44 protein-coding genes, 1 tRNA gene and 2 pseudogenes (1 of these 47 running past the window's edge) are annotated in these 57,671 nt (G+C 71.4%); 15 read left to right on the top strand and 32 right to left on the bottom strand.

Annotated elements, in window-relative coordinates:
* Together ACIBNA_RS24285 and ACIBNA_RS24280 are read right to left on the bottom strand one after the other, a co-directional pair.
* A protein-coding gene (locus ACIBNA_RS24285) for an acetate--CoA ligase family protein (protein ID WP_399167236.1) crosses the window boundary here: on the bottom strand, positions 1-1,047 show its 5' portion. The gene continues 996 nt to the left of window position 1, outside the view; the window shows 1,047 of its 2,043 coding nt (coding positions 1-1,047); its start codon is at positions 1,045-1,047; the stop codon falls past the left edge of the window.
* Positions 1,048-1,049: 2 nt separating this feature from the next.
* Positions 1,050-2,579 (bottom strand): FAD-dependent monooxygenase, encoded by a 1,530-nt coding sequence (locus ACIBNA_RS24280; protein ID WP_399167235.1) that lies wholly within the window; start codon positions 2,577-2,579, stop codon positions 1,050-1,052.
* A gap of 175 nt (positions 2,580-2,754) precedes the next feature.
* On the opposite strand from ACIBNA_RS24280, the gene ACIBNA_RS24275 reads away from it, so the two are divergent.
* Positions 2,755-3,570, top strand: a complete 816-nt coding sequence (locus ACIBNA_RS24275; protein ID WP_399167234.1) for a PaaX family transcriptional regulator C-terminal domain-containing protein — start codon at positions 2,755-2,757, stop codon at positions 3,568-3,570.
* A gap of 46 nt (positions 3,571-3,616) precedes the next feature.
* Here ACIBNA_RS24275 and ACIBNA_RS24270 read toward each other — a convergent pair whose 3' ends face one another.
* The 4 genes and pseudogenes from ACIBNA_RS24270 to ACIBNA_RS24255 form a co-directional block, all read right to left on the bottom strand.
* Positions 3,617-5,953 (bottom strand): hypothetical protein, encoded by a 2,337-nt coding sequence (locus ACIBNA_RS24270; RefSeq protein ID WP_399167233.1) that lies wholly within the window; start codon positions 5,951-5,953, stop codon positions 3,617-3,619.
* Positions 5,950-7,266: an MFS transporter gene (locus ACIBNA_RS24265; protein WP_399167232.1), complete on the bottom strand. Its 1,317-nt coding sequence runs from the start codon at positions 7,264-7,266 to the stop codon at positions 5,950-5,952. The genes ACIBNA_RS24270 and ACIBNA_RS24265 overlap by 4 nt, the downstream gene beginning before the upstream one ends.
* Positions 7,267-7,798: 532 nt before the next feature.
* Positions 7,799-8,010: pseudogene (locus tag ACIBNA_RS24260) on the bottom strand (hypothetical protein); the annotation flags it as partial.
* 329 nt (positions 8,011-8,339) lie between these two features.
* A complete protein-coding gene (locus ACIBNA_RS24255; protein WP_399167231.1) occupies positions 8,340-9,881 on the bottom strand; it encodes an MFS transporter in 1,542 nt (513 codons plus the stop codon).
* Between the two features lie 184 nt (positions 9,882-10,065).
* Between ACIBNA_RS24255 and ACIBNA_RS24250 the strand changes: the two genes are divergently transcribed.
* Entirely contained in the window at positions 10,066-10,953 is an 888-nt protein-coding gene (locus ACIBNA_RS24250) for a sigma-70 family RNA polymerase sigma factor (protein WP_399167230.1), read from the top strand.
* Positions 10,954-10,971: 18 nt separating this feature from the next.
* On the opposite strand, the gene ACIBNA_RS24245 is transcribed toward ACIBNA_RS24250, so the two are convergent.
* From ACIBNA_RS24245 to ACIBNA_RS24235, 3 genes and pseudogenes are all read right to left on the bottom strand, one after another.
* Positions 10,972-12,276: a cation:proton antiporter gene (locus ACIBNA_RS24245; RefSeq protein ID WP_399167229.1), complete on the bottom strand. Its 1,305-nt coding sequence runs from the start codon at positions 12,274-12,276 to the stop codon at positions 10,972-10,974.
* A 91-nt stretch (positions 12,277-12,367) separates the two neighbouring features.
* Positions 12,368-12,553, bottom strand: a pseudogene (locus ACIBNA_RS24240) (ferredoxin); the annotation flags it as partial.
* Between the two features lie 53 nt (positions 12,554-12,606).
* A complete protein-coding gene (locus ACIBNA_RS24235) occupies positions 12,607-13,803 on the bottom strand; it encodes a cytochrome P450 (RefSeq protein WP_399167228.1) in 1,197 nt (398 codons plus the stop codon).
* A 218-nt stretch (positions 13,804-14,021) separates the two neighbouring features.
* Here ACIBNA_RS24235 and ACIBNA_RS24230 point away from each other — a divergent pair, with 218 nt between their 5' ends.
* Genes ACIBNA_RS24230 through ACIBNA_RS24215 form a run of 4 tightly spaced genes read left to right on the top strand, consistent with a single transcriptional unit; the run spans position 14,022 to position 16,398 of the window.
* Positions 14,022-14,783: a thioesterase II family protein gene (locus ACIBNA_RS24230; RefSeq protein ID WP_399167227.1), complete on the top strand. Its 762-nt coding sequence runs from the start codon at positions 14,022-14,024 to the stop codon at positions 14,781-14,783.
* Between the two features lie 2 nt (positions 14,784-14,785).
* Positions 14,786-15,505: a tryptophan 2,3-dioxygenase family protein gene (locus ACIBNA_RS24225; protein WP_399167226.1), complete on the top strand. Its 720-nt coding sequence runs from the start codon at positions 14,786-14,788 to the stop codon at positions 15,503-15,505.
* A 50-nt stretch (positions 15,506-15,555) separates the two neighbouring features.
* Positions 15,556-15,783, top strand: coding sequence for an MbtH family protein (locus ACIBNA_RS24220; protein ID WP_399167225.1), 228 nt, complete (start codon positions 15,556-15,558; stop codon positions 15,781-15,783).
* Positions 15,784-15,786: 3 nt separating this feature from the next.
* Positions 15,787-16,398, top strand: a complete 612-nt coding sequence (locus ACIBNA_RS24215; RefSeq protein WP_399167224.1) for a flavin reductase family protein — start codon at positions 15,787-15,789, stop codon at positions 16,396-16,398.
* Positions 16,399-16,678: 280 nt separating this feature from the next.
* Here ACIBNA_RS24215 and ACIBNA_RS24210 read toward each other — a convergent pair.
* From ACIBNA_RS24210 to bldG, 11 genes are all read right to left on the bottom strand, one after another.
* Positions 16,679-16,752 (bottom strand) — tRNA-Thr (locus ACIBNA_RS24210).
* A 107-nt stretch (positions 16,753-16,859) separates the two neighbouring features.
* A complete protein-coding gene (locus ACIBNA_RS24205) occupies positions 16,860-18,506 on the bottom strand; it encodes an alpha/beta hydrolase (protein WP_399167223.1) in 1,647 nt (548 codons plus the stop codon).
* 133 nt (positions 18,507-18,639) lie between these two features.
* Positions 18,640-19,845 carry a DNA polymerase III subunit delta' gene (locus ACIBNA_RS24200; protein ID WP_399167222.1) on the bottom strand — a complete coding sequence of 402 codons (1,206 nt, stop codon included), beginning with the start codon at positions 19,843-19,845 and terminating at the stop codon, positions 18,640-18,642.
* Between the two features lie 187 nt (positions 19,846-20,032).
* A complete protein-coding gene (gene tmk, locus ACIBNA_RS24195; protein ID WP_399167221.1) occupies positions 20,033-23,239 on the bottom strand; it encodes a dTMP kinase in 3,207 nt (1,068 codons plus the stop codon).
* Between the two features lie 200 nt (positions 23,240-23,439).
* Positions 23,440-26,271, bottom strand: coding sequence for a type I DNA topoisomerase (gene topA, locus ACIBNA_RS24190; RefSeq protein ID WP_399167220.1), 2,832 nt, complete (start codon positions 26,269-26,271; stop codon positions 23,440-23,442).
* A gap of 246 nt (positions 26,272-26,517) precedes the next feature.
* A complete protein-coding gene (locus tag ACIBNA_RS24185) occupies positions 26,518-26,715 on the bottom strand; it encodes a hypothetical protein (RefSeq protein WP_399167219.1) in 198 nt (65 codons plus the stop codon).
* 280 nt (positions 26,716-26,995) lie between these two features.
* Entirely contained in the window at positions 26,996-28,525 is a 1,530-nt protein-coding gene (locus ACIBNA_RS24180) for a methyltransferase (protein ID WP_399167218.1), read from the bottom strand.
* A gap of 163 nt (positions 28,526-28,688) precedes the next feature.
* Complete coding sequence (locus ACIBNA_RS24175) at positions 28,689-29,270, bottom strand: small secreted protein (protein WP_399167217.1); 582 nt, start codon at positions 29,268-29,270, stop codon at positions 28,689-28,691.
* Positions 29,271-29,464: 194 nt separating this feature from the next.
* Positions 29,465-31,870, bottom strand: coding sequence for a sodium-translocating pyrophosphatase (locus ACIBNA_RS24170; RefSeq protein ID WP_399167216.1), 2,406 nt, complete (start codon positions 31,868-31,870; stop codon positions 29,465-29,467).
* 273 nt (positions 31,871-32,143) lie between these two features.
* Positions 32,144-32,581 carry an ATP-binding protein gene (locus ACIBNA_RS24165; protein ID WP_399167215.1) on the bottom strand — a complete coding sequence of 146 codons (438 nt, stop codon included), beginning with the start codon at positions 32,579-32,581 and terminating at the stop codon, positions 32,144-32,146.
* Between the two features lie 135 nt (positions 32,582-32,716).
* Positions 32,717-33,058, bottom strand: a complete 342-nt coding sequence (bldG, locus tag ACIBNA_RS24160) for an anti-sigma factor antagonist BldG (RefSeq protein WP_003991900.1) — start codon at positions 33,056-33,058, stop codon at positions 32,717-32,719.
* Between the two features lie 79 nt (positions 33,059-33,137).
* Between bldG and ACIBNA_RS24155 the strand changes: the two genes are divergently transcribed.
* A complete protein-coding gene (locus tag ACIBNA_RS24155) occupies positions 33,138-35,654 on the top strand; it encodes a DEAD/DEAH box helicase (RefSeq protein WP_399167214.1) in 2,517 nt (838 codons plus the stop codon).
* Positions 35,655-35,765: 111 nt separating this feature from the next.
* Here the strand turns inward: ACIBNA_RS24155 and ACIBNA_RS24150 are convergent, their stop codons facing one another.
* The 7 genes from ACIBNA_RS24150 to ssd all read right to left on the bottom strand — a co-directional run bounded on the left by ACIBNA_RS24150 (position 35,766) and on the right by ssd (position 40,815).
* A complete protein-coding gene (locus tag ACIBNA_RS24150; protein ID WP_399167213.1) occupies positions 35,766-36,206 on the bottom strand; it encodes an Rv3654c family TadE-like protein in 441 nt (146 codons plus the stop codon).
* Positions 36,203-36,568 carry a TadE family type IV pilus minor pilin gene (locus tag ACIBNA_RS24145; protein ID WP_399167212.1) on the bottom strand — a complete coding sequence of 122 codons (366 nt, stop codon included), beginning with the start codon at positions 36,566-36,568 and terminating at the stop codon, positions 36,203-36,205. Before ACIBNA_RS24145 ends, ACIBNA_RS24150 begins: the two co-directional genes overlap by 4 nt.
* Complete coding sequence (locus ACIBNA_RS24140; protein ID WP_274818029.1) at positions 36,555-36,764, bottom strand: DUF4244 domain-containing protein; 210 nt, start codon at positions 36,762-36,764, stop codon at positions 36,555-36,557. Before ACIBNA_RS24140 ends, ACIBNA_RS24145 begins: the two co-directional genes overlap by 14 nt.
* 74 nt (positions 36,765-36,838) lie before the next feature.
* Positions 36,839-37,627 (bottom strand): type II secretion system F family protein, encoded by a 789-nt coding sequence (locus ACIBNA_RS24135; protein WP_399167211.1) that lies wholly within the window; start codon positions 37,625-37,627, stop codon positions 36,839-36,841.
* Positions 37,624-38,496, bottom strand: a complete 873-nt coding sequence (locus tag ACIBNA_RS24130; protein ID WP_399167210.1) for a type II secretion system F family protein — start codon at positions 38,494-38,496, stop codon at positions 37,624-37,626. Before ACIBNA_RS24130 ends, ACIBNA_RS24135 begins: the two co-directional genes overlap by 4 nt.
* Complete coding sequence (locus ACIBNA_RS24125) at positions 38,480-39,706, bottom strand: TadA family conjugal transfer-associated ATPase (RefSeq protein WP_399167209.1); 1,227 nt, start codon at positions 39,704-39,706, stop codon at positions 38,480-38,482. The genes ACIBNA_RS24130 and ACIBNA_RS24125 overlap by 17 nt, the downstream gene beginning before the upstream one ends.
* Entirely contained in the window at positions 39,703-40,815 is a 1,113-nt protein-coding gene (ssd, locus tag ACIBNA_RS24120; RefSeq protein ID WP_399167208.1) for a septum site-determining protein Ssd, read from the bottom strand. The genes ACIBNA_RS24125 and ssd overlap by 4 nt, the downstream gene beginning before the upstream one ends.
* Before the next feature lie 576 nt (positions 40,816-41,391).
* On the opposite strand from ssd, the gene ACIBNA_RS24115 reads away from it, so the two are divergent.
* On the top strand, positions 41,392-42,225 hold the full coding sequence (locus ACIBNA_RS24115; RefSeq protein WP_399167207.1) for an HAD family hydrolase: 834 nt from the start codon (positions 41,392-41,394) through the stop codon (positions 42,223-42,225).
* Positions 42,226-42,580: 355 nt separating this feature from the next.
* Here ACIBNA_RS24115 and ACIBNA_RS24110 read toward each other — a convergent pair whose 3' ends face one another.
* A complete protein-coding gene (locus ACIBNA_RS24110; protein WP_274818023.1) occupies positions 42,581-43,405 on the bottom strand; it encodes an oxidoreductase in 825 nt (274 codons plus the stop codon).
* Between the two features lie 65 nt (positions 43,406-43,470).
* The gene (locus ACIBNA_RS24105; protein WP_399167206.1) at positions 43,471-44,733 is read right to left on the bottom strand and encodes a hypothetical protein; all 1,263 of its coding nucleotides are present in this window, start codon (positions 44,731-44,733) and stop codon (positions 43,471-43,473) included.
* A 295-nt stretch (positions 44,734-45,028) separates the two neighbouring features.
* Between ACIBNA_RS24105 and ACIBNA_RS24100 the strand changes: the two genes are divergently transcribed.
* The 6 genes from ACIBNA_RS24100 (at position 45,029) to ACIBNA_RS24075 (ending at position 53,239) form a co-directional block, all read left to right on the top strand.
* Positions 45,029-47,398, top strand: coding sequence for a bifunctional SulP family inorganic anion transporter/carbonic anhydrase (locus tag ACIBNA_RS24100; RefSeq protein WP_399167205.1), 2,370 nt, complete (start codon positions 45,029-45,031; stop codon positions 47,396-47,398).
* Positions 47,399-47,777: 379 nt separating this feature from the next.
* Entirely contained in the window at positions 47,778-49,733 is a 1,956-nt protein-coding gene (gene acs / locus ACIBNA_RS24095; protein ID WP_399167204.1) for an acetate--CoA ligase, read from the top strand.
* A 215-nt stretch (positions 49,734-49,948) separates the two neighbouring features.
* Positions 49,949-51,385, top strand: a complete 1,437-nt coding sequence (nhaA, locus tag ACIBNA_RS24090; protein ID WP_399167203.1) for a Na+/H+ antiporter NhaA — start codon at positions 49,949-49,951, stop codon at positions 51,383-51,385.
* 120 nt (positions 51,386-51,505) lie between these two features.
* On the top strand, positions 51,506-51,994 hold the full coding sequence (locus tag ACIBNA_RS24085; RefSeq protein ID WP_399167202.1) for a phage holin family protein: 489 nt from the start codon (positions 51,506-51,508) through the stop codon (positions 51,992-51,994).
* Entirely contained in the window at positions 51,991-52,929 is a 939-nt protein-coding gene (locus tag ACIBNA_RS24080; protein ID WP_399167201.1) for an alpha/beta fold hydrolase, read from the top strand. The genes ACIBNA_RS24085 and ACIBNA_RS24080 overlap by 4 nt, the downstream gene beginning before the upstream one ends.
* 127 nt (positions 52,930-53,056) lie before the next feature.
* The gene (locus ACIBNA_RS24075) at positions 53,057-53,239 is read left to right on the top strand and encodes a hypothetical protein (protein ID WP_399167200.1); all 183 of its coding nucleotides are present in this window, start codon (positions 53,057-53,059) and stop codon (positions 53,237-53,239) included.
* Between the two features lie 50 nt (positions 53,240-53,289).
* Here ACIBNA_RS24075 and ACIBNA_RS24070 read toward each other — a convergent pair whose 3' ends face one another.
* From ACIBNA_RS24070 to nth, 3 genes are all read right to left on the bottom strand, one after another.
* Positions 53,290-54,489, bottom strand: coding sequence for a MarP family serine protease (locus ACIBNA_RS24070; protein ID WP_399167199.1), 1,200 nt, complete (start codon positions 54,487-54,489; stop codon positions 53,290-53,292).
* Between the two features lie 13 nt (positions 54,490-54,502).
* Complete coding sequence (locus tag ACIBNA_RS24065; protein ID WP_399167198.1) at positions 54,503-55,198, bottom strand: NUDIX hydrolase; 696 nt, start codon at positions 55,196-55,198, stop codon at positions 54,503-54,505.
* Between the two features lie 127 nt (positions 55,199-55,325).
* Positions 55,326-56,291, bottom strand: coding sequence for an endonuclease III (gene nth, locus ACIBNA_RS24060; protein WP_399167197.1), 966 nt, complete (start codon positions 56,289-56,291; stop codon positions 55,326-55,328).
* A gap of 408 nt (positions 56,292-56,699) precedes the next feature.
* Here nth and ACIBNA_RS24055 point away from each other — a divergent pair, with 408 nt between their 5' ends.
* Positions 56,700-57,374: a Crp/Fnr family transcriptional regulator gene (locus ACIBNA_RS24055; RefSeq protein WP_010031945.1), complete on the top strand. Its 675-nt coding sequence runs from the start codon at positions 56,700-56,702 to the stop codon at positions 57,372-57,374.
* The last annotated feature ends 297 nt before the right edge of the window (positions 57,375-57,671 follow it).

Here is a 57,671-nt window from a genome sequence, read left to right as displayed (position 1 = left end):
GGTGAGCGGGGGCAGCAGCCCGCCCAGCGTGCGCTGCGTGGCCTCGGACAGCTGCGGCGTCCGGATGCCGTCCGTGCCTGCCCGGTCCGCCAGCAGCAGCCCCGGCCCGGCCTGGGCCGTCACGATGCCGAGCCCCGGGTCCGGGTGCGGACGCAGCTGGATCCGGGAGAGCGCGGTGAGCGCGTCCACCATCTCCCGCTCGTCGTCCACGACCACCGCCCCGGCCTGCCGCAGCGCGGCCCGTGTCGTCCGCCAGCTCGTGGCCAGCGCCCCGGTGTGCGACCGGGCGAAGTCACCGACGTCACTGCGGCCGACGACCAGCGCCACGACCGGCTTGACGGCGGCCACCAGCCGTACGGCGGCCACCAGCCGCGGCCCGTCCGGAACCGTCTCCAGGTGCAGGGCCACGGCCGTCGTACGACCGTCCCCGGCGAGGTGTTCCAGTACGTCCGCCGCCGTCACGTCGAGGCCCGCCCCGATGCCCACGCCGAGGCTGATGCCGTTCCCGGCGGTCACCAGGTCGAAGGCGAGCGCGTGGTTGACGCCGCCGCTGGCCGCGACGACCGCGACGTCCCCGGCGGGAAGCTGCCCGGCGGCGGGCACGAAGCTGGCCGTCAGGCCGAGATGAGGCGCGAAGAAGCCGGAGGTGTTGGGGCCGAGCAGCCGGATGCCGGTCTCGTCGGCGACGCGGCGCACCGCCTCCGCGTGCTCCTCGCCCTCCGGGCCCGCCTCGCCGAAGCCGCCCGCGCAGATCAGCGCGGCACGGCAGCCCGCTGCGGCCGCCTCGGCGAGCGCGTCCGCGCAACCGGCCGCCGGCACGCACAGCACGGCCAGGTCGAGCCGTCCGCCGACGTGCTCGGCCGCTTCGGCGACCGAGGCGTACACACCCTCGTCGGGGTCCGGGCGGCGCGCGTTGACGAGGGCGCGGGCCCCGGGGAAGGCGGCCAGGGAACGGGCCATGGCGGCGCCGAGCTTGCCGCTCTGCCGCGAGGCGCCGATCACGACCACGCCCTCGGGGGCGAAGAGCGGCGTCAGGTTCGTGGTCATGGCTACGCCCGCCCCTCTTCCGTGGAACCGACCAGATCGGCGCGCCCGGACAGCAGCAGCGTCTCGGCGCGGTCGTCGTCCATCCCGTCCTCCACGATCAGCGCGGGCACCCCGTGCACCAGCCGGGCCTGCTCCGCGAGCAGCTGCCGGGTGAGGGCGGTCCCGGCGTGGACGGCGACCAGTTGCGGCGGGGTCGTACCGCTCATTGCACTGGCCAACTCCTCGTACATCGCGGGCAGTTGCGCCTCGTTCTCCGGCGCGGTCAGCGACAGGCACGCCACCCCCGCGAGGTCGGCGCCGGTCACCCACCGCCCCGCGAACTCCTGCCCGCCCACCCGCAACGGCGTCTCCAAGGGGTCCCGCCCCTCGTGCGCCGCCCGCCAGTCCCCCACGACCTGCTCGACGAACTCCGGGTCGCGGCGCGCGATCCGTTCCTTGCCGATGCTGCGGGAGAGGAAGTGGAAGGCGAACCGGGTCGGTTCGAACGCGTCGTGGTAGCGCCCGAAGTGCTCCCACCAGGACAGGCTCGGCCGGGCGGAGGCCTGGATCTTCTCCACCGAGGGCCGCGCCGCCGCCTCGTACGCCTCCAGGGCGGCCGGCAGGTCGTCGCGGTGGGCGAGCAGGCTGCCGGCGAGGGCGATGGCGTCCTCCATGGCCATCTTGGTGCCGGAGCCGACGGAGAAGTGGGCGGTGTGCGCGGCATCGCCGAGCAGGACGACGTTGCCGCTGTGCCAGCGGCGGGTGCGGCGGGTGCGGAAGTTGCCCCAGCGCGAGTTGTTGACCAGCAGTTCGTGGCCGTCGATCTGCTCGGCGAAGAGCTTCTCCAGGTACGCCTTGGTCTTCTCGTCGCTCGGGCCGGGCGGCTGCGAGGTGTCGAACGCGTCGAGCCCCGCCCTGCGCCAGGACTCCTCGTCCGTCTCCACGATGAAGGTGCCGACGCCGTCGCTGATCGGGTAGCCGTGCACGGCGAACGTGCCGTGCGGCCCGCGCTCGTGCACGAAGGTCAGGCCGTCGAAGGGATACGTCGTGCCGAACCAGATGAACTTTGCGGTCGCGACCTCCACCTCCGGCACGAGCACGTCGGCGAGGCGGTCACGCAAGCGCGAGTTCGCCCCGTCGGCGGCCACGATCAGGTCGTAGTCGGCCAGCTGGGCCGGATCGGCGGGGACCTCGTGGCTGAACCTCAGATCGACACCGACCTCCGCCGCCCGCCGGTGCAGCAACTGGAGCAGGGTCTTGCGGGTGATCGCCGCCATGCCGTTGCCGCCACAGCGGATCCGCTGCCCTTTGAGCCGTACCTCGATGTCGTCCCAGTGACGCCCGTGCTCCGCGAGAGCGGTGCGCAGGACGGGGTCGGCGGCGTGGATGCCGGCCAGGGTCGCATCGGAGAAGACCACGCCAAAACCGAAGGTGTCGTCCTGGCGGTTCCGCTCGAAGACCGTCACCTCGGCCGACGGATCGGCCTGCTTGAGGAGCGTTGCGAAGAACAGCCCGCCGGGGCCCCCTCCCACGCACGCGATCCGAGAAACCATGGCTTGTGCCTCCATGTCCAGTATCGGAGCGCGCCGCCCCGCACACCGACATTGTGTGTCACTAACTACACGGACGTCAATCATTTGTTACTCAAATGGAGGGCTGTGCGGCCTGACGTTGTGGCTGATTCGATGCACCTCCGCAACGGCCGTCCGTATGACATAGTCGGTTTCCGTGAAACCTCGATCGATCGTCTTCGACCTGTTCGGCGACTACGTCCGCTACCGCGGAGGCGCCGCCCGGCTGCGCACCCTCAGCACACTGATGGGCTGCTTCGGCGTCGGCGACAGCACGGTGCGCGTGGTGCTCGCACGCCTGCGCAAGGAGGGCTGGTTCGACGTCCGGCGCGAGGGCAGAGAGACGCTCTACACGCTCAACACGCGCAGTCTCCAGCTGCTCGACGAGGGCCGCTCACGCATCTTCGACCCGGCCCCGTCCGACTGGGACCGCCACTGGTACATGGTCATCTACTCGGTCCCCGAGACCGAGCGGGGCGTACGCGACCGCATCCGCAAGGAGCTGGCCTGGCTGGGCTTCGGCCCCCTGGCCCCCTCCACGTACGTCTCCCCGCACGACCGCATACGGCAGGTGAGGGAGAAGTTCGCCGACGAGCCCGCCGTACGCCTGGACACCCTGCGCTGCCAGTCGTCGGGCCTCCCCGTCGACCGCGAGATGGCCGCCCGCTGCTGGGACCTGGCCGCCCTCAACGAGGACTACCGGGAGCTGCTGCGCACCTACCGCGGCCGGATGCCGTCCTACCGGGCCGGGCATCTCAGCCCCGAGGAGTCGATGGTCGAGCGCATGCAACTGACGTACGACTACCGCAAGTTCCCCTTCCGCGACCCCGACCTGCCGACCGAACTCCTCCCGGCGGGCTGGGTGGGCCACGAGGCGCACGAGATGTTCCTGGAGGCCCACGAACTGCTGGGTCCGGCGGCCGAGTCCTTCTACGACGAGGTGGCCGGGTCCCGCCCGCTGCCACAGAAATAGTGCCGGGCCCGTACGTCGTACGGGCCCGGCTTCTGGTCTTACGGCCTTACGGAAGCAGGGACCCCAGCAGGGAGCCGACGGCGGTCGTCCCCCCGTCGAACGTCCGCGAGCCGCAGCCCGCGAGCGTGACCTTGACCGGCCCGTCGCTCACCACGCGCAGCTTCGCCCCGCAGTCGACCTTGGCCCGCTGCGGGTCGATGGTGACGGCGCCGATGTTCTTGGCGTCGATCACCAGCTCGTTCGCCTTCGAGGCGGCCGGCGGGGCGGGCAGGTGCCGGTACTCCCGCAGGTAGGGGTTGACTGGCGAGGTGGTGCCCTCCGTCGCGCCGACGGTCGTCTGCTTGGCCTGCGCGGTGGGGTCGCTCACCCCGAAGCCCTTGGAGAAGACGTCGATCGTGCCGAGCGAGCCGTCCGTGCTGCGGGTGGCGATGCCGGACAGCCAGTAGGCGCGGTCGCCGACCAGGCCGAACCGTGCGTCGTCCATCAGCGGATTGCGCACGTACGTCACATGCGCCGGAGCGGAGACACCGGAGCCGTCGCCGAGCCAGTCCGTCAGGACGTCCCACAGCCCGCTGTTGCACATCTCCATGTGCTCGCCCGCCGCACCGGCCCAGCTGATGAACTCGTAGTCGTAGAAGTCGCTCCTGGCGTAGGCGTCGGCCCTCTCGCGGGTGATGAGGTACGGGATGAAGTCGTCGTTGGCGCCCGCCCACTCCATCACCGGCTGGTTGCGCCGGGACGGCAGCAGCGGGGTGAGCTTGGAGCCGGGCTCGTGCTGGGTGATGGTGTCCACCGGGAGCGTGTCGCCGACGCCGTTGAGGCCCGGGAAGGAGGGCGCCCGGTCGAGGCCGTCGCAGACGAACGCCCTACTGAAGACCTCCGGGAACTGCAGCGCCAGCTTGTTCGCGCCGTAGCCGCCGCTGGAGAAGCCGCTCATGACGCGCCGCGTCGGGTCGAGCTTGTAGTGGCGTCCCGCGTCGGCGATCGCCTCGAAGACGCTCGCCCCGCTCTGCCCGTAGAACCAGTTGTCGTTGCCGCGTCCGTCCACGGCGATCACCGCCGTCGGTGCGCCGGGACGGTCGCCGACCATGTGGAACAGGTCCTTCTCGCCGTTCACCTGGTCGTTCGGGGTGAGCGCGTAGCCGGGTGTCCAGGTGAGGGAGGCGTAGCCCCGCGCCGGGGCCGCGATGTCCGGTACGTAGATCAGGTACCGCTGGAGGCGGCCCGCCAGGTCGGGGACGCAGTCGTCGCGGCACACCCAGCCGAACTGGCCGCTGAGCTCGGAGTCGTCGGTGAGGTTCAGTCCGCCCTGCTGGGTGAAGGTTCCGGCGGGCGGGGCGCCCGGGTCGCCCGGCTGGCGGCGGCCCTGTGCCAGCTCGAAGTGGCTGGGGAAGATGCGCTGGATGTAGCCGTGGGCCGGCACTCCGCCGCGCTGGTCGGTCATGTCGTCGTCGGTGCCCGCGGCGAGCTTGGTGAAGTCGATGTCCGCGTGGAAGCCGCTCATGTCCTTCTGCAGCAGCGCGGCCTTCTGCCGGCGGTCCCGCCAGGCGCTGTCCATCGGCTCGTCGTAGCGGAAGGCGACGTCGAAGAAGGCCGAGGGGTTGGTCAGGCCGGACGGGGCGCCGCCCGGATGGTCCTCGTCGGCGGTCGCCTGCGGGAGGAGGTACTTGCCGTTCTCCTTGTCCCACAGGCCGGTTGCCGCGGCGATACGCACATCACGGCGGCCCGTCGGGTCGTACGCCGAGTGCGGCACCCGCACCTCGACCTGGCGCCGCTCCTTGTCGACGGTCACCGGGGCACTGCCCAGCTCCCGCCCGTCGGCGGCGCCCACGACGTCGGCTGTCGTGCCGTGCACGGTCACGAAGACCTGGGCCGGCATCACGGTGTTCGCGCCGTGCGGGGCGGGCAGCGGCTGGTCCGAGTCACCGAGGGCGATGGTGGTGGCCACCAGGCCCGGATCGGTCATGGTGTTGTACGTGATGCGGAAGGCCGTGGCGTCCTGGAGGGGCTTGGCCCGCAGCTCGACCAGGTCGGCGGCGTTGGAGCGGTAGGCCGGGTCCGTCGGGTAGGTGTAGGTCCTCAGCAGGGTGTTGACCGGCCACTCGTAGTCGGGACCGGCGCCGTGGTCGTCCCAGAGGCAGCCCTGGTAGAGGAACTCGCCCTCGCGGTACGCGCTGGACATGCAGACGCGGGTCGGATCGGCCTTCCAGATCCCGGTGTTCTCCAGCTGGTGCGCCTTCGCCTCGGGCTGGTTGAGGATCTGAGGGCCGGGCCAGGCCCGCGCCTGCGACGTGTCCTCCGCGGCCGCGGCGGCCGGCACTCCGGCCATCGCCGTGGCGAGGGCCACGGCGGCGACGGTCAGCGACCTCGACAACGTGCTCATGCGGTACGGACCTCCACCTGGGCCGCCTGCTCGGAGGCCTGCGTGGCCTTGCCCGGCAGCAGGAGTACGACGGCCGTGGCGAGCGCGGCGGGGATGGCGAAGGCGTAGAAGTTCCACTCGATGCCGACCTTGGAGTCCAGCAGCAGACCGCCGAACAGCGGTCCCGTGATGGCACCGAAGCGCCCGATGCCGAGGGTCCAGCCGAGCGCCGTGGCCCGGACCTCCACCGGGAAGTGCTGAGCGACATAGCCGAGGACCAGGATCTGGGCGCCGATGGTGCCGAAACCCGCGATGGCGACGAGGACATACATCAGCGGCGCCGCGGTGGCGATGCTGAGCAGGGACATCGAGACTGCGGCCGCCAGGAAGGACAGCAGGGTGATCGGCTTCATGCCGAACCGGTCACCCAGCGGCGAGAACAGCACAGAGCCGATGACCGCGCCGAGGTTCATCACCAGCAGGAACAACAGGGAGCTGGACAGGGGGTAGCCGGCGGACCGCATGATCTGCGGGAGCCAGGTGTTCAGGCCGTACACCAGCAGCAGGCCGAAGAAGCTCACCACCGCGAACAGCACGGCGGGCAGCGCGTGGCGCCGGGTGAACAGGGCGGCCGGGCCCCGCTTGGGCTGCGGCCCGGCCGTGGCGGGAGGGGCCTCCGGCACGGGAACGCCCAGGCGCGCCGCGGTCCGCTCGGCCTCCTCAAGGCGCCCCTTCGCGACCAGGAACACCAGCGATTCCGGCACGTAGCGCACCAGCAGCGGCAGGATCAGCAGCGGAACGGCACCGAGCCCGAACAGGAACCGGAAGCCCCACACCGGCAGCAGCGCCATGGCGAGCACCGCGGCGAGGATACCGCCCACGGAGTAGCCGGAGAACATCAGCGCGTTGTTGAAACTGCGGCGGCTCGGGGCGGAGTACTCGGCCGTGAGCGCCACGGCGGTCGGCATCACGCCGCCGAGCCCGAGCCCGGCGAGCAGCCGGAAAATGCCGAACCAGGTCGCGTCGGGCGCGAGCGCACACCCCATCATCGCGGCCGAGAACCAGCCGACGCCGGTCAGCATGACCCGGCGGCGGCCGACCACATCGGTCAGGGCGCCGGCGAGCAGCGCGCCGATCAGCATGCCCACGAGGGCGTAGCTTCCGATGACACCGGCCATCGCCGGGGTCAGCCCCCAGGGCTCGTACTGCAACAGCGCCGGCACGCTGGCGCCGTAGACGATCAGGTCGTATCCGTCGAACACGATCACCGCGAAGCACAGGCCGGTCACCAAGAGCTCCGGGCGCCGGGGGTTGCGGGTGGGTTGGGGTCTCATCGCTGGCTCCTTTGCGTCCGCCATGAATCGGCTGAGACGCCGAGCAGTGTGTGTCACATTCGACACGGACGTCAATGAGTCGAAACATAAAGAATCGGATTCGGCGCACACTCTGGACAACAAGCCGAGATCTCAAGATGCAATCCAGCGACGACCAAAGTCCAAGTGACCCTCATGTCGGCGGCGGGGTCGGTGATCGCGACAGCCGAAACACCAGAGAGCCCCGGCCGTCCGACCGGACTCCCGGTGCAGGGCGGCCCACGCTGGGCCCCCGAGAAGGGACAGCGGCCGGTTCTCCGGCTCAGGCGAGAACCGGCTGGCCGCGAGTTGGCCGTGCCACCGGTGGTACGGCGGGTACGGCGGCGCCAGCCGTATGCCGACGAGGCCGGGAGCAGGTCAGGCCGGACCAGCGGGACCGGGCACGGGGCCTGGTCGACGACGAAGCGGCCGGCCGAGCCCGCCGCTGAAGCTGATGACCGAGTCTCGCAGCCGTCTCTTCTTCGATGCCTCTGCGCTCGGTTACGTCAATGTGGAGAAGCTTGAGCAAGTCGGCGGTGACGACCCGGTAGGCGTTGTCCAGACGCAGGACCGTGCACGGATACCGGCCGCGCTTGGCAAGGTCGTACCCAGTGGTGCGGCTGAGGGACAGCGCGCGGTTCGCCGTCTCCAGGTCCACGGCCGCAGGCAGTGCGAGCAGTCCTCACGCGTCAGCCCACGGGACGCATCGTCACGCTTGGTGATCACAAAGGATCTGTACCCGGGCCAACGCCTGAATGCGCGCCTCGACGTCGCCGCGGGGGGCGGGCGCTCTGATCCAGTCCTCCGTGGGGTCGACGCAGACAGGAGCGTCGTTGCCGGCCTCCACGACCAGCAGGCGGGGGATCCCGGCCTTTCTGCAGTCGTTTCGGGTGTCGGCCTCGATGGGCCAGCGTATTAACTTGACGCCTTTACTCAAGAGTCTCTCCCCTGCCGAACAGGCAATCTGACGCCTTGCCTCGTCTTGTGGGTCCGGTACTTCTGGGTTCGGCGAAGCCTGCGCCCCGAGGCGTGGCCTCGGGGCGTACGCATGTGGATCACTGGCTCCGTTGGCGGGAGCCGTCCTCGGTCACGGTGGCCTCTCGTGCCTGGACAGCCGGGGCCGGCCGCTCGGCGGCCTGCGGCCGGTCTGCCCGGTGCCTGAACCCGGTCCAGGCGAGGACCGCCGCCACGGCCGTGCAGGCCGCGGCGATCCCGACCGCCAGCTGGTAGCCGTGCAGGAAGGCGTCGACGGCGGGTTGGCGCAACGGTGCCCCGAGCGCCTGCACCACCGTGTGCACCCGTCCGCCGCCCACGTTGTGCGACTGCCCGAGTGCCGTGGCTTGGCGCGTGCCGTCCAGCTCGGACACCTTGCCCTGCCAGGCGGAGACGGTCGCGTTGACGCCCACGGTGCCGAGCACCGCGAGGCACACCGAGGAGCCGATCTGCCGTGACGCGTTCAGGACACCGGAGGCAGCGCCGGAGACGCCGGAGGGCACGTCGCGCATCGCCACATGGGTCACCGCGGGCACGAACGTGCCGAACCCGCCGCCGTACAGCGCGTACCCGAGGGCGCTGACCGCGAAGGAGGTGGTCCCCGCCCGACTGAGCAGGAACACGCCGACCGCGGCCACCAGGGTCCCCCAGGTCGCCACCGTCGAGGCCCGGAAGCGGGAGTCGAGCCGCCCGCCGAACTGCGCCATGGCCAGGAACGGGATGTTCATGAACAGCCACGACAGCCCCGTGCGCAGGACCGACCAGCCCGCCACGTTCTGGAAGTACAGGGTGACCCAGAAGAGCGCGCCGCTCATCCCGCCGTAAGCGAGCATGTAGATGCCCGAGGCGCTCGCGAAGCTCCGTGCCCGCAGCAGCGCCGGCGGCAGCATGGCGTGCGGCGCACGGCGCTCCCACCAGAAGAAGGCGAGCAGCAGGACCGCGCCGGCCGCCAGGGGCACGGCCACGAGGGGCGCGCCCCAGGGGCGGTCGGACGACTCGACGAACCCGAGCGTGAGGCAGACCAGCCCCAGGGAGCTGAGCGACATCCCCGGTACGTCGAGCCTGCGCGCCTGGGGATTGCGCGACTCCCGGACCGCGACAACCGTGCACGCGATGCCCAGGGCGGCGAAGGGCAGGTTGATCCAGAACACGGACGGCCAGCCGAAGAAGGTGAGCAGGATGCCCCCGCCGACGGGTCCGGCGCCGAATCCGGTGCCGCCGATGGCCGCCCAGGCCCCGATCGCGCCGGCCCGCTGCTCCTGTGGGTAGGTCTCCGTGATGATCGACAGGCCCAGGGCGAGCATCGCCGCGCCCCCGACGCCCTGCACGGCGCGGAAGGCGACGAGCGAGGCCGCGTTCCAGGCCACGGCGCAGGCGATCACACCGACCACGAAGACGACCATCCCGGTCAGGAAGACCCGCTTGCGGCCGTACCGGTCACCGAGCGCTCCGCTGGCAGGGATGATCGCGGCCAGGCTCAGCGAATAGGCGCTGATCACCCACTCCAGCTCGGCGGCGCTCATGTGCAGCTCACTCTGCATCGCAGGCAGCGCCACGTTCACGATGGTCAGGTCGAGCGAGGTCATGAACGTCGCCATGCACATCGCGAACAAGGTAAGACGCCGACGCCAGAATTCGGTAAGAGAGCGGTTCACGTCACCTCCCTCCCCGATGTACGTGTGGTATACAATGAAAAAGTGATCATTCGTGCTCCTAGTCGGGTCCACATTCGTGGGGGTCGGCTAGCCGCCCACTAGTGATGACCCGTGGCAACCGAGGAGTGTGACCGTGCAGGAACACGATCGGCTGGCGGAGCGGTTCGAGCACTTACGGCCGCATGTGAGGACCGTCGCCTACCGGATGCTCGGCTCGCACGCCGAGGCAGAGGACGCCGTTCAGGACACCTGGATCAGACTCAGCCGCAGTGACGCGGACGAGGTGGAGAACCTCCCCGCCTGGCTGACCACCGTGATCAGCCGCATCTGCCTGAACGTCCTGCGGTCACGCGCCGCGCACCCGGAAGACCCGGTCGGCGTGCACCTGCCGGACCCCGTCGTCGGACGCGAACCGTCCCACGGCCCCGAGGACGAGGCCGTGCTGAGCGACTCGGTCAGCCTCGCGCTGCTGATCGTGCTGGACACACTCGTCCCCGCCGAGCGGGTGGCCTTCGTGCTGCACGACATGTTCCATCTGACCTTCGACGAGATCGCGGCCGTCGTCGGGCGTACGACGGTGGCGACCCGCCAGTTGGCCAGCCGGGCGCGCCGACGGGTGCAGGGTGCCCACGAGAAGGACTCCGGCGGCGACTTCGCGACTCGGCGTGTGCTGGTCGATGCTTTCTTCGCCGCGGCGCGCAACGGCGATCTCGACGGGCTGGTGGCCGTGCTGGACCCGGATGTCGAACTCCGTGCGGACGGCGGACTCTCGCTCGTCTCCGCCTCGTCGACGCTCCACGGGGCCCGCCCCGTGGCGGAGCGGGCCGCGCTGTTCCGCCAGCCCGGTGTGACGGTGACCCCCGTCCTCGTCAACGGCACCCCCGGCGTCCTGGTCGACCGGGACGGCGTACCGGTGTCCGTCATGGGCTTCGCCGTACGGCGGGACCGGATCTCACAGATCCAGATCCTGCTGGACCCCAAGCGCCTGGCCTCGATCGACTTCGGCGCTTTCAAGACGTAGGCCGGACCGGGCGTCTCCTCAGGAGGCGCCCGCCAGGTCCCTGTTCCGCCGGAGACGGGCCCGCTCCTCGTCGTTGACCTCGATGCGCAGCACGGCGCGGCGGAGTACCGGCGGCGCCATCAGCGAGGTGGCGACCGCGACCAGCACCACGATGGTGTACGACGCGGTGTTCAGCACGCCCACCCGCAGACCGATCCCGGCCACGATGATCTGGATGACTCCGCGCGCGTTCATGCCGGCGCCGAGCACAAGGCCGGAACGGCGATCGAGCCCCGCGACGCGGGCGCCGAGCATGGCCCCGGCGAACTTGCCCGCGGTCGCCACGACGAGCGCTCCCAGCGCCGCCAGGGCGATCAGCGGGGTGTCCAGCGCCGACAGATTCATCCGCAGGCCCGCCTCGGCGAAGTAGAGCGGGGCGAGAACCGAGAGCGTGACGGAGCGCAGGGGAGCCAGTCCGTTCTTCGTCGCCGCCCCGGCCGCTCCTGCCAGCAGGCCTCCGACGAGGGCACCGAACGACGCTTCCATGCCTATGGCCTGGGTGGCCGCCGCACATCCGACGATCACCACGGTCGCGGTGCCCATGGCCGTCTGCGAGGACCGCGCCGTGGCCATCAGCCACCGGACCACCGGCCGGCCGAGGAGTACGGCGCAGACCGTGATCAGCACCAGCATGCACAGGGGCTCGGCGACTGATCCGAACGTCAGCCCGCTCGCTGCCGTGGCGGACACCACGGACAGCAGCATCCAGCCGGCGACATCGTCCACCACACCGACGGCGATGGTCAGTTGGGCTATGTCCCGGTGCAGCAGCCGCATGTCCGACAGCACTTTGGCGATCACCGGCAGCGCGCTGACGCACATGGTCACACCGATGAAGAAGGCGAACAGAGCGCGTTCGCGGTCGGCCGGCAGCAGGGCCGCGGGCGCCACGAAGCCCGCGGCACAGCCGAGCCCCAGGGGAATCAGCAAGCCGAAGGCCCCCACCGTGAGCGACGTCCGCCGGGTGCGGCGCACCAGGGCGAGGTCGATCTCCAGCGCGGTCGTCCCCACGAGGAGGATCACCCCGACCTGGCCGACCGCGTCCAGCAGATGTGCCTGGGAGGGCTCTGCCATCCGGAGCCAGTGCTGGAACCCGGGCAGGAGCCGACCCAGCACCGTGGGTCCGAGCAGGATGCCGGCCAGCAACTCGCCCGATACCGCAGGCAGTTGGAACCGCGTGGCGATACGGCCGAGCAGCAGCGCGGCACCGAGCAGCAAGGACGCCTGGACCAGCAGGACCAGCAGGGCATGCCCGCCTAGGGGCGGGGCGGTGACGGGCGGCATGACGCGTTCCTCCCCTGAGCAATGTCTTCGGCCCCGGCGACAACGGCTGAGGGCTCGCTCTGCCTAGGCGTCGGTCTCCTGCTCCCTGCCGGACGGTGATGGCCCGCGAGGGACAGACGCGGGCGGCATGGTCCACCCGGTCCTGAAGTTCGCTCGGCACGTCCTGCCGGAGCAGGTGAACGGCCCCGTCCTCCTCCCGCTGGTCGAACACCTCGTCCACGGCGAGGACGCACATTCCGGAGCCGATACAGCGCTGCTGGTCGACCGTCACACGCATGTCGTTCCTCTTCTCGGTTCGCATTTCGGTCCCCCCCTTCCTGTGCCGGGCCGTCACCTCGGGAGAAAGCGCACCGGCAGTGAGCTGTAGCCGTTGAGAAAGTTGGACCGGATCCTGGTGGGCGGCCCGGTGACCTCCAGATCGCGGACCCTCGCGGCGAGCACGGTCAGTAGCGCGCGCAGTTCGGCCCGACCGAGAAAGGCCCCCAGACAGTAGTGGGGCCCGTGGCCCAGGGCGACGTGCTTGTTGGGGGACCGGGACAGGTCGAAGCGGCGCGGATCCGCGAACGCCCGCTCGTCGTTGTTGGCCGAGATGTTCCACATCGACACGATCTCTCCCGCCCGCACCTGCCGGCCCGCGATGGCGTGGTCGCGGGTGGCGGTACGGGCGAAGTGGAACGAGGGGGTCGCCCAGCGCAGCGCTTCCTCCACAGCGGTGTCCAGGTCGACCCGGCCGTCCCGCAGGGCCCGCCACTGCGCGGGGTGCTCGGCGAGGGCCTTGACCGTGCTGACCGCCGACACCCGCGAGGACTCGTCACCGCCGATGATCAGGCTGTAGCAGTTGAGGGCGACCTCTTCCAGGCTCAGCAGTTCGCCCTGGATCACCCCGGTGGCGAGCGTGCTGATCACGTCGTCGCCCGGGTCCGAGCGGCGCCGCTCGGCCAGATCCATGAAATACAGGACGAGTTCGTTGCGCGATTCCAGGGAGTCGAGTTCGTCCGCCCCGGTCAGCGCTCCCTTGCTCCACCTGAGCAGTTCGGGCCGGTCCGCCTCGGGGACGGACAGCAGATCGCAGATCGTGTTCATCGGCACGTGTTCCGCGACCTCAGTGGCGAAGTCGAAGCTCCCCGAGCCGACTGCGCGCTCGACGAGCGCGGCGGTGCGCTGCTCGACCTTCCGGGCGACCGTGTCAAGCACCCTCGGCGAGAGGGCACGCCACATCAGGGCCCGCAGTTGCCGGTGGCGGGGCCGGTCCGTGACGGCGAGCATCCTGCCCCCGGCGGAGTCGTCTCCGCGCAGCAGCACCTCGAGCACGGTGCCACGGCCCGAAGCCAGGGCGCCGGCAGCGCCATAACAGGCGACGACGTCGGCGTACCCGGCCACGACCCAGAACCCGGGCCGGTCCTCCGAGGCGGCGTGCCAGTACACCGGCTCGGTCGCCCGCACTTCGGCGAAGAACTGGAATGGGTCACGCTCCATGAACGTGCCCGAGTCGGTCAGATCGAGCGAGGCGACCACTGTTCGGCTCATCGTCCGCAATCCCCACTGAAGACTGGTAACGCACTGCGCGCAGTGCCCGACACCGGCTCCGGTTCGCAGATCATCACAGGCGGCCCAGCCGTCCCGCTCCAGAAGTGTCAGAAGTCTTTCGCGGCCGGTCCGGGCGGTGACGGAGAGCCGAAAGATTGCTCTGCCGCCCCGGTACGCCGTGAGAACTTACGAACACATCCGAAGCGGAGGAGCACATCATGCTTCGTACTGGTCGGGATCACTGCCTGCGGACGCTGGCCCAAGCCCCCGCACCCACCGCACGGCTCGTCTGTCTTCCGCACTCAGGTGGAACCACGGCCGACTACGGCGCGTGGGCCACCGGGCTTCCGTCGGCCATCGAGTTGCTGGCGGCACAGTATCCGGGGCACGGCGACCGTTACGGCGAGCCTCTGTCGACCGAGGTGCGCGCGCTGAGTTCGGAACTCGCGTCCGAACTCCTGCGCCTGCGTCCGCTACCCACCGTCCTGTTCGGGCACAGCCTCGGGGCCCTGGTCGCCTACGAGACCGCCCTGACCCTCAGCGCCCTGGGCAGCCCACCCTCCGGTCTGCTGGTGTCCAGTTGCCCGCCCCCCGGCACGGTGGGCAGGGTGCTTGCCGAGACCCTCTCCGACCGCGAACTGTGGTCCCTGACCCGCTCTCTGAGCGGGGGCCCCGCCGTGGCCGACGACGCGGAACTGGCGGAGGCGCTGCTTCCGGTGCTGCGTGCGGACATCACGGCGCACGAGCACTACCGACCGGAGTCCCCGGCCACTCCCCTGTCCTGCCCCGTCCGCTGCTACCACGGCGCTCAGGACCCGCTCGTGGACGGCTCCCTGCTGGCCGGCTGGGCCTCCGTCACCACCGGGCCGTTCAGCCTGCTCGAACGAGAGGGCCACCACTTCCATCCGTTCCAGTACACCGAACGCCTCCTCACCGACATCCTCGCCTTCCTCGACACGGACTCAATGACGCGGAGCTGACCATGGCTGAGCTGAGCTATTCCTCCTACCTCCAGACGGAGACACTGCTCTCGCTCCAGAAGACGCAGATCCCCGACACGGCCGACCGGACCGTGGTCCTGGCCGAACACTTCTTCATCGTCGCCCACCAGTCCTGCGAGCTGTGGCTCAAGCAGGCCATCGCGGATCTGAGCCTGGCGAGGGACCTGCTGTCCGCCCCCGGCCGTCCGGCCGACGGGGCGGAGACCAGCGTGGAACTCCTCCAGCGCGCGGCTGAGTTGCTTCGAGTCCTGCACGAACAGGTGCTCGTCCTGGAACGCCTCCAGCTACGCCACTTCGTCCAGTTCCGGCCCTACCTCGGCACGGCCAGCGGGGCCCAGTCGCAGCAGTTCCGGGTGCTCGGCCGACTGCTGGGGGACGGCAAGAGGGAGGGTGAGCTGTACGAGGCCTTCGTGGAGAACGCCGCCCACCAGCGCTGCACCGTGGCCGACGTCTGCCGCCTCGGGATCGCCGGCGGCGGTCTGCACCGGGTGGCCGAGGCGCTGCTGGACGTGGGCAACGGCTACTGGCGCTGGAAGGTGGCCCACCTGGGCCTGATGTCGAAGATGGTCGGCGGGCAGCAAGGCACCGGAGGAACGTCCGGGGAGGAGTTCCTGATGCGCCGGATCACGCTCCCGTTCCCCGAGCTGCGGCGGTTGCGCGGCACTCTGCACGTGGAGGAACTCGCCCCCAGTCCTGTGTGAGACCCACCGGACCAGACTCCCATCTCCTCACCACTCGGAAGGCGGACTCCATGGCAGCGGACGACACCGGCCGGCTCCATCACGTCGTGATCAACCATGAGCGGCAGTACTCGGTCTGGCCTGCGGACGGCACAACCCCGGCGGGCTGGTCTCCCGTCGGCTTCACCAGCACGCTCGACGACTGCCTCGCCTACGTCGACCAGGTCTGGACGGACCCCCGCCCGCAGAGCTTGCGCGGTCCCGGCGCCGACCGGCCCCGCGGCACCGGGAGCAGCTGATCCATGCTGGACATCGACGTAGCAGACATGACCGTACGGCAGCGCGAGCGGCTGCTGTTGTGGAGCGTGGTCCCCCGGCCGATCGCCATGGTGAGCACGGTCTCCCCGAGCGGGGCGGTCAACCTGGCGCCGTTCTCGTACCACACGGCGGTGGGGTACTCCCCGATGGCGCTGCTCTTCTGTGCGGGCCGACGGGCCGACAGCACCGAGAAGGACTCGTGCCGCAACGCCCGGGTGCCGGCCGAGGGCGGCACAGGGGAGTTCACCGTCAACGTCCTGGTCGAAAAACACGCCGCAGCGGCCACCGCCTCGGCTAAACCGCTGCCGCACGGCGAGTCGGAGTACGAACTGGCCGGGCTGCGGCCGCTGCCCGGGCGGAGGGTCCACTCGCCGCGCATCGACGGCTCCCCCATCGCCTTCGAATGCCGGACGTCCGCGGTGGTGCCGGTCGGTGACCACTTCATCGTCATCGGTGAGGTCGTCCACGTCACCGCGGACGAGGGACTGATCGACGAAATGGACTTCCACGTCGACCTCGGCCGACTGGGGTCGGTCGGTCGCATGGGTGCCGCTGACTACGTCCGAACCCTGGACCGCTTCATCATCGACGGATGAGCCACCCCTCACTCGTGATCAGGTGCCAGGGAGGTGCTCGAGCGGGTGCCCTCTGCCGCGTCCAGGACACCATCCGGGGCGAGCTTCAGCCGGGGCACACCTACTGCTGCCCGTGGAACTGCTGGACGCACTCAAGAAACGCGCCATCGTCCGCCGCGGGATACCCGTGGGACGACTGGAACCACCCTCTGCCTACTCGAGGGCGGCGGCGAGCTGACCAGCCATCAGCCGATCAGCACAAAAGACCAGGTCAGAAAGCATCTGGCCTGGTCTCAAGTAGAGCCGCCTTCGGGATTCGAACCCGAGACCTACGCATTACGAGTGCGTTGCTCTGGCCATCTGAGCTAAGGCGGCGCGCTGTCCGCACTATGGTGCGATCAGCAACGACGGTAAGTCTACACAGTTTCCGAGGGTGCTCCGTACCAGCCCCGGAGGCGGCCCTCCGGGGCCGGGCGCAGCGGTTACGAGCAGCGCTTCCCGTCCGTGGGAGGGGTGCCGCGCAGGAGGTACGCGTTGATCGTCCGGTCGATGCAGGAGCTGCCGCGGCCGTACGCCGTGTGGCCGTCGCCCTCGTAGGTGAGGAGGCGGGCCGAGGAGAGCTGGCCGGCCAGGGCCTGCGCCCAGCGGTACGGGGTCGCGGGGTCGCGGGTGGTCCCGACCACGACGATGGGGGCGGCGCCCTTCGCCTCGATGCGGTGCGGCTCGCCCGTGGCGTGCACCGGCCAGTACGCGCAGTTCAGGGCGGCCCACGCCAGCCCCTTGCCGAAGACCGGGGACGCCTTGTGGAACTCGGGGAGCGCCCTTTGCGCCTCGTCGGGGGTGTCGAAGGCGGGCGGCAGGTCGAGGCAGTTCACGGCCGCGTTGGCGAACATCAGGTTGCTGTAGCCGCCGTCGGCGTCCCGCTCGTAGTAGCCGTCGGAGAGGACGAGCAGCCCGGAGCCGTCGTTCTCCTTCATCGCGGACGTCAGCGCCTCGCGCAGCTGCTGCCAGGCGCCCTCGTCGTACATGGCCGCGATCACGCCGGTGGTGGCGAGCGACTCGGTGAGGCGGCGGCCGTCGGGGTCGCCGGTGGCGGCCGGCCGCGCGTCCAGCTTCTCGAAGAACGCCTTGAGGTTCTCGCCGACCTGATCGGGCGAGGTGCCGGCGCCGCCCAGCGGACAGTCCTCGTGCCGTACGCAGTCCCGGGCGAACGACCGGAACGCCGTCTCGAAGCCCGCCGTCTGTTCGAGGTTCAGCCGCCGTGCCGGCAGCGACGGGTCCATCGCGCCGTCCAGCACCAGCCGGCCCGTCCGGTCCGGGAAGAGCCCTGCGTACGTCGCACCGAGGAAGGTGCCGTAGGAGGCGCCTACGAAGTTCAGCTTCTCGTCCCCGAGCACCTCCCGCACGATGTCCATGTCACGGGCCGCCTCCACCGTGGACACATGGCGCAGCAGCCGGGGCGAGTCCGCGCCGCAGCCCTCGGCGAACGTCCGGTACGCCTCGACCAGGCCGTCGGTCTCCTTGGCGTCGTCGGGCGTGGCGTCCGTCTGCGTGTACGTGTCCATCTCCGGCCCGTCCAGGCACTCGACGGGCTCGCTGCGGGCCACGCCGCGCGGGTCGACCGCCACCATGTCGTAGCGGGCGCGGACCTCGGCCGGGTAGCCGATACCCGCGTACGCCTGGACGTAGCCGATCGCCGAGCCGCCCGGCCCGCCGGGGTTCACGAGCAGCGAGCCGAGCCGCTCCCCCGGGCCCGTGGCCTTCTTGCGGGTGACGGCGAGCCGGACGTCTCCGCGGGTGGGCTCGGCGTAGTCGAGCGGTGCCTTGATCGTGGCGCACTGGAAGCCGGGGACGCCGCAGCCCCGCCAGGCCGGCTTCTGTTCGTAGTACGGCGTGAGCGCCGCGGGGGTGGACCGCGGCAGCGCGACCAGTGCCGCTGCCTGTGCCGCAGCCGTGGCGGACGTCGTCGAGCTCCCGGAGGAGCAGGCGGACAGGAGCAGCGCGGCCGTGGCGAGGAGGCTGGCCGCGGTCCTGGCTCCGCTGCGGGCCCGGCGGTGCAGGCCGCCGGAGCGGGAGACGGAGCGGGAGGCGGAGCGGGAGGCGGAGCGTGGAGTGCGCCTTGTGTCCATCCAGCGAGCGTAACTCTGGGCGACGGAATGGATGCTCTGCGTGCGTGTCGTGCCTCGTACGAGTTACGGCGTCAACTCCGCGTCCACCTCGTGTGCGGTGCCGGGCGATGCAGCGTGGCGCCGCCCTGCCGGCTCAGCCCGCTCTGAGCGCCATCGTCATGGCTTCCACCGCGAGCAGCGGGGCCACGTTCCGGTCGAGGGCGTCGCGGCAGGCGGCGATCGCCTCGATGCGGCGCAGCGTGGACTCCGGGGAGCTGCTGCGGGCGAGGCGCTCCAGGGCGTCCTCGGCGTCGGCGTTGGCGATGGCCACGCGGGAGCCGAGCTGGAGGGCGAGGACGTCGCGGTAGAAGGCCGTGAGGTCGGTCAGGGCGACGTCGAGGCTGTCGCGCTGCGTGCGCGTTCTGCGGCGCTTCTGCTTGTCTTCCAAGTCCTTCATCACGCCCGCGGTGCCGCGCGGCATGCGGCCGCCCTGGGCCGCGCCGAGGGCGGCCTTCAGCTCCTCGGTCTCCTTGGCGTCCGTCTCCTCCGCGAGCTGCTTGGCGTCCTCGGCGGCCGCGTCGACGAGCTCCTGGGCGGCCTTGAGCGCACTGCCGATCTCGTCCACCCGCTGCGGCAGTCTCAGCACGGCGGCACGGCGCTCGCGCGCGGCCGGGTCGGTGGCCAGGCGGCGGGCCCGGTCGACATGGCCCTGGGTCGCGCGGGCCGCCGCGGCGGCGACGTCCGGCTCGATGCCCTCACGGCGTACGAGCATGTCGGCGACGGCGTCGACCGACGGCGTGCTCAGGTTCAGGTGGCGGCAGCGGGAGCGGATCGTCGGCAGGACGTCCTCGATGGAGGGGGCGCACAGCAGCCAGACCGTGCGCGGGGCCGGCTCCTCCACTGCCTTGAGGACGGCGTTGGCCGACTTCTCGTTCAGCCGCTCGGCGTCCTCGACGAGGATGACCTGCCAGCGGCCGTTCGCCGGTGACGTGAACGACTTGCGGACGGTGTCGCGCATGTCGTCGGCGAGGATCTGCGAGCCGACCGCGGCGACGGTGGTGACGTCGGCGTGCGTGCCGACCAGGGCCGTGTGACATCCGTCGCAGAAGCCGCAGCCCGGGGAGCCGCCGAGGGCCCGGTCCGGGCTGACGCACTGCAAGGCCGCCGCGAACGCCCGCGCCGCCTGGTTCCGCCCGGCCCCGGGCGGGCCCGTGAACAGCCACGCGTGCGTCATCTTCGACGCCTCGGGCGGGGGAGCGTCGGCCGAGGCCGCGGTGACCAGGGCGTCGGCGTCCCGGGCGGCGGCGTTCAGCTGCGCGCTCACCCTCTCCTGCCCGACGAGGTCGTCCCACACGGTCATGGGTCACGCCGCCCTTTCGTCACGTTCCACGGTGTGAGATCCATTGTGGGGGTGACCACTGACAACGCCTGCCGCCGCCTGATCTCGCGGCCCGCCACCTGATCTCGCGGGCCGCCACCTGATCCCGCCGGTGCGGCTCGGCCCGTCTCCCGCGTCGGCCCGGGCCCCTGCCGGACCGCCGAAGGCCTCAGCGGCCCCGGCCGCCCTTCCCCCGGCGTCCCCGCCCGTCGTCCGGCTCGTCCTCGTGCGGTCCGAGCAGCTCGTCCGCCAGCGAGGGCAGGTCGTCCAGCGGCGTCTCCTCGGCCCAGTCGGACCGCTGGCGGGGCCTGCCCTCGGCGTCGACCTGGGGCAGCTCCCGCGTACGGTCCTCGGTGCCGTCGGGCCGGGCGGCCGGGGTGTCCTCACGGAAGTACCCGGGCGGAACCCGGTCCACCGGTTCGTCCCGTACGGGTGGCAGCACGGCCGTCTCGTCGGCGTCCCCCGGCCGGACCGGAGGCAGTACGGCCGTCTCGTCGCCCGCCCCGGAGGGCACCTGGGGCAGCACCTCGGTCTCGTCCCCCGCACCCGGCGCAGCCGGCGGCTTGGGCAGCTCGGCCGTCACCTCGGCGTCGGACCCGCCGGAGGTCCGGCCCCGGCCCTGCTCCTCGTCCCGCACGGGGCGCAGCACGGTCGTGTCGTCCGCGGCGCCGCCCGGCTTCACCACGGGCGTGGGCACCGTCGCCGCCTCCTGGGCGGCCGTCGGACCGGAGGGACCCCGCGGGGCGGAGCTCTTCGGCCCGGCCTCAGCGGCAGCGGCCGCCGCCTCCGCCAGACGCCGCGCCTCCTCGGCGCGCAGCAGGGCCTCCTCGGCCTTGCGCTGCTTCTCCAAGCGGAGCGCCTCGGCCTCGGCACGCAGCCGGGCCTCTTCCTCGGCCTGCTGGCGTCGGCGTTCCTCCTCTGCCTTGCGCCGGGCCTCCTCCTCGGCGCGGGCCTTCTCCTCCGCGAGGAGCCGTGCCCGCTCCTCCTCGGCCTTCTTGCGTGCTTCCTCGGCCCGGCGCCGGGCCTCCTCCGCCTGCCGTTCGGCCTCGCGGCGCTGCGCCTCTTCCAGCTCGCGCCGCTTGCGCTCCTCCTCCTCGGCACGCAGCCGGGCGAGCTGCTCCTGGCGCTCACGCTCCAGGCGCTCCTCCTCAGCCTTGCGGGCAGCCTCTTCCTCGGCCTTCCGGCGGGCCTCCTCCTCGGCCTTCTTCCGAGCCTCCTCCTGCGCCTTGATCTCGGCCTCGGACAGCGGCAGCACCTGGTCGAGCCGGTGCCGGATGACGGTCGTGACGGCCTCGGGCTCCTGGCCGGCGTCCACCACCAGGTACCGCCCGGCGTCGGCCGCGGCCAGGGTCAGGAAACCGGACCGCACGCGGGCGTGGAACTCGGCCGGCTCCGACTCCAGCCGGTCCGGCGCCTCGGTGAACCGCTCGCGGGCGGTCTCCGGCGCGACGTCCAGCAGGACGGTCAGATGCGGCACGAGTCCGTTCGTGGCCCAGCGGTTGATCCGGGCGATCTCGGTCGGCGACAGGTCACGGCCCGCCCCCTGGTAGGCCACGGACGAGTCGATGTACCGGTCGGAGATGACGACCGCGCCGCGCTCCAGGGCGGGCCGTACGACGGTGTCGATGTGCTCCGCCCGGTCGGCCGCGTACAGCAGGGCCTCGGCGCGGTGCGACAGACCCTCGCTCGACACGTCCAGCAGGATCGACCGCAGCCGCTTGCCCACGGGCGTCGCCCCCGGCTCGCGCGTCAGCACGACCTCGTGGCCCTTGCCGCGGATCCACTCGGCGAGCGCCTCGGCCTGCGTGGACTTCCCGGCGCCGTCGCCGCCCTCCAGGGCGATGAAGAAACCGGAGGCGGCGGGCGCCTGCTCCGGGTCGTCGCCGCGGAGCAGCGCGTCGCGCAGGTCCTGGCGCAGCGGCACTCCGGAACGGTCGTCGACCTTGGCCAGGACCAGCGCGGCCAACGGCAGCAGCAGGGCGCCGGCCAGCATCAGAGTGAAGGCCGCGCCGCCGTGCGCGAAGACGAACTTGCCGCTCTCCAGCCGGTGCGGCCCGATCCCCGCCGCCACCAGCGGGGCGATCACCGCGCCGAGCGCCACACAGACGCGCACGACCGCGTGCAGGTGCTCCGTCGTACGGGGCCGCCGGTACTCCTCGGTCTCCTGGTCGAGCAGGGTGTGCCCGATGTTGGCGGACATGCCCGCGCCGACGCCGGCCAGCGCCAGGATCAGCAGCACGCTGGTGACGTCCGGGACCAGTCCGGCGGCCAGCAGCGCGACACCGGTGAAGGCGATGGCCAGCGAGAGCAGCCGGCGGCGCGACAGGGCGGGCAGCAGCGAGGGCGCCGTACGGATGCCGACGACGACACCGCCGGTCAGCGCGCCCACGAACAGTCCGTACAGCACCGGGCCGCCGCCCAGGTCCTTGGCGTGCAGCACGGCCACGGCGACGGCGGCGGACACCGCGGCGGCGACGGCCGCGCAGGCCAGCACCAGCAGCGGCAGCACGCCGGTGCGGCCCTTGTCGGCGCCGGCGGTGGTCTTCGGGCGGCGCAGCCCCTCGAGCGGCGACCGCGCGCGGGGGGTGCGCGTGCCGGGCAGCTCCAGGAAGGTCAGCACGGACAGGGAGGCGGCGAACAGCCCTGCCGCCACGTAGGAGGCGAGGGCCGCCTGGTGCTGGGCGAACCAGTCGATGCCGACGCCCAGCAGGTTGTTGAACAGGGACGCGACGACGAGGGCGACGGCCGCGAGCGGGATCGAGACGAAGCCGGTGCGCAGCGACAGGCGGCGCAGGGCGTCCATGTGGTCGGGCAGCGGCCGGACCGTCGCGCCTTCCGGCGGCGGGGGCGGCAGCAGCGCGGGGGCCGCGCTCTCGCGGCACACCGTCCACAACCGCTCGGCAACTCCCGTCACGAAGGCCGTGACGAGGAGGACGGCCAGCGCGTCCTCGGGCATCCAGTCGATCCACAGCGGGGCGACGATGAGCAGCGCCGCGCGCAGTCCGTCCGCGCCCACCATGGTCCAGCGGCGGTCCAGCGGGCCGTCCTGGGAGGTGAGCGCGGTGAGCGGGCCGAGGAGCACGGCGCCGAACAGGAGCGTCGCCAGGATGCGCACCCCGAAAACGGTCGCCACTGCGAACGCCACGCCGCGGTAGCCGCCCCCGAACGAGCCCTCGGCGATGGCCGCTTGGAGAGCGAGGACGACCAGCACGAGAAGGGCGAGGGTGTCGCCCACGCCGCCCACGAGCTGTGCGCTCCACAACCGCTTCAACTGCGGACGTCGCAGCAGGGCGCGGACGGCACGCTCGCGGGAGTCCGCGACCAGGGCGTCGTCGGGGGCCGGCTGAGAGGCCGTTGGATGCTCGGCTCGCGTCATGCATTCAGCCTATCGGGAGCCACCGACACCCTGGGATGCCCGGCCTGGCATGCGCACGCCCCGACACCGAAGTGTTGCCGGGGCGTTCGCTTTCCGAACCCTGGGCGAAGATCCGGACCTTGGCGGTCCGGATACCGGACGGTTCCCGGACGGACCCCGAGCGATTTCCGCGCGGATCCCGGACGGGCCCTGAACGGGCCTCAGTCCTCCGCCGGCTCCGAGGCGGTCGCCGTCTTGGCGGCCGTCTTCTTCGCGGTGGTGGTCTTCTTCGCCGTCGTCTTCTTCGCGGTCGTGGTCTTCTTCGCCGCGGTCTTCTTGGCCGCAGTCGTCTTCTTCGCCGGAGCCTTCTTGGCCGCCTTCTTCGCGGTCTTCTTCGCCGGCGCCTTCGCGCGCTTCTCGGCGAGCAGCTCGAAGCCGCGCTCCGGGGTGATCGTCTCGACGCTGTCGCCGGAGCGCAGGGTCGCGTTGGTCTCCCCGTCGGTGACGTACGGCCCGAAGCGGCCGTCCTTGACGACGACCGGCTTCTCGCTCACCGGGTCGGTGCCCAGCTCCTTCAGCGGCGGCTTGGCGGCCGCCCGGCCACGCTGCTTCGGCTGGGCGTAGATCGCCAGCGCCTCCTCCAGCGTGATCGTGAAGAGCTGCTCCTCGGACTGGAGCGAGCGCGAGTCCGTCCCCTTCTTCAGGTACGGGCCGTAGCGGCCGTTCTGCGCGGTGATCTCCTGGCCCTCGGCGTCGGTGCCGACGACACGCGGCAGCGACATGAGCTTCAGGGCGTCGTCGAGGGTCACCGTGTCCAGGGACATCGACTTGAACAGGGACGCCGTGCGCGGCTTGACCGCGTTCTTGCCCGTCTTCGGGGTGCCCTCGGGGAGGATCTCCGTCACGTACGGGCCGTAGCGGCCGTCCTTGGCGACGATCGTGTGGCCGGTGGCCGGGTCCGTGCCCAGCTCGTAGTCGCCGCTCGGCTTGGCGAGCAGCTCCTCGGCGAGGTCGACGGTCAGCTCGTCCGGCGCCAGGTCGTCCGGGATGTCGGCGCGCTGGTGCTGCTCGGTGTCCTTCTCGCCGCGCTCGATGTACGGCCCGTAGCGGCCGACCCGCAGCACGATGTCGTTGCCCACGGGGAACGACGACACCTCGCGCGCGTCGATCGCGCCCAGGTCGGTCACCAGCTCCTTGAGGCCGCCGAGGTGGTCCCCGTCGCCGTTGCCGGCGTCGGCGGCGCTGCCGTTGGTCGCGCCCTCGCCGAAGTAGAAGCGCCTGAGCCACGGCACGGCCTGTGCCTCACCGCGGGCGATGCGGTCGAGGTCGTCCTCCATCTTGGCGGTGAAGTCGTAGTCGACGAGCCGCCCGAAGTGCTTCTCCAGGAGGTTGACCACGGCGAAGGACAGGAAGGACGGCACCAGGGCCGTGCCCTTCTTGAACACGTAGCCGCGGTCCAGGATCGTGCCGATGATCGACGCGTACGTCGACGGGCGGCCGATCTCGCGCTCTTCCAGCTCCTTGACCAGGGAGGCCTCGGTGTAGCGGGCCGGGGGCTTCGTGGCGTGCCCGTCGACCGTGATCTCCTCGGCGCTCAGGGCGTCGCCCTCGGAGACCTGGGGCAGGCGGCGCTCGCGGTCGTCGAGCTCGGCATTCGGGTCGTCGGCGCCTTCGACGTACGCCTTGAGGAAGCCGTGGAAGGTGATCGTCTTGCCGGACGCGCTGAACTCGACGTCCCGGCCGTCGGCCGCCGTGCCGCCGATCTTCACCGTGACGCTGTTGCCGGTCGCGTCCTTCATCTGGGAGGCGACGGTCCGCTTCCAGATCAGCTCGTACAGCTTGAACTGGTCGCCGGTCAGTCCGGTCTCGGCGGGAGTACGGAAACGATCACCCGAGGGCCGGATCGCCTCGTGGGCCTCCTGCGCGTTCTTGACCTTCCCGGCGTACGTCCTCGGCTGCGGCGGCAGATAGTCGGCGCCGTACAGCTGCGTGACCTGGGCGCGGGCAGCGGCGACCGCTGTGTCGCTCAGGGTCGTGGAGTCCGTACGCATGTAGGTGATGTAGCCGTTCTCGTACAGCTTCTGCGCGATCTGCATCGTCGCCTTCGCGCCGAAGCCGAGCTTGCGGCTGGCCTCCTGCTGCAGCGTCGTCGTACGGAACGGGGCGTACGGCGAGCGGCGGTACGGCTTGGACTCTACGGACCGGACCGCGAAGCTCGTGTTCTCCAGGGCGGCGGCCAGGGCGCGGGCGTTCGCCTCGTCGAGGTGGAGGGTGTTCGCGCTCTTCAGTTGTCCCAGGGAGTCGAAGTCGCGGCCCTGCGCGACCCGCCTGCCGTCGACGGTCTGCAGGCGCGCGACCAGCGACGACGGGTCCGACTGGTCTCCCGCGCGACCGGTCGCGAAGGTGCCCGTCAGGTCCCAGTACTCAGCCGAACGAAAGGCGATGCGCTCGCGTTCCCGCTCCACGACGAGCCGGGTGGCGACCGACTGGACACGGCCCGCGGACAGCCGAGGCATGACCTTCTTCCACAGGACCGGCGAGACCTCGTAGCCGTAGAGACGGTCGAGGATGCGGCGGGTCTCCTGGGCGTCGACGAGCTTCTGGTTGAGCTGGCGCGGGTTGGCCACGGCGGCCTGGATCGCGGCCTTGGTGATCTCGTGGAAGACCATCCGCTTGACCGGGACCTTGGGCTTGAGCACCTCCTGGAGGTGCCAGGCGATGGCCTCGCCCTCGCGGTCCTCATCGGTGGCCAGGAAGAGCTCGTCGGAGTCCTTCAGCAGGTCCTTGAGCTTCTTGACCTGTGCCTTCTTATCGGCGTTGACCACATAGATCGGCTGGAAGTCGTGTTCGACGTCCACACCGAGTCGACGGACCTCGCCGGTGTACTTCTCGGGCACCTCGGCAGCGCCGTTGGGAAGGTCGCGGATGTGCCCGACGCTCGCCTCGACTACGTAGCCGGGGCCCAGGTAGCCCTTGATCGTCTTCGCCTTGGCAGGCGACTCGACGATGACGAGTCGGCGGCCGCCCTGTGCGGTCTCGCTGGTCGGGGACAACTTCGCTCTTCTCTCCGGTCGACGCTGGGGCCTCCCCAGGGTTCGTCTCCCGGGGTCGGGTCGTGGTGACGCTGCGGAGTGTGACGGTACATCCCGCCCCCGTGTCAAACGGGAAAAGCCCGCAACGGCCACTCGAACGGTAACCCGACTACCACCATTCCTGCCGCCCGGAGTACCTGGAGCAAGCCCGGCCCTATGCGGAGGGCAACCTCTCAGTTACCCACAGGCGCGTCGCCGACACGGGCTTCAGAGGCGGGTGAAGCACCAGGTTCCGACCGCCAGGGCGAGCACCGCGACCACGCTCGCGAGGGCCGCCGACGCGACGGGGCTCACGCCCTGGGCGACGGGCTGGTGCTGGCGCACGCGTGTCACGGTCCATGCCAGCAGTGCGCCTCCGAACAGGGAGAACACCACTCCCGCGAAGATCGCCGGTTCGCTCTCCATGGCTCGCCGCGCCCCTTTTCTCCCGTCCGCGTCTGTCCAGCCACCGGAGGCTGACACGCGTGGGCGGCGGGCAGGCGAACCGCAGGTGAACGCCGGGGCGACACGGCCTCGGATCGGGGACGTCCGGCCCCTCACGGACCGTTTTGGACGAGGTGTTCAAATCGACTCGAAATTTATTGGCGCGCTTCCTCGACGAGGGCCGTGAGGGGTGGGCATGGGGCGCGGGGTATGAGGAGTGGCAGGTGGGGCATCCACTCGGCAGGCCCCCCTGTCGAGTCCCTCAGCGGACCGGCTCCAGGAACCCCTGCTCGACGAGCAGCCGGATCTGCGCCGGAGTGCGGTCGCGCAGCAGCACCGGGTCCTCGCCGATCAGCTGGGCGATGGCGTCGAGGATGCGGCCGGCGCTCATCGTGCCGTCGCACACGCCCGCGAAGCCCGCGCCCACCGTGTCCACGCGGGTGGCCCGGCGCATGCCGCGGTTCTGGCGCAGCACGACATGCTCGGGGTCTTCCGCGCCGGGCAGTCCGACCTGTTCCTGCACGACCTCGGCGCCGAGCCGGAAGTGTTCTTCGAGCAGCGCGGCGTCGTCGTGGTCGCGCAGGTAGTCGAGCCGGTCGAAGTGGGCCCGGATGGTGTCCCCGAGCGGCTGCTCGACCGGATGCGGCCACTCCTCCACCGTGACGGAGGGCACGGCGGCGCCCGACCTGCGCAGGGTGATCCAGCCGAAGCCGACGGCCCTCACCTTGCGCGCCTCGAACTCGTCGAGCCAGGCGTCGTACCGCGCCTGGTACTCCGCCACGTCCTCGCGGTGGTCGCCCGCGTCCCGCAGCCACAGCTCGGCGTACTGGTTGACGTCCTGCACCTCGCGCTGCACGATCCACGCGTCACAGCCCCGAGGCACCCATGACCTGAGCCGCTCCTGCCAGTCCTCCCCTTCCACGTGCTGCCAGTTGGCGAGGAACTGCGCGAACCCGCCCTCGCTCAGCCGCTCCCCTGCCTCCTGAACGAGCATGCGGCACAGATCGTCCCCGCCCATCCCGCCGTCACGGTAGGTGAGCCGGGCGCCGGGAGAGATCACGAACGGCGGGTTCGAGACGATCAGGTCGTACTTCTCGTCGTCCCGCACCGGTTCGAAGAGGGAGCCCTCGCGCAGCTCGGCGGCCGGGGTGCCGGACAGTGCCAGCGTGAGGGCGGTGATGTGCAGCGAGCGCGGGTTGAGGTCGGTGGCCGTCACGCGCGTGGCGTGCTGCGCGGCGTGCAGCGCCTGGATGCCGGAGCCGGTGCCGAGGTCGAGCGCGGCGGCGACGGGCGTACGGACCGTGATGCCGGCGAGTGTCATGGAGGCGCCGCCGACTCCCAGGACGACTCCCTCGTCACGCCGGCCGATCCCGCCGGCGCCACCGACCGCGCAGCCCAGGTCCGACACGATGAACCAGTCCTCGCCGCCGGGCCCGCCGTACGGCCGTACGTCCACGGTGGCGGCGAGCTCGTCGCCGCCGACGCGTGTCATCCAGCCGCTCTCCAGGCACGCGTCGACGGGCAGAACGTCCGCCACGCGCGCGTGCGGCACGGGCTGCTGGAGAAGGAACAGCCGGACGAGCAACTCCAGCGGCGTGTCCCCGCGGGTCGCACGGAGCGCGGGCACGGTCTCACTCCGGGCCAGGGCCGCGTACGCGGGGGCGCCGAGCAGTTCGAGCAGCCCGTCGGCGGTGAACGAGGCTCCGAGCAGGGCGTCCCGGAGCCGGGCGGCGACATCGAGGCGGCCGGAGGAGGGCAGCGGGGACAGGGGTGACTGGCTGGAGTTACTCACGCCCCCATTGTGGCCGCCGACACCGGTATCGCACGCGCCCGTGCCGGGTATCGGGCGCGGCTCAGCGGGCCGGCCCGGCAGTCGTATCGGGCGCGGCTCACCGGACCGGCCCGGCAGTCACTGCCGGCTCAGCAGTCCCGCCGGCCCCGAAAACGCTCCTCGCTCAGCTCTGGGTCGCCGGCGCCGTGGCCGCCTTGCAGCTGGTCTGCCGGGCCATCGCCTGGCCGACCTCGCCCTCCTCCAGGGTCCGGAGCGCGTCGTTCCCGCTCTTGCCCAGCTTGTCGAGCTCGGTGGCGATGTCCTTGAGGCCGTCCGCGAACTTGCCTTGGTCCTTGGTGTCGAGCGCGTCGACCTGCTTCTTCAGGGAGGCGTACGAGGAGGAGATCGCGTTGAGCTCCTTGACGGCGTCCTGCTGCTTCTTCTCGCCGTTCTCGACGTCCGGCGCCCCGGCCTTGGTCACCGCGGCCCCGATGGCCTTGTAGGCGTCGGACATGTCTTGGAAGGCCTTTGCGTCGGTCTTCTGGACCTCCTCCGGCTTGCTGCTGTCCGAGGTTTCCTTCTGGATCGAGGCATTGGCCGACTCGATCTTCTTGGCCTGCGGCTGTACGGCGTCGCAGACCTGCTTGGCCCAGGAGTCCAGCTTCTCGTTGTCGTCGCCGCCGCATCCCGACAGCGCCAGTACCAGTACCGCACCGCCGGACAGTGCGGCCGCGAGCTTCTTGTTCACCGGTTTGGTCCCTTCCATGGCTCTCGGCCCCGGAACATACACGCCAGATGCACGGCAACCGCACGCCGAACGTCTATTAAGACCTTTTTGTAACCTTTTGCACCAAGCGAGAGAAGCCTCACGGCATGGTGGTGTCCACGCACAGAGCGGGCGGGCGACGCGTCAACGCGCGCCGCCCGCCCGCACCTTGAGCTGGGACTTGGACGACCTCCCTACGAAACGACCGCCGGGTCCGCCGACTTGGGCTCCCGTTCGGCGTTGTCTTCGTCACCTACGGCGATGCCGCGCCGCTTTGACACGTACACCGCGCCGACGATGACGACGAACGCGAGGGCCGCGATCAGGATCCGCACTCCGAGGCTCTGGTCCGGGCCGTAGGAGAACTTGATCACCGCGGGCGCGATGAGCAGCGACACCAGGTTCATGACCTTCAGCAGCGGGTTGATCGCGGGGCCGGCGGTGTCCTTGAAGGGGTCGCCGACGGTGTCACCGATCACGGTCGCCGCGTGGGCCTCACTGCCCTTGCCTCCGTGGTGGCCGTCCTCGACGAGCTTCTTGGCGTTGTCCCAGGCGCCACCGGAGTTGGCCAGGAACACCGCCATCAGCGTGCCCGCGCCGATCGCGCCCGCCAGGAACGCGCCCAGCGGCCCGACACCGAGGGTGAACCCGATGAAGACGGGCGCCAGCACGGCGAGCAGGCCGGGTGTGGCGAGCTCGCGCAGGGCGTCCCTGGTGCAGATGTCGACGACCTTTCCGTACTCCGGTTTCTCGCTGTAGTCCATGATCCCGGGCTTCTCGCGGAACTGCCGCCGCACCTCGAAGACCACGGAACCCGCCGATCGCGACACGGCGTTGATCGCCAGCCCCGAGAAGAGGAAGACGACCGCCGCGCCCGCGACGAGACCCACGAGGTTGTTGGGCTGCGAGATGTCCATCATCAGGCTCATCGGCGCGCCGGCCCCGGACAACTGCTCGCCCACGTCCCGCGCGCCGGTGATGATCGCGTCGCGGTACGAACCGAACAGCGCCGCTGCCGCGAGCACGGCCGTGGCGATCGCGATGCCCTTGGTGATCGCCTTGGTGGTGTTGCCGACCGCGTCCAGGTCGGTGAGCACCTGCGCGCCCGCGCCCTCGACGTCGCCGGACATCTCCGCGATGCCCTGCGCGTTGTCGGAGACGGGTCCGAAGGTGTCCATCGCGACGATCACACCGACCGTGGTGAGCAGGCCGGTGCCGGCCAGCGCCACCGCGAACAGCGCCAGCGTGATCGACGTACCGCCGAGCAGGAACGCCCCGTAGACGCCGAGGCCGATCAACAGGGCGGTGTAGACGGCGGATTCGAGACCCACGGAGATACCGGCGAGGACGACGGTGGCCGGGCCGGTGAGCGAGGTCTTGCCGATGTCCCGGACGGGACGCCGGGTGGTCTCGGTGAAGTAGCCGGTCAGTTGCTGGATCAGCGCGGCGAGCACGATGCCGATGGCCACCGCGACGAGCGCGAGGATCCGCGGATCGCCGTCCTTGCCGGTGATCGCCGCGTCCGTCACGCCGTCGAGGTCCGAGTACTTCCCGGGCAGGTAGACGAAGACGGCCACGGCCACCAGCACGAGCGAGATCACCGCGGAGATGAAGAACCCGCGGTTGATGGCGCTCATGCCGCTGCGGTCGGCCCGCCTCGGCGCCACCGCGAAGATGCCGATCATCGCGGTGATCACACCGATCGCCGGCACGAGCAGCGGGAAGCCGAGACCGGCGTCACCGAAGGCCGCCGAGCCCAGGATCAGCGCGGCGACCAGGGTCACGGCGTACGACTCGAAGAGGTCGGCCGCCATGCCCGCGCAGTCGCCGACGTTGTCGCCCACGTTGTCGGCGATGGTCGCGGCATTGCGCGGGTCGTCCTCCGGAATGCCCTGTTCGACCTTGCCGACCAGGTCGGCGCCGACGTCGGCGGCCTTGGTGAAGATGCCACCCCCGACACGCATGAACATCGCGATCAGCGCGGCCCCGAGGCCGAAGCCCTCGAGCACCTTCGGCGCGTCGGCCGCGTACACCAGCACCACGCAGGAGGCGCCCAGCAGGCCGAGACCCACCGTGAACATGCCGACGACGCCGCCCGTGCGAAATGCGATCTTCATCGCTTTGTGCGAGACGGTGGTGAGATCTTTTTCCGGCTCTCCTGCCGCCGGTGTCGCTTCACGCGCCGCCGCCGCGACACGCACATTACTGCGCACGGCGAGCCACATGCCGATATAGCCGGTGGCCGCCGAGAACGCCGCTCCGATCAGGAAGAACACCGACCGACCGGCACGCTGATTCCAGTCGTCCGCGGGCAGCAGCATGAGCAGGAAGAACACGACCACGGCGAATACGCCGAGCGTGCGCAGCTGGCGTGCCAGATAGGCGTTCGCGCCTTCCTGGATCGCCACCGCGATCTTCTTCATGCTGTCGGTGCCCTCGCCGGCCGCGAGTACCTGGCGTACCAGGACGCCCGCGACCACGAGCGCCGCCAGCGCGACGACCGCGATGACCACGACGAGAACGCGGTTGCCATCGGTCAGTACGGCGGCTGCGAGGTCTGTGGGATGGCCCGACTGTGGTGAGTTGAAAAGCCCCGCCATTCGTCCTCCTTGACGCTTGGGCTGAGCTCAAGATGTGGACGGGATTGTAGGTACCGGAACCTGATCAAAACAGAGCGCGATAAGCGGAATTGGCCTTCTGAGGTAATGCCCTGAAAGCATTCTCGGACTGCCGTGGAGCATGTGAATGATCGTGAACGAATTCACGCGATGAACGGCACAGGAACTACTGTAAAGGCGAGCACTGACACCCGCACATGACGAAGGGCCCCACGGGTGGGGCCCTTCGTCAAAAACGGTGTGCGCGGTGGCCGGTCAGGCCAGGATGGTCGGCGGCGGTGTGGTCGGCCAGGTCATCTTGATCGACCCGCCGTGCTCCCCCGCGCTGACCTCGACGTCGTCGACGAGTCCGCTGATGACCGCGAGGCCCATCTCGTCCTCTTCGGCCTCACCGTCGGGGTCGCCGGGTCCGGCGCCGGGCGCGCGCTCGCCGGGGACCGCGTGCGGGGCCTCGTCTCCGACCTCGATGGAGAACTGTTTCTCCTCCTCGATCAGCAGCACCTTCACCGGTGCCGAGATCCCGCCGGTCTGGTGCAGTCCGACGGCCCGCGTGCAGGCCTCGCCGACGGCGAGCCTGACCTCGTCGAGGACGGCCTCGTCCACTCCGGCCCTGCGCGCCACCGCGGCCGCCACCAGCCGGGCGGTCCTGACGTGCTCGGGCAGCGCGCTGAAGCGGAGCTCAACGGTGGCCATGCATCCCCCTCGCAACTACGGGCGTGCTGTCGAGAGGCGCCGGGCCGCCGAAAGCCCGGGCCCCCTCGGTCTTCACTTCTGCCGAACTCTTGCCGCAACTTCGGCCGGCCCGGGCACGAGGCCCGGGTCCGGTGGTCAGTCGGTCGCCGCCACCGCCTCCTCGACCGAGGTGTGAATGGGGAACACCTTGGTGAGGCCGGTGATACGGAAGATCTTCAGAATGCGCTCCTGGTTGCAGACCAGGCGCAGGGAGCCCTCATGGGCCCGCACACGCTTCAGGCCGCCGACCAGCACGCCGAGTCCGGTGGAGTCGAGGAAGTCCACGCCCTCCATGTCGACGACAAGGTGGAAACTGCCGTCGTTCACCAGCTCGACCAACTGCTCGCGCAGCTTGGGCGCGGTATATACGTCGATTTCGCCACCGACCCTGACGATCGTGCGATCGCCCATGGTCTCGGTCGACAGGGACAGGTCCACGGATCCTCCAGCACCTTGCTATCGAGCGGTCGCCCTTGGGGCACCTCGGCTTCGTCCCTTGGACGGTTCGCCAGCCGCGATGGCATTCAATCACTTACGGGCAGGCGTGCACGACGCCTTGGCTCCATTGTCCGTCACGCCAGTGACACACTCGGTGCCGATGGCCAAGAATCACCGATCCGATCGAACCCCGACGGACCCCGCCTCCCGACCCGCGCCGGGCGCGGTCCTGGACCGGCTCGCGTCCGGTCCGAGCAGGGCTTCGCGCATTACTCATACGGAGCACTTGCCCCCGCGCGAGGGTCGGCATGCCGTCTGGCCGGACCGGATCCGCGCGGAGGTCGTGGCGGCCGTGCAAGCCGCGGGCATCGAGCATCCCTGGGCCCACCAGGCGCGCGCGGCGGAGCACGCGCTGGACGGCGAATCGGTCGTCGTCGCCACCGGCACCGCCTCCGGCAAGTCCCTGGCCTACCTCGTACCGGTCCTGTCCACCCTCCTGGACGGCGCCGAGGCCCCGAACGGCCGCGGCGCGACCGCCCTCTACCTGGCCCCCACCAAGGCTCTTGCGGCGGATCAGTGCCGCTCCGTGAAGGAACTTTCACATCCGTTGGGCCATTCGGTACGCACGGCCGTCTACGACGGCGACACTCCGTTCGAGGAACGCGAGTGGATCCGCCAGTACGCCAACTACGTCCTCACCAACCCGGACATGCTGCACCGCGGCATCCTGCCGTCCCACCCCCGCTGGTCCTCCTTCCTGAAGTCGCTGAAGTACGTCGTCGTCGACGAGTGCCACACCTACCGCGGCGTCTTCGGCTCGCACGTGGCCCAGGTGCTGCGCCGCCTGCGCCGCCTGTGCGCCCGCTACGGCGCCTCACCCGTGTTCCTGCTGGCCTCCGCCACCGCCGCCGAACCCGCGGTGGCCGCCCGTCGCCTCACCGGTCTGCCGGTAGTGGAGGTCGCCGACGACGCCTCCCCACGCGGTGAACTGGTGTTCGCCCTCTGGGAACCGCCGCTGACCGAGCTGCACGGCGAGAAGGGCGCCCCCGTCCGCCGCACGGCCACCGCCGAGGCCGCCGACCTGCTCACCGACCTCACCGTGCAGGGCGTGCGCTCGGTCGCCTTCGTACGGTCCCGGCGCGGCGCCGAACTGATCTCCGTCATCTCCCAGGAGCGACTGGCCGAGGTCGACCGGTCGCTGGCCCGGCGTGTCGCGGCGTACCGGGGCGGCTATCTCCCGGAGGAGCGCCGCGCACTCGAACGCGCCCTCCATTCGGGTGAACTGCTGGGCCTCGCCGCGACGAACGCCCTCGAACTCGGCATCGACATCTCCGGCCTGGACGCGGTCGTCATCGCCGGTTACCCGGGCACACGCGCCTCCCTGTGGCAGCAGGCGGGCCGGGCCGGACGGTCCGGGCAGGGGGCGCTGGCCGTCCTGGTCGCGCGTGACGACCCGCTGGACACCTTCCTCGTCCACCACCCGGAGGCCCTGTTCGACCAGCCCGTCGAGTCGACGGTCCTCGACCCGGACAACCCCTACGTGCTGGCCCCGCACCTGTGTGCGGCCGCCGAGGAACTGCCTCTGACGGAGGAGGACCTCGACCTGTTCGGCCCGGCCTGCGAGGACCTCCTCCCCCAGCTCGAGGCCGCCAAGTTGCTGCGCCGCCGCACCAAGGCCTGGCACTGGACGCGCCGCGAGCGGGCCGCCGACCTGACCGACATCCGCGGTGAGGGCGGGCGCCCGATCCAGGTCGTCGAGACCGGCACGGGCCGGCTGCTCGGCACGGTCGACGCGGGCGCCGCGCACTCGACCGTCCACGAGGGGGCCGTCCACCTCCACCAGGGCCGCACGTACCTGGTGCGGTCGCTGGACCTGGAGGACTCCGTCGCCCTCGTCGAGGAGGCCGCCCCGTCCTACTCCACGGTCGCCCGCGACACGACGTCGATCTCCGTGCTGGAGACGGACGTCGAGATCCCCTGGGGCGACGGCCGCCTGTGCTACGGCTCCGTCGAGGTCACCAACCAGGTCGTCTCCTTCCTCCGCAGACGGCTCATGACCGGTGAGGTGCTGGGCGAGACGAAACTCGACCTCCCTCCTCGGACGCTGCGCACCCGGGCCGTGTGGTGGACCGTCACCGAGGACCAGCTCGACCGCGCCCGGATCAACCCGGAGATCCTCGGCGGCTCCCTGCACGCCGCCGAACACGCGTCGATCGGCCTGCTGCCCCTCTTCGCGACCTGCGACCGCTGGGACATCGGCGGCGTGTCGATCCCTCTCCATCCCGACACGCTCCTGCCCACGGTCTTCGTCTACGACGGCCATCCCGGCGGCGCGGGCTTCGCGGAGCGCGCCTTCCACACCGCCCGCACCTGGCTGACCGCCACCCGCCAGGCCATCGCCTCCTGCGAGTGCGACGCCGGCTGCCCGTCCTGCATCCAGTCCCCCAAGTGCGGCAACGGCAATGATCCGCTGCACAAGAGGGGGGCTGTGCGACTGCTCACGGTGCTGCTGGAGGGGGCTCCCGAGGAGAAGGAGGCCGAGGAGCAGCCGCCGGGAGGACCAGGAGAGGCGCCCGAGCACCCGCCCGCGCCCTGAGCCACCGGGAGGCCCAGGAGGGACGCCCGAGCATCCGCCCACGCCCTGACGATCCCCACCGGCGGGAGACCAGGGAAGCCACCGGGAGGTCCGGGATGAACGCCCCAGCACCTACCCGGGCCCTGCCCCCGCCGACCGGAGACCCAAGGGAGCCACCGGAGGCCCAGCCCGCGCCCTGACCTCCGCCGTGAACGGCCCCCGGCCCGATGCCGCCGTCACGTCCGAGATCTCCCCGACGACCTCGCACCGGACCAGCCGGGCGCCCTGCGCCCGGGCCACCCGGCCGGCCCGGGCACAGGCCGCCGTACCGCCCTCGGCCCAGTGGTCCGCCGCCGCGAGCGCCGCGAGATCCGCACCGCCCGCTGCCCGGTGCCGGATCACGACGGCCTGCCCCAACGCGAGGACGACGCCGAACACCACGCACAGGACGGCGATCGCCCCGACACTCCAGACGGTGGCGGACCCCTGGTCCGAGGCGGCACCTCGTATCGGCCGACGCTCCCCGTCCCGGCGCCTCGGGCCCCGGCCTCGCACCTCCGCCACCCCTCTCACGTGCCCACCCCCACCGTCTCCTCCACCGACGCCACGGCCTCCTCCCGTACGGCGAAGGACAGGCCGCGCAGCACCGGCGGCTCGGCCACGACGACCACCCGGACGTGTTCCGCGCCCCGGTCGACGGTCACCTTCGCGCCGGGCGGTGCCGCCTCGCGGGTCACTCGCACGACCGCGTCGGGCGGGTCCTGGCGGGCCGCCGCGCGGGCGCCCGTCCGGGCCGCGTCCACGCACTGGATCTGGGCGGCCACGACCAGCAGTCCCCACACCAGCGCCATCGCGAACATCACCAGCACGGGCAGCACCACGGCCGACTCCGCCGTGACGAACCCCCGGTCCGCGCCCCGCTCACATCCGCGCATTGAGGGCCTCCTTCACGATGTTCTGGAGCTCCGCGCTGACCGCGCCGCTCGTGATGACCTTGTAGAGCACCACCGCGAACGCCACCGCCGCGACGATTCCCATCGCGTACTCGGAGGTGACCATCCCCGCGTCCCTCCGCGCCGCACGCACTCCGCACACCAGGGCACGCAGCCGTGCCCGTACCGCCTGATACATCTCAACCCCCGTGGGAAAGAGTCCGAACTTCTGTTGGTTATCGCTGACTTGTTCCGCCGATCCAGGTCTTCGCCTCAGCCGCCACCCCCTCCGAGCACCCCGCCCGCGAGCCCGATCACCACGGGCAGCACGCCGACCGCGATGAACGCGGGCAGGAAGCACAGCCCGACCGGCGCGCTGACCATGACCCCCGCTCGGCGTGCCCTGGCCGTCGCGGCGCGGCCCCAGTCGGCCCGGGCCTCGGCTGCGAGCCGTGCGACCGGCGTGGCGGCGGGCAGTCCGGACACATCGGCCCGTTCGAGCAGCCGGGCCAGGCCTCCGGCGCCCGGGAGGGCGGCCAACCTCCGCCAGGCGGCGCCCGGTTCACCGCCCAGCCGTACCTCCGCCGCACCCTGGGCGAGGGCGTCGCCCACCGGGCCGCCCAGGGCCTCTCCCACCGCCTGCGCGGCGATCACCGGGCCGGCGCCCGCGGCGATGCAGGCCGCCAGCAGGTCGGCGGCCAGGGGCAGTTGCCGCGCCGCCTCGGCGAGGTCGGATGCCCGAGGGTCCGTACCGGCCGCCTCCTGCCGCAGCCGCCACCGCCATGTTCCGACCGCGCCGGCCAGTCCGACGGCGGCACCGACCGGGCCGCCGATCAGCGCCCACCCGGCGCACGCCACGCCCACGGGGGCCAGCCATCTGCGCGCGGCCCGGCTCGGGGCGAGGCGCGGGGCCACAGCGGTCGCTTCGCGGGGCGACAACTCGGCCAGCCGGCGCCGTATCCTCCGGCGGTGCCGCGCCTCCTTCAGCCGGCGCACCGACCACCAGAGGGCCAGCACAATCCCCACCGTCACCCCCAGCCTGTGGACAACTTCTCCGCTCATGCCGCCGCCTCCGCGCCCCGAACGATCCGCAGGACCCACCACAGCCCCAGGCCCTCCAGCACACCGCCCGCCACCAGACAGCCCAGGCCCGCCGTGGTGTGCAGCAGGACATGGAGGGGGTCGGCGCCGAGGGCGGTGCCGATGAGGAGCCCCAGGGCCGGCAGCCCGGCGAGCAGCACCGCCGTGGCCCGGGCGCCCGCCAACTGGGCGCGCAGATCTGACCGTTGGTCCCGTTCGGCGCGCAGGGCGGCGGCGAGCCGGTCGAGTCCGGCCGCGAGCCCCGCGCCCTGGTCCACGGCCACCCGCCAGCACGCCGCGAGTCCCCGCAGCCCCTCGGCGCCCGGCTGTCTGGCGGCGGTCGCGAGCGCGTCCGGCACGTCGCCGCCGAACCGTGCCGCCGCCAGCACCGTCGCCTGTGCGTCCGCGAGTCCGCCGCAGTCCCGCGCGGCCCGCAGCAGCGCCTCTCCCGGCTGGCGTCCGGCCCGCACCTCCCCTGCGAGCGCCCCGCACAACGCGATCACCGCGTCGGCCCGCCGCTCCCGGTCCCGCCGCACCTGGCCGGCCAGCCGGACCCGTCGCAGCAGCGGCACGCCGGCCGCTCCCAGGACGACCGGCAGCACCGACGCCCCGAGCAGCGCCAGCACCAGCCCGGCCACCGGCGCCCACCACTCGGCCCGCAGCCGCCCGCGGACCCGCGGCAGCCAACCGGCCATCCGCCGCCACCCCGGCGGCCCGCTCCCGACGGTCCCGCCGCCCGCGAGCAGCAACCGCGCCCGCCGTGCCGTCGTATGACGCTCACCCAGCAGCCAGACCGCCGCCCCCATGAACGCCACGGCCACGCCCATGGACATCTCAGCCGCCCCCGTCATGACTCGCCCCCTCCACCGCGGCCGCACCCGGCCCGCTCTCGCTTCCCACACCCCGAAGCAGCCCCCGCAGCCGCTCCCACCCCCGCTCCCGCACGAAGGCCTCCGCTCCCCACCGCAGCGCCGGCACCGTCCGCACCAGCCCCGAAGAGTCCCGCTCCAGCACATGCACCTCCGCGATCCGCCGCCGCCCGCTCCGGTCGCGTACGAGGTGCAGCACCACGGAGAGGGCGGCCGCCACCTGGCTGTGCAGCGCGGCCCGGTCGAGCCCGGCGGCCGTACCGAGCGCCTCCAGCCGGGCCGGTACATCGGCGGCGGCATTGGCGTGCACGGTTCCGCAGCCGCCCTCGTGGCCGGTGTTCAACGCGGCCAGCAGATGCACCACTTCGGGCCCGCGCACCTCTCCCACGACCAGCCGGTCGGGCCGCATCCGCAGCGCCTGTCGGACCAGGTCCTCCAGGGTGACGAGGCCCGCGCCCTCCTGGTTGGCGGGTCTGGTCTCCAGCCGCACGACGTGCGGATGGTCCGGCCGCAGTTCCGCCGAGTCCTCGGCGAGGACGATCCGCTCGTCCGGCCCCACCAGCCCCAGAAGGGCGCTCAGCAGCGTCGTCTTGCCGCTGCCCGTGCCGCCGCTGACGAGGAAGGACAGCCGTGCGTCGAGCAGGGCGCGCAGCACGCGGTCCCCGCCCGGCGGCACCGTGCCCGCCGCGATCAGCTCGCCGAGCGTGAAGGCACGCGGCCGTACGACGCGCAGCGACAGGCAGGCGCAACCCACGGCGACCGGCGGCAGCACCGCGTGCAGCCGGGTCCCGTCGGGCAGCCGGGCGTCTGCCCAGGGCCGGGCGTCGTCCAGCCTGCGCCCGGCCACGGCGGCGAGGCGCTGGGCGAGCCGTCGCACCGCGGCCGCGTCCGCGAAGCGCACCGAGGTGAGCTCCAGGCCGCCGCCCCGGTCGACCCAGACCCGGTCCGGAGCCGACACCAGCACGTCGGTCACCGACGGGTCGGCGAGCAGCGGCTCCAGCGGCCCGCTGCCGACCAGCTCGGACCGCAACTGCGCGGCGGCCCCGAGGACTTCGGCGTCCCCGAGCACCCGGCCCTGCTCCCGCAGGGCCTGCGCCACGCGCGCGGGGGTCGGCTCGGCCCCGCTCTCGGCCAGCCACCGCCGCACCCCGTCGAGCAGTTCCGTGCCCTCCAGTCGGGCCAGGGTGCTCACGCCGCACCCGCCTCGACGAGCGCCCGCTCCCAGAATTCCTTGCAGAACCGGGCGAGCGGTCCGCGCGGGGCGGCCCCCGGGGGTGCGGTGCAATCGTCCGGGCGCAGCAGTTCCGGCTCGACCGGCACCTCGCCGACCAGGGGCAGTCCGAGCAGCCGGGCCACCTCCCGGTCGTCGAGCCCCGGCGGGTACGGCCCGCGGACCGCCACCCGCAGATCGCGCAGGACCATGCCGACGGCGGACGCCACCCGTCCTGCGGCCGCGACGGCACGCAGCTCGGCAGGCACGACCAGCACGCCGACATCGAGCTGGGTGAGGACCTCGGCAACGCCGTCGTCGATGCGGCGCGGCAGGTCGACCACGACCGTGCCGCCCCTGCGCCGGGCCGCGGCGAGCACCGCGCGCACCGCCTGGGGCGGGACGGCGATCCGGTCGCCGCGGTCCCAGCTGAGCACCCGCAGCGAGTGCAGCTCGGGCAGCGACTCCTCCAGAGCACCCCCGCCGACCCGCCCGCGCGAGGAGGCGAACGCGGGCCAGCGCAGCCCGTCGGCCGTCTCACCGCCGAGGAGTACGTCGAGTCCGCCACCCAGCGGATCGGCGTCCACGAGGAGTGTGCGCAGCCCCTCGCGCGCGGAGGTGACGGCGAGCGCGCACGCGAGCGTGGACGCTCCGGCCCCGCCGCGGCCGCCGATGACGCCCACGGTGAGGGCGGGCCGGCCGACACCCTCGGCCACGTCGGCGATGCGGTCGACGAGCCACTGCTCGCCATCGGGCAGCATCAGGACGTGCTCGGCGCCGATCTCGACGGCCCTCCGCCACACCCCGGAGTCGTCCTGGTCCCGGCCGACGAGGACGACTCCCCTTCTGCGCGCGGTCCCGCGCACCCGCCGCGCGGCGTCGTCGCCCACGAGGACGAGCGGCGCGGACTCCCAGCTGCCTCTGCGGGCGGGCACCCCGTGGTGCACCTCGGGTGTGGCGCCCGCCGCCGCGCACAGGCGCAGCAGGTCGTCGAGGAGTTCGGTGTCCTCGGTGAGGATCAGCGGTCCGCCCTGCCGCCCTCCGGCGGCCGGCGGCGGATCGTGTGTGACGGCTCCGGCCACGGTCTCCATCCCCCTTCGCTGCTTGACTCGCACGGCCCCTGCGGCCCCGCGATTTCCAAACGTGGGAAGAACCGGCAAGGCGGCCTCCCTTTGAACGGCCGACACAAACCGGCCAAACGCGCCCCGGCAATCGGAGCCGGGCCATGAACCCGCCGCGAGCGAGGTGCGCTGGAATCACGGTGCAGCGATCCCGGAAATCGTGTGGATCTTGGTGGATAACTGTGGACGCCTCGACGGTTGTGAATATCGCCGTCCCCCATACCGGTGACGCCCGCGGGCCCTCTGTGCGGCTTCCGCAGAGCAGTCCGATGACTACATTCGGTGACAGATCATGGACATGCCAACAATGCGGGCGAAGCGGCAACAGAGCGGCGATCCGGCCGCGCGAAGAAGGAGAAAACCCATCCGGACATGCGACGACCCCCGCCGGGGGGGAGAGCGGGGGTCGTCCCCACGGCCGACTCGGGGGGGGAGGAGTCGGGCCGGGTTAGCACGGTCGCGAACGATCCGTGACTTCCATGGTGTACCCGAGAGCCCTCTCAGGCAAACCCACGCGCCCCACCTTACGCCGAATGGGCTGCCCCTATGCTCAGGGGCGTGGAAAACCACTCGTTGCCCCGCACAGCAGCCTTCTTTGACCTGGACAAGACGGTCATTGCCAAGTCGAGCACCCTCACGTTCAGCAAGTCGTTCTACCAAGGCGGTCTGATCAACCGCAGGGCCGTCTTGCGAACTGCATATGCCCAGTTCGTCTTCCTGGCCGGCGGCGCCGACCACGAACAGATGGAGCGCATGCGCGCGTACCTGTCCGCGCTGTGCCGCGGCTGGAACGTGCAGCAGGTCAAGGAGATCGTCGCCGAGACGCTGCACGACCTGATCGACCCGATCATCTACGACGAGGCCGCCTCCCTCATCGAGGAGCACCACACCGCCGGCCGCGACGTCGTGATCGTGTCCACGTCGGGCGCGGAGGTGGTCGAGCCGATCGGCGAGCTGCTCGGCGCGGACCGCGTGGTGGCGACCCGCATGGTCGTGGGCGACGACGGCTGCTTCACCGGCGAGGTGGAGTACTACGCGTACGGCCCGACCAAGGCCGAGGCCATCCGGGAGCTGGCCGCGTCCGAGGGGTACGACCTCAGCCGCTGCTACGCCTACAGCGACTCGGCGACCGACGTGCCGATGCTGGAGTCCGTAGGTCACCCCCATGCCGTGAACCCGGACCGCGCGCTGCGCCGCGAGGCCCTCGCGCGCGGGTGGCCGATTCTGGACTTCCACCGTCCGGTCCGGCTCAAGCAGCGCATCCCCCGGTTCTCCGTACCGCCGCGTCCGGCACTCGTCGCGGTCGCCGCGATAGGCGCCGCGGCGGCCACCGCCGGCCTCGTCTGGTACGCGAACCGGCGCCGGGTGACAGTCGCTTGACCTGGGGCGACCCGAAGCCCTATTTGAACCTAAAAGTAAAGAAGTGCAGCCTGGACTTCCGCTTGCTCCCGGCCAGGAGTACAAAGGACTCAACGGCCCGCGAGACCAAGGACATCCGAGAGGATCACCTTAAGTACGCATTGGCCCCACGGACCGAGCATGAACACCGGGCACCCACGCGACGTCGACCCGTCGATTACGGGCCAGCCGCACCAGGTGACGGGCAAAGTTCCCGACCTGATGGGCATATATCGAGGACGCTTGGTACCCCGATGCTCATGCCAGCGGCGGTACGAGTTCTCGTACCGCCGCATCATCTTTTCCGGCCCGTTTCTTTTCCAGCCCGGTGATGCTGTCAGGCCGCTCCGCGCTGCAACGCCTCGCACACCGCCGTCGACTCGCGTGCCCCCAGTTCGACCGCCCTGCCGCAGTGGGCGATCCAGGCGGCCATGCCCTCCGGGGTGCCGGAGACGTACCCGTCGAAGGCTTCCAGGTAGGCCTCGCGGCCCAGCTCGGCGTGGCCCACCTCGGCCGGGCAAACCGACTTCGGGTCCAGGCCGCTGCCGATCAGGACGATGCGTTCGGCCGTGCGCGCGACCAGGCCGTTGTGGGACGTGAAGGGACGCAGCGCGAGGAGTTCGCCGTGCACGACGGCGGCCGTCACCAGCGCCGGCGCGGTGCCGCCCGCGATGATCAGTTCGGCCAGCCCCTCCAGCCGGCCATGCGCCTCGGCCGCGCTCGGCAGCGGCAGCCCGACGAGCGGCTCGTCGACCGGCTCACCCTCCTGCCGCGGTCGCCCCACCTGGTCGGCCTTGTCTGCCGCCGCCACCAGATGCAGCCGGGCCAGCACCCGCAGGGGCGACTGCCGCCAGATGGACAGCAGCTGGCCCGCCTCGGCGGTGAGCCGCAGAGCGGCGCCCACGGTGCGCGCCTCGTCGTCGCCGCTGAAGTCCGTACGCCGGCGCACCTCCTCCAGAGCCCAGTCCGCGCCGGCCAGCGCCGCCGAGCCACGGGCGCCGCGCAGGGCCGCCTCGGAGGTGATCGCGTTGCTCCGCCGCCGCATGATCCGGTGCCCGTAGACCCGGTCCACGGACTTGCGCACGGATTCCACGGAATCGGCCACCCCGGGCAGCGCCCCCAGGGCCGCGAGGGGGTCGGCGGTCGCGCCTGCTGTACTCATGAGTACGACCCTACGCACCCCGAGGGCCCCGCCCCACGGCGGAGTGGCCATCTTCACTCGGGCCGCTACCTCGCCGCCGGAGCCGCGGGCACGCCCTTCGGGGCCGGGGCGGGCCGGCCCGCGAGGAAGGACGCCCAGCCCTGCTTCGGCGCCTCGCCGACCCTCAGCGTGCGCAGCTTCTCCAGCGTCGTCGGATCCTGGGCGTCCAGCCAGTCCACGAGCTGCCGGAACGAGACACAGCGCACCTCCTCCCTGGTGCACACCGTCTCGATGACCTCCTCGACGGCCCGCATGTAGGTGCCGCCGTTCCAGGACTCGAAGTGGTTGCCGATGATCAGGGGCGCGCGGTTGCCGTCGTAGGCCCGGTAGAAGCCCTTGAGCAGGCCGTCGCGCATCTGGTCGCCCCAGAAGTCGTACATGGCGGGGTTGCCCTGGGTGGTGGTGCCCGACTGGTTGACCATGAAGTTGTAGTCCATGGTCAGCTGCTCGTAGGAGTGCCCGGGGAACGGCACGAGCTGCATGGACACGTCCCACAGGCCCTGCTTCTTCTTCGGCCAGACTTGGTCGTTGACGCCGCTGGTGTCGTAGCGGAAGCCCAGGTCGCGTGCCGCCTCCATGAAGTTCCGCTGACCCTCCAGGCAGGGCGTGCGGGCACCGATGAGCTCCTTGTCGTAGTCGAAGGGCAGCGGGGACGCGTCCTTCATGCCGGTGTTGGTCTTCCAGGTCCTCACGAACTGCTTGGCCTGGGCGATCTCGTCCTTCCAGTCCTGCACGGACCACTCGCCGACCCCGCCGCCGCTGCCGCAGAAGTGGCCGTTGAAGTGGGTGCCGATCTCGTTGCCCTCCAGCCACGCCAGGCGCAGCTGCTTCACGGTGGCGGCGATGCCGCGGCGGTCGTTGAATCCGATGTCGGAGCGGCCCGGGGAGTGCTGCGGCGGCCGGTACAGGTCGCGCTTCTCGCTCGGCAGCAGGTACACGCCGCTCAGGAAGTAGGTCATGGTCGCGTTGTTCGCCTTGGCGACCCGGCGGAAGTGCGAGAACAGCTTCTGGCTGTCCTCGCCCGCGCCGTCCCAGGAGAAGACGACGAACTGCGGGGGCTTCTGGCCGGGCCGCAGCCGCTCGGGTCTGGGCAGGTGGGGCTGCGCGCCGGTGTAGGCGGTGGAGCCGTCTCCGATCAGCCGGACCGCGCTCTGCGGCGCGTGCGCCGGCTTCGTCTTCTGCGGGGCGGGGGGCTCCTGCCGCGATGTGCCGGTCCCGCAACCGGCGAGCGATGCGGCACAGACCGCGGCGATCACGGAGCCCGCGGCGAACCTGTGGGTGGCGGCCATGTTCCGCCCACCTTCTTCCTTCTCTCGGGTGCGGACAGCGCCGCCAAATTCGCACGAGAAAAAGAAGGAATTAATGCGACAAGCCGATGACCTAGCCACTTCACCCCTCAGGGGGGTTCATTCACCCATTTGCCCGTAAAGTCTATGCCCACCCTTTACTCTGCATTACGATCCGTTTACTGAGCGTTGATTCATCCCGCCGATTTACACCGTGACCCGGCCGCGACCGGCCCCCGCCCCGAGCGGAGAGCCCCCGTTACGCGACCGCGCAGCCCCGGAGGAGACGGGAAAAAACATGTCAGCCTGCGTCCCCACCCGTGCCGCCGATCCGAACCGGACCGAACGCACCCATCCACCCCACAGCCCGCCGCCGGGCGGCCCCCGCCGCTTCCGGATCGCGGGTGCCGACGTGTCGGCCTCGATCGCGGTCTTCCTGATCGCCCTGCCCCTGTCCCTGGGCATCGCCCTCGCCACCGGCGCACCGCTCCAGGCCGGCCTCGTCGCCGCCGCCGTGGGCGGGCTCGTCGCCGGACGGCTCGGCGGCTCCCTGCTCCAGGTCAGCGGACCGGCCGCCGGACTCACCGTCGTCACCGCCGATCTCATCCAGCGCTACGGCTGGCGGACGACCTGCGCCATCACCGTCCTCGCCGGCCTCGCCCAACTCGGCCTGGGCTGCCTGCGCGTGGCCCGTGGCGCCCTCGCCGTCAGCCCCGCCATCGTGCACGGCATGCTCGCCGGGATCGGCGTCACCATCGCCGTCGCCCAGCTGCACATCGTGCTCGGCGGCACGCCGCAGAGCTCCGTCCCGGACAACCTCCGCGCTCTGCCCGCCCACTTGGCGGACATGCGCCCCGCAGCCGTGTCGGTGAGCGCGCTGACCTTGGCGCTGCTGCTGCTCTGGCCGAGACTGCCCGGCCGGGCCGGACGCCTGCTGCGCAAGGTCCCGGCCGCGCTCGTCGCCGTCGCCGGAGCCAGCGCGGCCGCCGCCCTCGCCGGGGTCCGCCTGCCCAAGGTCGACCTGCCGTCCTGGAGCAACCACGCCCTGGCCGGGCTGCCCGAGGGCCCCGTGCTCGGCCTCGTCGCCGCTGTGCTCACCACCACGCTGGTGTGCAGCGTGCAGTCACTGCTCGGCGCGGTCGCCGTGGACAAGCTGGTGGCCGGCCGCCCGGACCTGTCCGCCCGCGTCCGGCGCTCCGACCTCGACCGCGAACTGCTCGGACAGGGCGCCGCCAACATCGTCTCCGGCTCGCTCGGCGGACTGCCCATCGCGGGCGTGGCCGTGCGGACTTCGGCGAATGTGCACGCGGGCGCGGTGAGCCGGAACTCCACGATGCTGCACGGCGTTCTCGTAGTGATCGCCGCGCTGCTGATGGTCCCGATCCTGGAGCTCATCCCGCTCGCCTCGCTCGCCGCCCTGGTGATGGCCGTCGGCATCCAGATGGTGTCCCTGCACCACATCCGCACGGTGACGCGCCACCGAGAAGTGTGGGTGTACGCCGTCACGACCCTCGGCGTCGTCTTCCTCGGCGTCCTGGAGGGCGTGGCGCTGGGCATCGCCATGGCCGTCGGCGTCGCCCTGCACCGCGTCACCCGCACCCGCATCACACACGAAAAGACGAAAGGAGTTCATCATGTACATGTCAGAGGACAGTTGACGTTCCTCGCGGTGCCACGGCTCAGCCGGGCCCTGCATCTCGTACCCCACGGCGCCGACACCGTCGTCGAGCTGGACGGGTCGTTCATGGACCACGCGGCGTACGAGACGTTGCAGGACTGGCAGAAGACGCACACCGCGCAGGGCGGCACCGTGGAGATCACCGGCCGGCATGCCCGCACCCGCATCTCCGAGCCCCAGGCCTTCACCGACTGCCGCTGCCGGCCCTGGACACCCTGGCTCAACCACCAGTGCGACCGCCCTCATTCCGCTGCCTCTTCCCGGAACGACCGGGGCGGCACGGACCGCACCGAGCCGGAGACGACAGGCACCGGCGGAGCCAGTGGGCAGGAACTGGCGCGTGGCATCGGCGCGTTCCAGCGCGACACCGCGCCCCTGGTGCGCAGCGAGCCGGCCCGGCTGGCGCGTGAGGGGCAGCGGCCGTCGCAGCTCTTCCTGACCTGCGCCGACTCACGACTGGCCACCTCGGTGATCACCTCCAGTGGTCCGGGCGACCTGTTCGTCGTGCGCAACGTGGGCAACCTCGTCCCACTGCCGGGCGAGGAGAGCGGCGACGACTCGGTGGCGGCCGCGATCGAGTACGCCGTGGACGTGCTGCGGGTGCGGTCCATCACGGTGTGCGGACACTCGGGCTGCGGCGCCATGCAGGCACTGCTCAACTCCGAGCCCGGCGGCGCCCGGACACCGCTGAAGCGGTGGCTGCGGCACGGGCTGCCGAGCCTGGAGCGCGTGGCCGACGACAGCCGGCCGTGGGGCAGGCTGGCCGGGCGGGCGCCCGAGGACGCGGTCGAGCAGCTCTCCCTGACCAACGTGGTCCAGCAGTTGGAGCACCTGCGCGCCCACGACTCGGTGGCCCGGGCCCTCGACGAGGGCTCCCTGGAGCTGCACGGGATGTACTTCCACCTGGGCGAGGCCGAGGCCTATCTGCTCACCGAGACGGACGACGGCGTCGTCTTCGACCGCGTACGCGAGGCGGACCTGACGGCGTGAGCCCGTGGCGGCGTGAGCCCGGCACGTGCGCGGGTGTGCGGCCCGGACGGCTCGACGGCCCGGACCGCCCCAAGGCCCGGACCGCCCCAAGGCCCGGACCGCCCCAAGGCCCGACGCCCCCACGGCCCCGACGGCCTGCGGGCCGCACACCCCACCACCCGCGCGCCCCGCCCGCACCCACGACCCCGTCCAGCGGGTGACGCGCGTTACACAGGCTGAACTTTCCCTGGTCGGCGTCCGTGGGTACGGATGACGCCGGCCGCCTGCACCACCGCCCGACAGGTCTAAACCAATCGACGGTCGGCCCTTGTCATCGCACCCCCGGGTCTGATGAGCTGTGGCCTGGGACACAACGGACACCCTGGGAAAGGCAGATGCCGTGAGCAATGAAAGCCTGGCCAACCTCTTGAAGGAGGAGCGACGCTTCGCGCCGCCCGCTGACCTGGCCGCGAACGCCAATGTCACGGCGGAGGCGTATGAACAGGCCAAGGCTGACAGGCTCGGCTTCTGGGCCGAGCAGGCCCGCCGGCTGACCTGGGCCAAGGAGCCCACCGAGACCCTCGACTGGTCGAACCCGCCGTTCGCCAAGTGGTTCAAGGACGGCGAGCTCAACGTCGCCTACAACTGCGTCGACCGCCATGTGGAGGCCGGCCACGGCGACCGTGTGGCGATCCACTTCGAGGGCGAGCCCGGCGACGGCCGTGCCATCACCTATGCCGAGCTCAAGGACGAGGTCTCCAAGGCCGCCAACGCCCTGCTGGAACTGGGAGTTCAGGCCGGCGACCGGGTCGCCGTCTACATGCCGATGATCCCCGAGACGGCGATCGCGATGCTGGCCTGCGCCCGCATCGGCGCGGCGCACTCCGTCGTCTTCGGCGGTTTCTCCTCGGACGCGCTCGCCACCCGCATCCAGGACGCCGACGCGCGCGTGGTCATCACCTCCGACGGCGGCTACCGGCGCGGCAAGCCGTCCGCGCTGAAGCCGGCCGTGGACGAGGCGGTCGACAAGGCGGGCAACGTGGAGCACGTCCTGGTCGTGCGCCGCACGGGCCAGGAGGTCGCCTTCACCGAGGGCCGCGACGTGTGGTGGCACGACCTCGTCGGGCGGCAGAGCGCCGAGCACACCCCGCAGGCGTTCAACGCCGAGCACCCGCTCTTCATCCTCTACACCTCGGGCACCACGGGTAAGCCGAAGGGCATCCTGCACACCTCCGGCGGCTACCTCACGCAGGCCGCCTACACCCACCACGCCGTCTTCGACCTCAAGCCGGAGACGGACGTGTACTGGTGCACCGCCGACGTCGGCTGGGTCACCGGCCACTCGTACATCGTCTACGGCCCGCTCGCGAACGGCACGACGCAGGTCATGTACGAGGGCACGCCCGACACGCCGCACCAGGGCCGCTTCTGGGAGATCGTGCAGAAGTACGGCGTGACGATCCTCTACACCGCGCCGACCGCGATCCGTACGTTCATGAAGTGGGGCGACGACATCCCCGCCAAGTTCGACCTGTCCAGCCTGCGGGTGCTGGGCTCGGTGGGCGAGCCGATCAACCCCGAGGCGTGGATCTGGTACCGCAAGAACATCGGCGGCGACCGCACCCCGATCGTGGACACCTGGTGGCAGACCGAGACCGGCGCGATGATGATCTCCCCGCTGCCGGGTGTGACAGCGACCAAGCCCGGCTCCGCGCAGACGCCGCTGCCCGGCATCGCCGCGACGGTCGTCGACGACGAGGCGAGCGAGGTGCCCAACGGCGGTGGCGGCTACCTGGTGCTGACCGAGCCGTGGCCGTCGATGCTGCGCACCATCTGGGGCGACGACCAGCGGTTCATCGACACCTACTGGTCGCGCTTCGAGGGCAAGTACTTCGCCGGTGACGGTGCCAAGAAGGACGACGACGGCGACATCTGGCTGCTCGGCCGGGTCGACGACGTCATGCTCGTCTCCGGGCACAACATCTCCACCACGGAGGTCGAGTCCGCGCTCGTCTCCCACCCCTCGGTCGCCGAGGCGGCCGTGGTCGGCGCGGCGGACGAGACGACCGGGCAGGCGATCGTCGCCTTCGTGATCCTGCGCGGCACGGCCTCCGAGACCGAGACCCTGGTCGACGAGCTGCGCGCCCACGTCGGCAACGCCCTCGGCCCGATCGCCAAGCCCAAGCGGATCCTGCCGGTGGCCGAGCTGCCGAAGACCCGCTCCGGCAAGATCATGCGGCGTCTGCTGCGGGACGTCGCCGAGAACCGCCAGCTCGGTGACGTCACCACGCTGACCGACTCCACGGTCATGGACCTCATCCAGGCCAAGCTGCCGGCCGCGCCCAGCGAGGACTGATCACCGCGCAGGCATGACGCGGCGGACGAAGGGGCACCCGGCGGTCGGCACGCCGGGTGCCCCCTCGGGGTCCCACGGTGTTGATCACCGGATGCGCTCGGCCATATGTTTGCCTAGGATGTTTACCTAGACTAAGAAAAACAACTGCTTCATGGTGCGCCGGGAAGTCTGGTCGGCATGTGTTCAGCCCTGCCCACCGACCGGAGGTCTCCCACGTGACCGCGCCCCGCCCCTCCACGCCCCGCAAGATTCTCGGCCGGCTCTCCCTCCCCGAGCGGACCTACGTGGCGGACGCGCTGCGCACCGAGACAGTCGGCGGGGTGCTGCTGCTCGCCGCCGCGGTCACCGCGCTGCTCTGGGCGAACGTCCCCGCGCTGCACGACAGCTACGAGAGCGTCGCCCACTTCCACCTGGGCCCTGCCGCCCTCGGCCTGGACCTGTCGGTCGCGCACTGGGCCGCCGACGGGCTGCTGGCGATCTTCTTCTTCGTCGCCGGGATCGAACTCAAACGCGAGCTCGTCGCGGGCGACCTGCGCGACCCCAAGGCCGCCGCGCTGCCGGTCGTCGCCGCGCTGTGCGGGATGGCCGTACCGGCGCTCGTCTACGTCCTCACCAGCGTCACCGGCGGCGGTTCCCTGGCCGGCTGGGCCGTGCCCACCGCCACCGACATCGCCTTCGCGCTGGCCGTGCTCGCGGTCATCGGCACGTCCCTGCCGAGCGCGCTGCGGGCCTTCCTGCTCACGCTCGCCGTCGTCGACGACCTCTTCGCGATCCTGATCATCGCGGTGTTCTTCACCGACGACCTGAACTTCGCCGCGCTCGGCGGCGCCGTCGCGGGCCTGGCCGTCTTCTGGCTGCTGCTGCGCAAGGGCGTACGCGGCTGGTACGTGTACGTGCCGCTCGCGCTGGTCGTCTGGGCGCTGATGTACAACAGCGGCATCCACGCCACCATCGCCGGTGTCGCCATGGGCCTGATGCTGCGCTGCCACCGCCACGAGGGCGAGGCCCACTCTCCCGGCGAACACATCGAGCACCGCGTACGGCCCCTGTCGGCGGGGCTGGCCGTACCGCTGTTCGCGCTGTTCAGCGCGGGGGTCTCCGTCTCCGGCGGCGCGATCGTCGACGTGTTCACCACCCCGGAGACCCTCGGTGTCGTCCTCGGGCTCGTGGTCGGCAAGGTGCTCGGCATCTTCGGCGGGACATGGCTGACGGCCCGTTTCACCCGGGCCTCGCTCAGCGACGACCTCGCCTGGGCGGACGTGTTCGCGGTGGCGAGTCTCGCCGGCATCGGCTTCACCGTCTCGCTGCTCATCGGCGAACTCGCCTTCGAGGGCGACGAGACGATGACCGGCGAGGTCAAGGCCGCCGTGCTGACGGGCTCGCTCATCGCCGCGACACTCGCGACCGTCCTGCTGAAGCTGCGCAACGCCAAGTACCGCCGCCTGTGGGAGAACGAGGAGCGCGACGAGGACGCGGACGGCATCCCGGACGTCTACGAGGAGGACGACCCGGCGTACCACCTGCGGCTGGCCGACGTCTACGAACGCAAGGCCGCCGAACACCGCCGGATCGCCCAGGAGAAGGCAGACGCGCGGCACGGGCTTGCCGAAGTACCGGGCGGGGCAGGCGATGACCACCACCGTCCGGCATGATCTGACGGGACGGTACAAAAGACGGCACCGTACGCAGTCAGGCCGTACGCAGTCGGACGACTGTGACCAGTCAGACACAAGACGCGGAAATCGGACCGTACGCACAAGAGGGAGACCGCGATGAGCGCACCCGACGGCAGCCCGGTCGGCGCCGAACGCACCATCGGCCAGCTGTTCGCCTCGGCGACGGCGGAAATGTCGGCGCTGGTGCACGACGAGATCGCGCTGGCGAAGGCGCAGCTCAAGCAGGACGTGAAGCGCGGTGCGACCAGCGGCGGCGCCTTCTCGATGGCGGGGGCGGTACTGCTGTTCTCCCTGCCGATGCTGAACTTCGCGCTGGCGTACGGCATCCGCACCTGGAGCGACTGGAACCTCGCGATCTGCTTCCTGCTGTCCTTCGCGGCGAACGTGCTGGTCGCGGTCGTGCTCGCGCTGATCGGCGTGGTCTTCGCGAAGAAGGCCAAGAAGAGCAAGGGCCGGCAGAAGGTCGCCGCCTCGATGAAGGAGACCGCGGGCGTCCTGCAGAAGGCCAAGCCGCACCCGCGGCCGGAGCTCGCGCAGGACCGGGTCCCCGAGGCCATCGAGGCTGTGGCACGCTCGTCTTCATGACCGATCCCGCCACACCTTGGGCACAACCGGCTTCGGCCGTGCGGCTGGACGGCCCCTGGAGCCACCGCGACGTCGCCGCCAACGGCGCCCGCTTCCACATCGCCGAGCTGGGCGACGGGCCGCTGGTCCTGCTGCTGCACGGCTTCCCGCAGTTCTGGTGGACCTGGCGGCACCAGCTGGTGGCGCTCGCCGACGCGGGTTTCCGGGCCGTCGCCATGGACCTGCGGGGCGTCGGGGGCAGCGACCGCACGCCGCGCGGTTACGACCCCGCCAACCTCGCGCTCGACGTCACCGGCGTCATCCGCTCGCTCGGCGAGCCGGACGCCGCACTGGTCGGCCACGACCTGGGCGGGTACCTCGCGTGGACGGCGGCCGCGATGCGCCCCAAGCTGGTGCGGCGGCTGGCGGTCGCGTCCATGCCACATCCGCGGCGCTGGCGCTCGGCCATGCTGCGAGACGTCAAGCAGACCCGCGCCGGTTCACACATCTGGGGGTTCCAGCGGCCCTGGATCCCGGAGCGGCAGCTCACCGCCGACGACGGGGAGCTCGTGGCCCGGCTGATCCAGGACTGGTCCGGGCCGCGCCCGCCGGAGGAGGAGGCGCTTCGGACGTACCGCCGCGCCATGTGCATCCCCTCCGCGGCGCACTGCGCGGTCGAGCCGTACCGCTGGATGGTGCGCTCCCTGGCCCGCCCGGACGGCATCCAGTTCAACCGCCGCATGAAGCGGCCCGTGCGCGTGCCGACGCTCCATCTGCACGGCTCGCTCGACCCCGTGATGCGCACACGCAGCGCGGCCGGCTCCGGCGAGTACGTCGAAGCCCCCTACCGCTGGCGCCTGTTCGACGGCCTCGGTCACTTCCCGCACGAGGAGGACCCGATCGCGTTCTCCTCGGAGCTCATCAACTGGCTGAAGGATCCCGAACCTGATCGGTGACCAGGTGACCGCGGCCGGTATCCGCACGTGAACGCTTGTCCTACGAACGGCCAATTGCCTGGCGCATAGGCCAATTGGACGCCCCGGGGGCGGTTATCGACCATGAGGCGGGGGCACACGTCGGGGTATGGGCTGGACGCACGACTACAGTGACGCAAGCCGCAATCGCCGCTCGGCGAGCGGTGCGAACCCCCACCAGCGAAGCGGTGCACCGCAGATGGCGACCGCGGACCCCAGGGTCGGGATCCCGCGCATCCTCCGCCGCCGCGCCCGCTGGGTCTCCGTACGTCTGCGCCACACACGCGACTGAGGCGTCACCCCCGCGAGTGACCTGTCGGCTGCCCCGCTCCAGCACCACTCCTAGAGCGCGCAGCTGTCGCTGCCCACCTGCTGGTTGGCGTTGCGCCCCTTGGTGATGTCCTCCTGGATCTCGTCCACGGTCAGCGCGTAACCCGTCGCGGCGTCGTCGAGGGACTTGGCGAAGACGACGCCGGAGACCCTGCCCTCGGGTGTGAGCAGCGGGCCGCCGGAGTTGCCCTGGCGGACGGTCGCGTAGAGGGAGTAGACGTCGCGGCGGACCGTGCCGCGGTGGTAGATGTCCGGGCCGTTGGCCGTGATGCGGCCACGCACGCGTGCGGCACGCACGTCGTACGCCCCGTTCTCCGGGAAGCCCGCGACGATCGCGCCGTCGCCGCTGCCCGCGTCCTCGGTGGTGAACCGCAGCGCGGGCGCCTTGAGGTCCGGCACGTCCAGTACGGCGATGTCACGCCGCCAGTCGTAGAGCACGACCGTGGCGTCGTACTTCTTGCCCTCGCCGCCTATCTGCACGGTCGGCTCGTCGACGCCGCCCACCACGTGAGCGTTGGTCATGACGCGGCGGTCTGAGAAGACGAAGCCGGTGCCCTCCAGGACCTTGCCGCAGCTCGGGGCCGTGCCCATGACCTTGACGATGGAGCGCTGGGCGCGGCTCGCCACCGGGCTGCCCGCCAGGGCCGGGTCCGGCGGCTGGACGTCGGTGATCGGCTCGTTCGCGAACGGGCTGAAGACCTGCGGGAAGCCGTTCTGCGCGAGGACCGAGGAGAAGTCCGCGAACCAGGTGGCGGCCTGCTCCGGCAGCGCTTGGGAGACGCCGAGCAGCACCTTGGAGTTGCGGACTTCCTTGCCGAGCGTCGGCAGTGTGGTGCCCGCGAGGGCCGAGCCGATCAGCCAGGCGACCAGGAGCATCGCCACGACGTTGACCAGGGCGCCGCCGGTGGCGTCCAGGGCCCGGGCCGGGGACCAGGTGATGTGCCGGCGCACCTTGTTGCCGAGGTGGGTGGTGAGGGCCTGGCCGACGGAGGCGCAGACGATGACGACGACGACCGCGACGACGGCCGCGGTGGTGTTCACCTCGGCGTTGTCCGTGATCGCGTCCCAGATGACGGGCAGCGCGTAGACCGCGACGAGGCCGCCGCCCAGGAAGCCGATCACCGACAGGATGCCGACGACGAACCCCTGGCGGTACCCGACGACCGCGAACCACACTGCGGCGACCAGCAACAAGATGTCCAGCACGTTCACGGAGGCCACCCTGTCATGCGCGCCAGTCGAGCGGGACCTGCTTGTCGCGGTCCCAGGGTCGCTCCCAGCCCGAGTAGTGCAGCAGCCGGTCGATGATTCCGGCCGTGAAACCCCAGACAAGTGCCGATTCGACCAGAAATGCCGGGCCTCGGTGACCGCTGGGGTGGGCGGTGGTGGCGCGGTTCGCGGGATCCGTGAGATCCGCCACGGGGACGGTGAAGACCCTGGCGGTTTCGTTCGGATCGACGACCCCGACCGGGCTGGGCTCGCGCCACCAGCCCAGCACCGGGGTGACGACGAAGCCGCTGACCGGGATGTACAGCCGGGGCAGGACGCCGAACAGCTGGACGCCCGAGGGGTCGAGGCCGGTCTCCTCCTCCGCTTCGCGCAGGGCCGCCCGCAGCGGGCCGTCGCCCCGCGGGTCGCCGTCCTCCGGGTCCAGGGCGCCGCCCGGGAAGGAGGGCTGCCCGGCATGCGAACGCAGGGAGTGCGCGCGCTCCATGAGCAGCAGCTCCGGCCCGCGCTCGCCCTCACCGAAGAGGATCAGCACGGCGGACTGCCGCCCGGCGCCGTCCTCCGGCGGCAGGAAGCGGCTCAGCTGCCGCGGCCGGACCGTCTCCACCGCGTGCACCACCGGGTCCAGCCAGCCGGGCAGGCCCTCCTTGCTCACCGTCACCGGCCCGCCCTGTGTGTCGCTCGCCCGCGTCATCGCCACCCCTGTCGTCCTGCCGCTTCCAACGCACGGCGGCCCTGAGATCGTTCCGCGAACCGCCGCGATCCCCTGATCGAGGGGCTCGTGGGGCAGCCCGGACGGCCCCTCCCGGTGCTCGGGCAGCTCATCCGGCCCCCAGCGGCGGCGCCGGTTTGCCGCCCGCGTCCAGATAGGCCTGCGGGGGGTTCAGACGCTGGCCGGGGAAGCCGCCCTTCTCGTACTTGAGCAGCTTCTTCGCCTTCTCCGGGTCGGTCTCGCCCTCGCCGTACGCCGGGCAGAGCGGGGCGATCGGGCAGGCGCCGCACGCGGGCTTGCGGGCGTGGCAGATACGGCGGCCGTGCCAGATCACATGGTGCGAGAGGTCCGTCCAGTCGCTCTTCGAGAAGAGCGCGCCGACCGCGGCCTCGATCTTGTCCGGGTCGGTCTCGCCGGTCCACTGCCAGCGGCGCACCAAGCGCTGGAAGTGCGTGTCCACGGTGATGCCTGGCCGGCCGAAGGCGTTCCCGAGCACGACGAACGCCGTCTTGCGGCCGACGCCGGGCAGCTTGACCAGGTCCTCCAGCCGGCCCGGGACCTCGCCGCCGAAGTCCTCCACCAGGGCCTTGGACAGCCCTATGACCGACTTCGTCTTGGCCCGGAAGAAGCCGCACGGGCGGAGGATCTCCTCCACCTGCTCCGGGTTGGCGGCGGCCAGGTCCTCGGGGGTGGGGTACTTGGCGAAGAGGGCGGGGGTCGTCTGGTTGACGCGCAGGTCGGTGGTCTGGGCGGACAGGACCGTGGCGACGACCAGCTGGAAGGGGTTGGTGAAGTCCAGCTCGGGGTGGGCGTACGGGTAGACCTCGGCGAGCTCGCGGTTGATACGGCGGGCCCGGCGGACCAGGGCGGTGCGGGACTCGCCACTCGGGGGGTGGACGACGGTCTTGGCCGGGGCGGTGCCCTTGATGCGGGCCGTGGCCTTCTTGGGGGCGACGGTGACCTTCTTGGCGGCAGGGGCCTTTTTCGCAGGCGCGGCCTTCTTCGCGGAAGCAGTCTTCTTCACAGAGGCAGCTTTCTTCGCGGACGCGGCTTTCTTCACAGCCGCAGCCTGCATCGCAGATGCCTGCTCACTCGCGGCCCCGGCCTTCCTGGCAAGCGCCTTCTTCGCCGGCGTCGACTTCCCGGAAGGCACCGCCCCCCCTGTCGCTTTCGCCCTTTTCCTACCGCCATCGGGGCTCTGTTCGCCCACAGCGGAATCGCGACGTACAACCACCCGCGCAGCCCCCTCGGCCTGTGCTCTCACCGGCGATTTGGACACCCGGCCAGCCTAAGGCCCGGCACCGACATCCGCCCCGGACCCCGAAGATCGGCGCCCAATTGGACCCCTGCCGCGTACCCCGGGACACGTGTGCGGCATCCTTGTGACAGATCACACTGTTTGGACCGTCCGGCAAAATGGGCACCTCGGTGCCTTGGTACGCGGGGGCAAACGCCCCTGAGCAGGTCGACAAGGAGAGAACTCGTGGACGACGTTCTGCGGCGCAATCCGCTCTTCGCGGCGCTCGACGACGAGCAGGCCGCGGAGCTCCGCGCCTCCATGAGTGAGGTGACCCTCGCGCGCGGCGACTCACTGTTCCATGAGGGTGACCCCGGCGACCGCCTGTACGTGGTCACGGAGGGCAAGGTAAAGCTCCACCGCACGTCCCCCGACGGCCGCGAGAACATGCTGGCCGTGGTCGGCCCCGGCGAGCTCATCGGCGAGCTGTCGCTGTTCGACCCGGGCCCGCGCACCGCGACCGCCACGGCACTGACCGAGGTCAAGCTGCTCGGCCTCGGCCACGGTGACCTCCAGCCCTGGCTGAACGCCCGCCCCGAGGTGGCCACGGCTCTCCTGCGCGCCGTCGCGCGCCGGCTGCGCAAGACCAACGACGCGATGTCCGACCTCGTGTTCTCGGACGTCCCGGGCCGTGTCGCCCGCGCCCTGCTGGACCTCTCCCGCCGGTTCGGCGTGCAGTCCGAGGAGGGCATCCACGTCGTCCACGACCTCACGCAGGAGGAGCTGGCCCAGCTGGTCGGCGCGTCCCGCGAGACGGTCAACAAGGCGCTGGCGGACTTCGCCCAGCGCGGCTGGCTGCGCCTGGAGGCCCGCGCGGTGATCCTCCTGGACGTGGAACGCCTCGCCAAGCGCTCGCGCTGACGCGCACGCACCCCTGGCCGTACGCCCTCGGGCCCCGACCCCTCGTGGGACGGGGCCCGACGTCGTACGCGGCACGAAAACGAGCCGCGCCGGGAGCCCCCTTCACGGCACAGGTGACACGGCTGACCGACGTGTTCGGGGCGCGGCGCCGGACGAGGAGTTCGAGCAGTTCGACGGGCAAGGCACCCAGGCCGGACCAGGACTAGGTGTATTGACCCGCAGGGTTGTTCACGCGGGTGATGGGTGGTTGACCTTCGAGTGCGGTGTGGCAGCGGTGGTGGTTGTAGGTGTGCAGGA

It is taken from the genome of Streptomyces sp. NPDC050164 (assembly GCF_044459945.1).
Classification (GTDB): domain Bacteria; phylum Actinomycetota; class Actinomycetes; order Streptomycetales; family Streptomycetaceae; genus Streptomyces; species Streptomyces coeruleorubidus_A.
Note: the sequence above shows the minus strand (reverse complement) of the source record. Positions and strands in the feature narration are given on the sequence as shown.

What these genes read in the sequence shown, in the direction of transcription:
- ACIBNA_RS24280 (WP_399167235.1), bottom strand. Translation starts at nt 2,579, where the DNA reads ATGGTTTCTCGGATCGCGTGCGTGGGAGGGGGCCCCGGCGGGCTGTTC.
- ACIBNA_RS24270 (WP_399167233.1), bottom strand. Translation starts at nt 5,953, where the DNA reads ATGAGCACGTTGTCGAGGTCGCTGACCGTCGCCGCCGTGGCCCTCGCC.
- ACIBNA_RS24265 (WP_399167232.1), bottom strand. Translation starts at nt 7,266, where the DNA reads ATGAGACCCCAACCCACCCGCAACCCCCGGCGCCCGGAGCTCTTGGTG.
- ACIBNA_RS24255 (WP_399167231.1), bottom strand. Translation starts at nt 9,881, where the DNA reads ATGTGCATGGCGACGTTCATGACCTCGCTCGACCTGACCATCGTGAAC.
- ACIBNA_RS24245 (WP_399167229.1), bottom strand. Translation starts at nt 12,276, where the DNA reads ATGCCGCCCGTCACCGCCCCGCCCCTAGGCGGGCATGCCCTGCTGGTC.
- ACIBNA_RS24235 (WP_399167228.1), bottom strand. Translation starts at nt 13,803, where the DNA reads ATGAGCCGAACAGTGGTCGCCTCGCTCGATCTGACCGACTCGGGCACG.
- ACIBNA_RS24230 (WP_399167227.1), top strand. Translation starts at nt 14,022, where the DNA reads ATGCTTCGTACTGGTCGGGATCACTGCCTGCGGACGCTGGCCCAAGCC.
- ACIBNA_RS24225 (WP_399167226.1), top strand. Translation starts at nt 14,786, where the DNA reads ATGGCTGAGCTGAGCTATTCCTCCTACCTCCAGACGGAGACACTGCTC.
- ACIBNA_RS24220 (WP_399167225.1), top strand. Translation starts at nt 15,556, where the DNA reads ATGGCAGCGGACGACACCGGCCGGCTCCATCACGTCGTGATCAACCAT.
- ACIBNA_RS24215 (WP_399167224.1), top strand. Translation starts at nt 15,787, where the DNA reads ATGCTGGACATCGACGTAGCAGACATGACCGTACGGCAGCGCGAGCGG.
- ACIBNA_RS24205 (WP_399167223.1), bottom strand. Translation starts at nt 18,506, where the DNA reads ATGGACACAAGGCGCACTCCACGCTCCGCCTCCCGCTCCGCCTCCCGC.
- ACIBNA_RS24200 (WP_399167222.1), bottom strand. Translation starts at nt 19,845, where the DNA reads ATGACCGTGTGGGACGACCTCGTCGGGCAGGAGAGGGTGAGCGCGCAG.
- tmk (WP_399167221.1), bottom strand. Translation starts at nt 23,239, where the DNA reads ATGACGCGAGCCGAGCATCCAACGGCCTCTCAGCCGGCCCCCGACGAC.
- ACIBNA_RS24185 (WP_399167219.1), bottom strand. Translation starts at nt 26,715, where the DNA reads ATGGAGAGCGAACCGGCGATCTTCGCGGGAGTGGTGTTCTCCCTGTTC.
- ACIBNA_RS24175 (WP_399167217.1), bottom strand. Translation starts at nt 29,270, where the DNA reads ATGGAAGGGACCAAACCGGTGAACAAGAAGCTCGCGGCCGCACTGTCC.
- ACIBNA_RS24170 (WP_399167216.1), bottom strand. Translation starts at nt 31,870, where the DNA reads ATGGCGGGGCTTTTCAACTCACCACAGTCGGGCCATCCCACAGACCTC.
- ACIBNA_RS24165 (WP_399167215.1), bottom strand. Translation starts at nt 32,581, where the DNA reads ATGGCCACCGTTGAGCTCCGCTTCAGCGCGCTGCCCGAGCACGTCAGG.
- ACIBNA_RS24155 (WP_399167214.1), top strand. Translation starts at nt 33,138, where the DNA reads ATGGCATTCAATCACTTACGGGCAGGCGTGCACGACGCCTTGGCTCCA.
- ACIBNA_RS24145 (WP_399167212.1), bottom strand. Translation starts at nt 36,568, where the DNA reads ATGCGCGGATGTGAGCGGGGCGCGGACCGGGGGTTCGTCACGGCGGAG.
- ACIBNA_RS24140 (WP_274818029.1), bottom strand. Translation starts at nt 36,764, where the DNA reads ATGTATCAGGCGGTACGGGCACGGCTGCGTGCCCTGGTGTGCGGAGTG.
- ACIBNA_RS24135 (WP_399167211.1), bottom strand. Translation starts at nt 37,627, where the DNA reads ATGAGCGGAGAAGTTGTCCACAGGCTGGGGGTGACGGTGGGGATTGTG.
- ACIBNA_RS24130 (WP_399167210.1), bottom strand. Translation starts at nt 38,496, where the DNA reads ATGACGGGGGCGGCTGAGATGTCCATGGGCGTGGCCGTGGCGTTCATG.
- ssd (WP_399167208.1), bottom strand. Translation starts at nt 40,815, where the DNA reads ATGGAGACCGTGGCCGGAGCCGTCACACACGATCCGCCGCCGGCCGCC.
- ACIBNA_RS24115 (WP_399167207.1), top strand. Translation starts at nt 41,392, where the DNA reads ATGCTCAGGGGCGTGGAAAACCACTCGTTGCCCCGCACAGCAGCCTTC.
- ACIBNA_RS24110 (WP_274818023.1), bottom strand. Translation starts at nt 43,405, where the DNA reads ATGAGTACAGCAGGCGCGACCGCCGACCCCCTCGCGGCCCTGGGGGCG.
- ACIBNA_RS24105 (WP_399167206.1), bottom strand. Translation starts at nt 44,733, where the DNA reads ATGGCCGCCACCCACAGGTTCGCCGCGGGCTCCGTGATCGCCGCGGTC.
- ACIBNA_RS24100 (WP_399167205.1), top strand. Translation starts at nt 45,029, where the DNA reads ATGTCAGCCTGCGTCCCCACCCGTGCCGCCGATCCGAACCGGACCGAA.
- ACIBNA_RS24085 (WP_399167202.1), top strand. Translation starts at nt 51,506, where the DNA reads ATGAGCGCACCCGACGGCAGCCCGGTCGGCGCCGAACGCACCATCGGC.
- ACIBNA_RS24080 (WP_399167201.1), top strand. Translation starts at nt 51,991, where the DNA reads ATGACCGATCCCGCCACACCTTGGGCACAACCGGCTTCGGCCGTGCGG.
- ACIBNA_RS24075 (WP_399167200.1), top strand. Translation starts at nt 53,057, where the DNA reads ATGGGCTGGACGCACGACTACAGTGACGCAAGCCGCAATCGCCGCTCG.
- ACIBNA_RS24065 (WP_399167198.1), bottom strand. Translation starts at nt 55,198, where the DNA reads ATGACGCGGGCGAGCGACACACAGGGCGGGCCGGTGACGGTGAGCAAG.
- nth (WP_399167197.1), bottom strand. Translation starts at nt 56,291, where the DNA reads ATGCAGGCTGCGGCTGTGAAGAAAGCCGCGTCCGCGAAGAAAGCTGCC.